Genomic DNA, 57,671 nt, shown 5'->3' with positions numbered 1-57,671 from the left:
CAGCGACTCCTGAGTCACCCGAGCGATATCGGCGCCGTCGATGCAAATTCGGCCCTGCTGCGGCTCGTAATTACGCAAAATCAGGCTGACGAAAGTCGACTTGCCCGAGCCCGAAAAACCGACCAGGCCGACGCGCTGGCCGGGTTCGATCGTAACATTAAGGTTCTTGAAAACCGGCTGATCCGGATGATAGCCGAAGGTCACGTTCTGAAATTCGATGCGTCCCTCGGCGACATTCAGCGCATTCGCATCGGGCGCGTCAATGATTTCGTGCGGTTCGACGATCGTCTCGACGCCGTTCGCGATATTGCCGACATATTCGAAAAATTCCAGAAAATGGCGCGACAGATTGCGTGCGTCGCTGATGATGATCAGCGCGAGACCCACGCTCATCGTAAAGTCGCCGACGCCGATCAGTCCGTCTTGCCAGAGCGTTAGCGCATAATAAATTGTGCCCAACTTCAGCGCGGCGGCGGAGATGAATTGAAACCAGCGCACCCGTTCCATATACCAAAACGTTCGGCGCGCGGCGTTCAGTTCGATGTCCAAAAAACCTTGCAGATAATCGCGTTCGAATCCTTGATGCGCAAACAGCCGGGCATTGAGGCTATTCGTGACCGAATCGACGATTTTGCCGTTGACCATGCTGCGAATACCGGCATAGCTTTGTGCATAAGGCCGGCAGCGCGTGGCCAGCCAGAAGGAGATCGCGACATACAGAAAGACCCAGGCTGCGACGAAAAGTCCGAGTCCCTGATGCACACTCAGCAGCAAGCCGGCGGATACGCTGAAGGTGACCGTAATGGGCCAGAAATCGCACAGCACCGCCCATGTCGTATGATTCACACTGATCGCGGTTTCGCTGATCCTGTGCGCGAGCGCGCCGGCGAAATGGCTGCTGAAATAGTGCGCCGAATGGCATTGCAGATAGGTAAACAAGGCGCGCGTCGTGCGCTGGCGCAGGCGAGGGCCGATAGTGATCAATACCGCGCCGCTGGCCCGGCTGCACAGAATTTCGGCGATACCCAACCCGGCCAATAGCAGCAAGGGCTCCCGCAATGCGTCGAGCGTGCCTTGGGCATCGGAAAGCCCGTTCGATACCCCCTGCATGATTGCCTTGATCGCATAAGGCACCAGAATGGTACCCGCCGCCTGTCCCGTTTCGAAGATCACCATCAATACCAGCCAACCCTTGAAACTGGACAGGCAGTAGAGGATGAAACGAATCGTGCCGGTAGGCAAGGGTGGCGCTGCGCCGGCGCGGGGTGGCGTCTGAGAGGGTTTCGTTTTAGGCATCAAAGACAGGGGATGCGGACAGGAAAAACGCTTATTATATCCGGCCGAACCACGTCAATGCCTTATTAATTGCGGTTTCGATATGGTGTATCGGAGCTTTTTCAAGCGCTCGCGTAGCACCGGCAAAAGTCCGGCTTCGCCGACTGCTTTTGAAAATGATCTTATACACGGTATTTTCACCTATGCGCGGCGTTTTACGGTGCGCCTGTTGCAGATCGATCGGATTGCGCCGGTGGATTTGAAAAAAGCCGGGAGTTTCCCATTCCTCATTACTTCAATGAGTCCTCCGGTTTGTCGCCGCTCAGGCTTATTCTTTGACTGAAAACGCCTTACAATAGACAACTTCAAATCCATACACGAGGACTGTCCTTGTCAGATCACAAGCCTTACAAAGTCATGTTCAGCGCTGGCGAAGCGTCGGGCGACCAGCATGCAGCCCATCTGTTTCTCGAAATGAAAAAACTTCGGCCCAATATTCAAGGCATCGGCATGGGCGGCGCGAAGATGGCCGGGGCGGGGATAGACGTGCGTTACGATTCGTCGCAAATTGCGGTGATCGGCGTGGTCGAGGTGCTCAAGCATTATGGCGAAATCCGCCGCGCGCTGAAATCGATGCAAGCCCTGCTGGCAGATCAGCGCCCCGATTTGCTGGTCTGCGTCGATTACAAGGAATTCAATTTCAAGTTGGCGACTTACGCCAAACGGATCGGCATCAAGGTGTTGTTTTATGTCAGCCCGCAGGTGTGGGCCTGGCGTCCGGGTAGGGTCAAGCAGTACGGCCGCGTGATCGACATGATGGCGGTTATCTTTCCTTTCGAAACGGCTTATTACGAGGCCGAGAACGTGCCGGTGCGCTATGTCGGTCATCCATCGGTCGATAAGGTTCGCCCCCAACAAAGCAAAAACGATGATTTCGCGCGCTTCGGTCTGGATACGCAAAAGCCCGTCGTCGGACTGCTGCCGGGCAGTCGAAGCGGCGAAATCAAACGCATGCTGCCGGTGATGTTGAAAGCTGCCGAAGGGATTGCCGTGCGTACGCCGGGCGCCCAGTTTATCTTGTCGCAAGCCGGTTCGATTTCCGACGATATGCTGCAAGGTTATATACGAACGTCGCCGGTGAAAATCACTGTGATCAAGGATCAACCGTATGACGTGATGCAATGCTGCGACGCGATTATGACGACATCGGGCACCGCAACACTCGAAATCGCCTTGTTGAACGTGCCGTTGGTCGTTTGTTACAGACTATCGCCGCCGACCTATTGGCTGGGCCGATTGATGGTCAAAACGCCGTTCATTGGCCTGCCGAATATCGTGGCCGGCAAAGGTATCGTCAAGGAGTTGATTCAACATGAGGCCAGCGCCGAAAATCTGGCCGCCGAGATTAGCCGAATTCTGACTGATGCGGATTACGCCCGGCAAATACGCGGGCATCTGCAGGGCGTGAAAGAGAAATTGGGGCAGGGCGGCGGTTCGAAAAATATGGCGGAACTGGCGTTGGAGATGCTGGCCTCGGCGCCTAAAAATTGATATTGAAATTGGTCAGCCAGATGTGATTGGCTCCATCCGGCGCGCCGAAATTATTCACGTATTGAAACTGATAGCCGGTATCGATATTGATCTTGGGCGTGATCTTGTAGCCGACGCCGACATAACTCCGGTTCTGGTTGATGCCTGGCTGAACCGAATTGGCCAGACGGCCGCTGTTGAACGAATTGAAATACACGAACAACTCGTCGGCTGCAATCAGATAGGTCTTGGTTTCGGGCAGTGTGTAGACAAAACGGAAACGGTGGCGCATCCGGAAGGCGGTATCCTCGTCCGCAAAAAAACGCTCCTCCAGGCGGAAGCGGTATTGAAAATTCAATTGCGGCGTCCAATTGTCGATCCATTGCACTTGCTGCATGAAATCGTGGGTGGCCAGGTCGAAGTCGGTGTCCTTGCTGTATTCGCCCTGCCAGGTATAACCGAGCCAGAATTGCAGCTTCGGGGTCAATTTGTAGCCCAGCAGGGGTCTGACGATGATCTGGCTGAATTCGCCGTTGTCGTGTTTCGTGCGCGGCGCCAGTTCCAGAAAGGCCAGATACCGACTGCCGCCGAAGTCGGTCTGATAGGTATTGCTGAGCCACATGCCCCAGTCATCTTTGACAGGGGCTGCCGTCGCAAGACTGGTTACTGTGATCAAGCCGCTAAACAATAGAGTGAGTGAATGTTTCCGCATATCTGAATTTTGTTGATTCCATCATGTCTTCGAGGCGCAGTAATTCCGAAAATCAATGTCCGGGAAGATGTTGTCCATGATTTCGAGCGCGGTCAGATAGCGCTCGTCGATTTTGCCTTTACGCAGGCTGTCATATAAAAAATTGAAACGGGCCAAATGATCGGTAATGCGTTTGTTCGCATACTCGATCGTGGTACCCGATTTGATGATGAAAGGCCAGTCGGAGGATTGGGCGAGCAGCAACGAGCGGAACGCTTGATTGAATGCTCTTTCCTGCAACGCATTGACCGAGACGCCTTGCAGTTCCGCGACGAAGTCTTCCAGTTGCCGGCCGGCCTGATGAAGGAAAGGATAAATCCAGTCATTCGTTTCGTTGATCCAGTAGCTTGAATAGCCTTGAGCGCCCCAGGTCGAGGCGGACGGCGTTGCGACTTGCGGAGGCGGGGCTTGTTTTAAATAGTCTCCGCAACTGATAGTCTGGATGCCGTTTGACGCTTCGCTCGCAATACGCAGCACCTGTTCGAGCCAGCAGGGGCCTTCAAACCACCAATGGCCGAACAATTCGGCATCATATGGCGCGACGACATGCGGCGGCCGGTCCATGCGGCCTGAAAGTGCATCGATTTGCTGTTGGCGTTTATGAATGAAATCGCGCGCATGCAGTTTCGCTTTCGCACGAGCCTGTTTCGGTTGGTAAATTGCCTTCGGTTGGTTTTCGCCGGTCACCCGATAGTACTTGATGCCGGTATTTGCGCGGATTTGTCCGTCCAGAATATACGGCCCGATGTAATCCAAATCCAGATCGAAACCGATGTCGCGGTAATATTCGCGGTAATCGAAATCGCCCGGATAGCCTTGTTTGGAACTCCAGACCTGCTCGGACGATTCGGGATCGCGCGCAAACGCGGCGACGCCGTTTGCGCAGGCCAGCGGCGCATAAACGCCATTGAGCGGCGGTTGGCTGGCATTCAAAAGGCTGTGCGCATCGACGAAAAAATACGCAATGCCGGCGTCTTTTAAGAAGGATTCAAGCCCAGGATAATAGCCGCATTCGGGCAGCCAGAATCCCTTCGGTGCGATGCCGAAGTGCGTGCGGAAGGTGTCGATGCCGATGTTGATTTGATTGCGCACCGAGGCTTCGCTGACACTGAGTAAGGGCAGAAAGCCGTGCGTTGCGGCGGTCGTGATGAGTTCGAGTTTGCCGAGCGCCTGATGCTTGCCGAACGCGCCGAGCAAATCGCCGTGGTACTGGTTTTGATAGACAGCCAGCGCATGCCGGTAAAAACGGCGGTACAGCCGCGCCAGTTTATTGAATTCCGGCGCCTTACGGGTCCTGGCGATTTCCTTCTCGGCCAGTTCGATCAGCTGGTGCAGATGCTTCAGGTAGCGGCTTTGCAGCAATTCGTCGCGCAGCATTGAGATTAACGGCGGCGACAATGACAACGTTAAACGGTAGTCGATATGATCGTCTTCGAGCCGGTCGAGCATGCCGATCAGCGGGATATAGCATTCGGTCATCGCCTCGAACAGCCAGTTTTCTTCGAAAAAACTCGGGTGTTCGGGATGGCGCACGAAAGGCAGATGCGCATGCAGGATAATGCTGAGAAAGCCTTTTTCCATCGGAATGCGTTAGAGTCCTAGGCCCGAGGCGTTTTTTGGGGGATTTTCCAAAACGTTACGCAGGGCAGGTTCGGGAATCAATTCCGCGTCGATCCTGTTAAATTTGAAAATGCTCATAAGTTCGGTATAAAGTTTTGCTGGATCGCTGATAGGGTCTGCCGGGCTGCTCGGATGCAGCTTGATGGACCAGTCCTCCGGAAAATGCGCGCCTTCCTGCCGCGCCGCGCTCAGGATGCCTTGTAAATGGCGAACGGCAAACGCCGGCTCCTTTGCGGTTGAGGCTTGTTGCGCCGGATGATCTATGGCAAGCCGTTTGTTGTTCGGCGCGGTCGGCACATGCACGAGATTCGAATGCGCGAGCACGTCGAGACTACGGTCCGGATTCAATTTACCCAACGCGGCGGAATAAAATGTATTGTCGATCGGCAGGCGAATTTGTTTCCGGCTCTGGGAACGGCCGGCGGGAATGTCGAACCAGATGTTCGAGCGGGTGATTTCCCGTGTCGCATCCGGCCGCCAGTAAATACGCAGAGTCAAAGGTTTCTGTGGTTTGTGATCGGCCGTAATCGGCGTTTGGCCGGGACCGGTATCCCAGTATGCATACAGATGGAGGGGGTCGACAGGCAGCAAGGTGATTTCTGGAGCCCTGTTGGAAGCTTTCGGTGCGTAGCGTTGGCTAATGTCCCGGCCGATCGCCTGCAATTCCCGATGACTGAAGCCTTCGATTTGCGGCTGTTCCCGCAATACGGCGGCTGGCGGAGGCGCAGTCACCTTGGCCGGCGCAGTTTTATCCGGAGAGAATTTAAAGCTAATCTCCGCGCTGATCGCTAGCATCTCATCCCGAGTCAGTTCGATGGGAGAACGAGGTTCCGCATCTTCAAAAGTCATCAACATGCATAAATATGGTGTTTAAACTTTACCGGGATTTTCATTACCGCAGCCGGCGAAATCGTCCATTTTCGGCTCTATTCAGCAGGCACCTCTGCTGCATAGGCAAAATTGTTGGGGCCAGTATAATCAATTTAGCGCGGCTAGCCAATTGATCCGGCTAAAAGTTGAGTTTTCTGGGGTTGGTGGGGATTTTGAGGGAAGGTTTTTATTCAAAATGGGGGCGATTTAATCGCTAGCCTGTCCTAAGGCCGCCCTTGCAGCGAAGCCTGTCGAAACGCGGGTTAAAACGCTCAAGATTCGGCAAGGCTTGTTTGCGCGAAGCCGATAAGTCCACCATGAACGGCTTCACGCAATGGCACCGCTCTTTTATGACGCCATCTTCAACATGCCCATGCCGTTCGGTTTTTTGACGATCTGCAGGCGCGCCTTGAAGCGTTTCTGTACGCTGTCGACATGCGAAATCACGCCGACCGTTTTGCCGTGCTGCGTATGCAGGCTTTCGAGCGTGGTGATCACGGTAAACAAGGTCTCGGCGTCGAGGCTGCCGAAGCCTTCGTCGAGGAACAGCGAATCGACCGATTTGCCGTTGCTGGCCAGTTCGGATAGCCCCAGGGCCAAGGCCAGGCTGACCACGAAACTTTCTCCGCCGGACAAACTGCGCGGTAGACGGCGCGCGTTGCCTTGCAAGGTATCCTCTATCTCGAGCGCCAATCCATTTTCGCTCGGCATTTTGCGAAGATAATAGCGGCCGCTGAGTTTTTCGAGCAAGGCATTGGTCTTGCCGAGCAATTGGTCGGCGATTTTCTCCCTCACACGGCGGCGGAATGCCATGCCGTTTTCGGCGTTGATCAGTTGCTGCTCTTCGGTCAACGCCTTTACGACCGCCTCCTGCTCTTCGAGGTGGACTTGCACCGCATCGTATTTGCTGCGCAGGCGCTCCTGCTCCTTCAGCAAATTGTCCAGATGCCGCACTTCGAAATGCGCGATTTCGAGTTTTTGGGAGACGCTGTGCACCTGCGCATTGATTTCATCGAGCGACAGTTCGGTGTCTTTTTCGAGCGTTGCGGCTTCCAATTGCTGACGGTTACTGTCCATGACGGCCGCGGTTTCGACGGCGCGCTGCGCCAGATAGGCGGCTTTCTGTTCCAGTTCGAGGCGGGACGCCTGTAGCGACAGGGTTTCCTTGACCTCTTCGACCCCTGAAAAATTGGCTTCGCGTATTTTCGTTTGCAGGTTTTTCTCCAGCAAATTTGATTGCGCCTGCTTTTTGGCAAGCCGTACGCGCTCGGTGGCTATCAGCTTCTGTTTGTCGAGCAGCGCCAAATGCAGTGCAACGCTTTCCTCCTTTTGCAGCTTATGGCTGAAGCCGGCGATTTTTTCTTCGTAGCCCTTCAATTCCTCACGGAGCGCCTTGTCGCTGGCTGCCAACGCTTGCAGGTCTTCCTCCAACCCTTCTTTCCGAATTAACTGGCTGTGATAATCGTGACGACGGCGGCTGAGTTTGTCGTAAAACAGTTCTTCCTTGCCTTTGCCCGGCATTTTTTCGCCGAGCAAGGCAAGCTGTTCGTTGACTTTTATCGCCAGTTCCTTTTCTTCCTGAATCGCCGCGCTCAATGCATTCGTGATTTCGAAAGGATCCTGCGGCTGATCTTCCCGTTCCGCTTCGAGTTTTTGATACGTGGCGGTCAATTGCTCGATCGCCGCGCTGCTTTTCGCAAGCTGCGCCTTCAGTTTTTCGATGCCTTGAATCTTGTTGCGGTGCTTGCCGAGCAGAAAAGCGATCTCTTTGAGTTGCTTGTCTTCCTCGTCATAAAGCTCGCTCATGCGTTTGATTTGATCGATCTCGAGGTTTTGCGCGATATTCAGGCGGTTGCGCAAGGTGCCCCATTGGGCCTGAATCTGCCGCGCTTTTTGATTGGTCACCGCATGTTTTTGCGCCAACCTGCGCGCATCCTCGACCTCGACTTCCATCCGTTCGGCCTTTGCGATTTCCGCGCGTATGCGCGCCTGCTGATCGACCAGCGCCTTCTCGGAACTGCCGACCGCGGGCGGTTGTTTCGCATAAGGATGCTGCAACGCGCCGCACAAAGGGCAGGGCTTGCCGTCGATCAGATGATGGCGGTCGGCAACCATCCGCCGCATCATGTTTTCGCGGTAAACCGCGCCTTCGAGAATCAGCTTGATGTTTTCGTCGCGTTTGATCGATTCGCGAAGTTCCGCGAGTTCGGCCGCCAGCGCATCCGGATCGGGCGCCGAGCTCGGCGCCTTTCTGAACAGCCCGAAAAGGCCGGAACCGGTCCCGGCCAGTTTGCGGTACTGTATCGCCAGTTCCTGCAACGCCTTGAACGACTTCACGCGCTCCTGCTGGTCGCGGTGTAATTCGGCAAGTTCCTCGGGCGTTCTGCTTTGCAGCAGCGAGCTGACGGTGTTTTCCTCGGTTGCGAGTTGCTCCTGCAACCTGGCGACGTTGGCGGTTTCCTTGTCGATCGACGCTTGCGTATTGCGAAGCGCCGCCGACGCGTTTTTTGCCCATTCGTCAAAGGCCTTTTGCTTTTGGCTCAACTCCTTGATGTCCGTGCGCAGATTTTTTAGTTTGATCGTCTCGGGAAAATTATCGATCAAGGGCGCATCGCCGGCATGCTGTTCGAGCCAAGTGTTGATCTCCTGCAACGCGGCTTTCTTTTCGACGCCTTGTGCGGCCAGCGCCTGCAACTTGCCCGTCTGCATCGACCGCGCCAACTCAAGCTGGCTCATTTGCGCCTGCAGGTCATAAAGCGATTGCTGCTGATCTTCGAGAGATTTGGCGCCTAAGGCTTCCGGCGCCATTGGGGGTTGACCGTATCCGGCCAGCAAATCTTCCAGTTGTTTCAATTCGGAGGTTAACGCGGCCAATGCCGACTGGCTCTCCCGCACAGCCTGACTGCTTTCCTGGAGCGCATGCAGATCATCAGCTAACGGTTTCAAATCCTGCAATTTATCCAGGCGGTTCAGGATTTGTTGCATGCGGTCATGCTCGTTTTCGAAGTCTTGCAGTTCCTTTTTTTGCCCCTCGATCCGGCCTTGCAGGGCTTCTATCTTTTGCAGCGCGAGTTGCTGTTCCTGAAGCCAGTCCAACTCCTCCTGCAATTCGTTAAACTGGTTGTTGAAGTCCTGCAAGTCATGCTCGGAGGCCTCTCGTTTCGCCGCGTCCATAATCGGCACCAGCGTCAGTTCCCGGCTGATCCGCTCCAGGTTCTGATTGGCATCGGCCAGCTTGGTTTCGATATCGCGCTTATGGTCGGCATAAATATCGGTGCCGACGATTTTTTCGAGCATGTCCATCCGCTCGCTGTCCAGCGCATTCAGAAACGCGGCGAAATCGCCCTGAGCGAGCATGATGGAGCGGGTGAAATTACGGAAATTCATACCGGTGATTTCGGTCATTCGCGCATTGACTTCATGCGGCGTCAACGCCAGCACTTCCTCATGATCGTTCAAGTGCAGAAACTGCATCTCTGGCGGCAATAACCCGCCGCTCGCATCGCGCAGCACCCGCCAATACGAGCGGTATTTTTCCTGACCCAACGCAAACACGATCTCGGAAAAACATTCGGCGGTATGCCGGGTCATTACGTGCTCGGCCGGACGGTCGAAGCGGTAAGTCTCGCCATACAATGCCAGCGTAATCGCGTCCAGAATGCTGGTTTTGCCCGAACCGTTCGGCCCCGTTATCGCAAATACGCCGGTGTCGGCAAACGGGGATTGTTCAAAATTGATCCGATGCTCGCCTTCCAACGAGTTGACGTTTTTGAAGTGAATGCTGAGAATCTTCATAGGTTATTGTTTTATAAATCGATGGAAGACGCGCGGGTGAGGGCGTTGAGGATATGCACATGATATACGATGAGACCTTCCGAGAAAACCGTTCAAATGGATTTGATTGGATGGCGCCGCGAGAGAAGTGGAAGACGCCCTGATCGCCTTTTACAAAGCAAATCCACGAAAACAGCAACTGTAAAATGCCGATGCCTCCAACCGCGCGGTAGAATGGCGCAATACCGACTGCTACCACGAAATTGAGGATAACGACCGAACATAAAACTTCCAGCAGTTTTTGGCGCAGCCTGGCAAACTGATTCAAAATCAGGAGGCTCGTGATCGTCTTGGCAATCGGGAAATCCGTGACGGCAAAAAAAACTGGCGCCCGAAAAGCAGTAAACTGGAAAAAATTTAAATAGATCGAATGCCTCGGATAGACCCATTCCTGCCGGTCGCGTTTATCCAAACCGGCCAGTCAGCCAAATCCAGATTCTGCAAACTGGAGGGCTACAAAGCAGCCATTGGCGACCTTACCCAATCGGCCAAAACCCGCCGGCCACCAATCGTCTGTGAACAGCTCGTTTATATGCAAAAGCCGTCACGCAGCGACTTTCAGTGAATAGGGAACGGAAAGGTTCTGGCTAAAACAGGTATTTGGGTATTTAATTTGTTTTTAACCACCCCAATTGGAGGCCATGATTGCTGAATATCTGTATCATCTTCCGATCAAATACCCCTGCCACGACTAGTGTGAAGAAGCAAGTGTTTGATAAATGATAGTGCTTGCTTTTATGGTAACTTGATCATGGATCATATGCATTTCACCAGACCGATATGTCTGACATAAGGTAAGTAGCTGAATGACACCAACTGAACAATCTTTTAAATATGCTGTATTCGTGAGTTACGCCCACATTGACGACTCTGACGGATGGGTGACGGAATTAATCAGTGCCATTGAGGAAGAGCACTCGCGTTTTAGCCCTGTCCCGCTGCTAATCTTTTTTGACCGGGATGAGATCCAGACCATGGCTGACTGGGAACACCGCATATTGACAGGACTTCGCGATGCTGAGCTTATGTTGGTTGTTGTCTCGCCAGCTTATTTCGAGAGCCGCTACTGCCGAAAGGAGTGGGAGATTTATTTAGAGCACGAACTTGACCGAGCCTTTCCTGGCGAGGGTGTTGCGCCTGTATATATTGTCAAAGTACCGAGCTTCGAAACAGGTGGTGGGGAAACGCAGCTTGATAAGTGGATTGTCAACTTGCGTCAACGGCAATATCTCGATCTGTGCGATTGGTACGGCAAGGGGCCACAGGCCTTAGCTTTAAAAAAAACAGACCTACGGATAAACCCAGCAAAACCAGCAAGGCCAAGACGATAAAGTAGCGGAGTTTAGTCGAGCTAGTTTTTTTGGGGATTTCCATCGATAGGGAGCGTAGATAGATTTCTTCTTTTCGGAAAACAACGCCTCGATTTTAGAAACGATAACTCCAAGGCGTAAGAAGCTTCAAAAATCCAGATTCGTTCTGACTCCCACTACCCACGCCTCCTTTGGGCCAGGCAGAATCACGGCCGGTAAATGGCCCAGGCCGGGTAGGTTCGCTCCGGTCAAGGCCGAATTGACATACTGTACATCGGCAGTCACATGCAGCCAGGGTGTAAAGGCGGCATTATAAAAGGCTTCGAGACCGGTTTCGTCATGAATTCCCAGGCGGTTGAGGGTGGGTTCATCGCTTGCGCCAAGCGCATAGCCGCCAATACCCCAATTGTCATGGGGGCGCCAGGAACCCACGCCGACACCGCCCAGGCCGAAAGCGACACTCCATTTGACCGGGTTCGGATGACCATCGGACACACCGGCGCGGACAAAAGGTCCCCAACCTCCCTTCGAGTCCCCCTGAATATATTGGTGGGCATTGTAATAAAGGGCCCAGATATCGGCGTTGGTTTTGACAGCCTCTCCTGTTCTTAGGATTGACGCCAAATGCAAACGGGGATCCGTACCATAATCAAGCTTCTTCCGGTCGAAGCCGTAAGCGAAACCGAACGTTTGCTTTCCAGGCAAACCGGCCAAGGTGTGCTTGAATTGCCATTCGGTCAGAAAAGTCGTTCCTTTGTTCCGTTCGAAAGGGTTATATCCCGCTGTTTCTTCCGCATTGATAAATCCCGCAGTGCCGATAATATTTTTGGTTGGATGAATAATGACGGTTGCCCCTAATGTCGTTAGCAACGGCACGACGGCGCCCATGACCGGCGAAATCCGCATCCCGACGTTCATAAATTGGGAGCGGGAACGCAAATTTCCGGCAAATTCATTCTTGTCGCCATCCGCCACATTCATCAGGCCGAATGCAACGCCGAACTTTTCCGACAAAAACTGGGCATAAGTCAGTTCAGTCAGCGCCAGTACCTCTTGGTTTGCATGGTTCGGCACTTGGGGGGACAAGGCATCGCCGTTGGATGGCATCAGGCCGCCGGTGCGAATGCCTAGCGAATCGCCCACTCTTCCTTCTCCGCGCACCGTCAAGAAGCCGCCTGGCCAAAGCCCTGCCTTGCCGGTATCGATCTTCAACAGCATGTTGAACATTGCATCGCTTGCAGTCTCTTTCAAACGAGGGAACGATTGACTGATCCGATTTCCGGGGAACTGACTTAACAGGGAGCCATCATAGCCGCCGGACGCGGCATGCTGGGTCACATGGGTCGCATTCAAATCCAGCGTCACCCCGTGCTCGGCCATGTCGTTACGAACGCCGCCCCAGTCGCCGGTGAGTGTGGAACGAGAGAAAAGCTCCCCGGAATAAGTTGCTCCGCCAGGAGTCTCGCCGCTTTGTACGGCATGGCTGAAGGCCAGCGCACCGAACAGAACCGTCCTAATAAATATATGCATGGCTAAATTCCTGTTAAAACCTATTTCACATCGATTGTCACCGACTCGATCTTGCCGGTAAATCGGGTTTTAGCGCCTTCGCCGATGTCATCGACTACCGGTGTGGCTTCGTCAGTCCCCACATCGGCAGTTTCGTCCGCTGAGAAGGCCATTGGATGCGTGCGTTCGATGCGGCCCTCGGCGATTTTACGGCCATCGACAGAGAGTGTGCCCATGCCACCTTTGCCCAGGCCGCCACCATCGTAAGCAAAATCGAACACCAAGACCGCCTTACCGGCTGGCAATGCCTCCTTGGCATTGATAGTGTAGTTGTTCAGTCCAAGGTAGTTATAAGTATAAGCAGGTTTTCCATCCTTAAGGTACAGACTCCACCCACCAAACCGTCCACCTTGGGCAATGATAACGCCATTAGCGCCACCTTGGGGAATATCGATCTTGGCGGTAATGGTCTTGGACCGGTTTTTCACGTTGATGAAGACATTTTCCAGCATCCCGGTCATGCCTTCTGCAAGAGTCAGGGACGTGCGATCGCCCATCAGGTCGGGCCGGCCGACCAGCTTGGCATTAAATCGTTCGATACCACGGTCGTCGATCGGCAGCACGTTGTACTTGGCCGCTTCCGACATGAACAGTTTTTGCATCTGAGCCAATTTCTTTGGATTATCCTTTGCCTGATTGTTGCTGAGGCTAAAGTCCTTACGCACATCGAATAGCTCCCAGGCATCTTCGGCCAATGGGTGGCGAGGTTGCGGCTCCCAAGGCGCCTTATGCACCGTTCCGGCAAACCAGCCGTCGTGGTAAATGGCACGGTTGCCGAAAATTTCGAAATATTGAGTCAGGTGGCGATCTTTGGCGTGTGCATCATTAAAACTGTATGCCAGGCTGACACCCTCGATTGGAATCTGTTTAACCCCATTGACGATCTTGGGTTCCGGAAGATGAGCCGTTTCCAGTACGGTCGGCGCAATGTCGATGACGTGATGAAACTGACTGCGGATTTCGTTTTTAGCCTGAATGCCTTTGGGCCAGTGAATCACCATACCGTTGCGGGTGCCTCCAAAGTTGGATGCCACCTGTTTGGTCCACATGAAAGGCGTATCGAAAGCCACTGCCCAGCCCGCCGCCATATGCGGAAAAGTTTTCGGATCTCCCCAATGATCGATATGTTTGATTTGGTCCTCGACGGTTTCCTTGATGCCGTTGAAATAGGTTATTTCGTTGTACATACCCGACATACCGCCTTCCGCGCTGGCGCCATTGTCACCCGCGATATAGATGAACAAGGTGTTGTCCAATTCGCCGATTTCCTTTAGGGTGTTGACCAGACGGCCAATCTCGTGATCGGTCTGTTCGGCGAAGCCAGCGTAGACTTCGACCTGACGTGTGAACAGGCGCTTTTCATCGTCTGAAAGTTTGTCCCAATCCTTGATAGCCTCCGGTTTGCCCGCTAGCCGGGTTCCGGTTGGGACAACCCCCAATTGGATTTGCCGCTGTAACGTTTCCTCCCTCAACTTATCCCAGCCCTGGTCGAATTTGCCTTTGTAATTATCCGACCACTCCTTCGCTACATGGTGTGGCGCATGCGTTGCGCCGGGTGCATAGTAGATAAAGAATGGCTTGTCGGGCGTCAGCGCCTGCTGGTATCGCACCCAGGCAATGGCCTGGTTGGTCATATCCGTAGTGAAGTGATACTTCGGATCGTGCGGCGGCTCGACTTTGGTCACCCCGTCAAAAATAGTCGGTGACCACTGGTTGGTTTCCCCTCCGAGAAAACCATAAAACTTGTCAAAACCCTGCAAAGTAGGCCAGCGAGTAAAAGGCCCCGAGACACTGGTTTCCCAAGGAGCAGTTTCATGCCATTTGCCGAAGGCGCCGGTACTGTAACCATTGAGCCTAAGCATTTCGGCCAACGGTGCTACGCTGCCGGGAAGCACACCGGTATTACCGGGGAAAGCCGTCGCGGTTTCCATGATAGAACCCGTGTTGCCGGTATGGTGGTTACGACCGGTTTTTAATGCTTGCCTAGTAGGCGAGCATAGGGCGGTCGTATGAAAATTATTGTATCGCAAGCCGCCTTGAGCCAGACTGTCCAAAGTTGGCATTTCAACCTGGCCGCCGAAAGTTTTCGCGGTACCAAATCCCATGTCGTCGATCAGTACGATAACCACGTTTGGCGCGTCCTTAGGTGCTTTCACTTCAAAACGCGGCGGGGCTTTGGCGTTGCGAACATCAAGTTCGGTAATCCGAGGAGGGGTGGGTTCCGAAATCGGCAGTACGGTGCGATCGATGCCTTCTTTTTGCTTGGCTTCGCTTTTGGCTGCGGGGACTTCGAAACTGGCCAAAAACAAAGTCATTAAAGTGACAAACACAATATGATTTTTTTTCATTATTCTTCCGTATGGTTAAGAAAATTCCCAGGCAGTGGCTCAGCTATTGTCATCTAGAACTCGGCACAATTAAATCACGCTGTTACGTTTTTGGGCTCAATTAAGGGGTTTTGTTATTTTTAGAGGTTTCCAACAATCATTTCTCTGCAACGATTCTATTCCATTTCCCATGGAGTCACTATATTCCAGAGCAAGCAGATCGCACTATTGGACTTTAGTCTAATGTCTGGGTTGAAAAAAATGAATTCTTGTTTGGATCAGTCCGCTCATGTGAAATATGTTAAGTTCTAGGTTATGCTGATATAAGAAGACAATCACTAATTTATATAAATCATGTGGTTAGAATAAATGGCAATTATAGGCACCGTTAATTCAGCATGGCTTGTCTAAACTCAGAATCCCAAAGAGTCTTTGGATGCCTTTATTTCATTTCAGCACGATAGTAACTCATTGATTAGCGGTAAGCGTTACGTCAACAGAACCTAGTGTAAGCAAATATGACTCATCCTACGGTGCAAACTATTGGTATTTTTACGAATTGCCAAATTATCGAAATTTAGTCCATGATTTATTTAATAACTTAAACATAAGGGCAACAAAGTCATGATCACCAAAGAGAAAAAAACCGAGAAAAAAGATACGGTAGTCTCCATTCACAAAAAAGCCAAAAAAGCGGAAACCTCGGTCGCTTCGGTGGAGCCGCAGCATGTAGAATTTCGCTCCCGCGAGGAGCGTATCGCCGCCGGCAAGCTGCTACGCGAGAAGGTGACGCGCGCGAGCCACGCCGGGTGGACAGCGCCGGCTAATCGCCAAGACCCCATTGATGTCCTGGAAGCGTCCAATCAGGACCGAGTACCGGAACTCGTACCGATCCGTTATGGGCGCATGTTGCGCAGCCCCTTCACTTTTCTACGCGGTTCCGCTGGGCTGATGGCTTACGATCTGTCGACCACGCCAACCACCGGCTTGCGGGTACAAGCCTGCGGCGACTGCCATCTGCTCAATTTCGGCGCGTTCGCCACTCCCGAACGCAATTTGATATTCGACATCAACGATTTCGACGAAACCCTGCCCGCCCCCTGGGAATGGGATATCAAACGCCTGGCGGCCAGTTTCGCGGTTGCTGTCCGTGACGGACAGTTCAGCGACGAAGACGCTCAAGCGGTAGCCGTCGAATGCGTCCGGGCGTATCGGGAGAAATTACGGGAGTATTCAAAGATGAATCCCTTGGAAATCTGGTATGACCGCCTGGATGCCGACACCCTGATTGCGATGGCGCCCGATGAAAAAATTAGAAGATTCCGCGAGAGGTTAGTCGAGAAAGCGCAGCAGCGTATTGGCGATTATCTCCTGCCTAAAATTGCCTCTGTGGTGGGAGGACGCCACCGACTACTCGACCAGCCGCCGATAATGTTCCATGTTCAAGGCGAGGAGTATGCACAGCGGGCTCAAGACGTGCTTGAAGCCTATCGCCAAAGCCTTTCGGACGAGCGCCGAGTGCTGTTCGACCGCTATCGTCTGGAAGACTTTGCAGCGAAAGTCGTCGGCATCGGCAGCGTCGGCACACGCTGCTTCGTCGGGCTATTTTTCTCCGCGGAGAATCATCCCTTGTTGCTGCAGTTCAAGGAAGCCTGCCCTTCGGTGTTGGAGCCCTATGCCGGCGAAAGCCGCTATGATAATCACGCGCAGCGCGTGGTGATGGGGCAACGGCTGATACAATCGTCCAGCGACATTTTTTTGGGGTGGGCTCGAGTGTCTGATACCGGCCGCGATTTCTTCGTGCGTCAGTTGCGCGATATGAAAATGTCCGCGCCGATTGAAGGCGGTACAGTCCAGCAATTTCACCTTTATGCCGAAATATGCGGCTGGACCTTGGCCCGCGCCCATGCCCGATCCGGGGATGCGGCGACGATCAGCGGCTATCTGGGCAAATCGGACAGCTTCGACCAAGCGATCGGCAGCTTTGCGATGGCCTATGCGGACCAGACCGAGCGCGATCACGCGGCTTTGGTTCAGGCCGTCAACTCTAGACGAGTGAAGGCCATTATCGAAGAAAATGAATGATCGGGATGGCTTACTGCTGCCGCAATGTTGTGTGAGGCCAAGTAGCTTTTGTCTTTTTAGACTGATAGGATGTTATCTCGATGCCACCTACAAAGTAGCGAGAGAGAAAGGGATCGGGGTCTGACACCGTTCAAGGAACTCGATCTACCATAAACCAGGAGGATAACAGTTATGAAATTCCCCATGGTCCATGCAGACGAACGGGGCGAGACGCACTTCGGCATCCAGGACATACCGGACCGTGGGGTTGCCATGGGTCCACCGCCGAATCCCATGGGGCAGATGAGCGATTGCGGGGCTGTCACGACCATGTGCGTTTTCTCGGTCCCAGCCGGGACGGACGCGCCCGCCCACAACGCCCCCCAGCCCTACATCGCCATCGTCCTGTCGGGCGAGGGCGAAGTGGTGACCAGCGACGGCGAAGCGCGGCGATTCCACCCCGGCGAGATACTTTTCTGCAACGACCTTACCGGCAAGGGGCATGTAACTCGGGCGATCACTGACTTGATCTTAGCGTTCGTCAATCGGGCCGAATCCTGAGACATCTGTAGGTAGCCAGAACCCAAACACCAACGAGAAAGTACGCGATGATGACCCACATCAGAACACTGGTTGATTCCACCTCCGGCCTGAAGTTCACCGAGAGTCCCCGTTGGTACAACGGCAAGTTGTGGTTCATCGACATCCACGACAATCGGATCAAGACTGTGGACCTCACCGGTTCTGTCGCAACGGTACTGGAACTGCCGTTCATCCCGAACGGTTTCGGGCTCATCCCCGAGGGAACGGTCGTGGTTGGTGATGCGTTTCAGCGTCAGATTCACCGTAGGGCCGGAGCTGCCCTTCAACAAGTGGCCGACATCAGCGACTTGACCCAGTTCTGCTTGAGCGACGGCATCGTGGACGCCAAAGGCCGTCTGTATGTGGGGGACATCGGCTACAACTTCCTGGACCCGGCGGCCAAGCCCGTCGAAACCTGCGTGATCGTCCTCGTCGCCCCTGATGGTCGAGCGTCCGTGGTCGCCGACAAGCTCTTCTTCCCGAACGGCATGGTTATCACCCCCGACGGACGAAGGCTCATCGTCGGCGAGACGCTCGGCCATCGCCTGACCGCCTTCGATATCCAGGAGGACGGCTCCCTCAGCAACCGGCAGGTCTGGGCACAGTTGCCCTCGTCCGTTGACCCTGATGGCATCTGCCTCGACGCCCAGGGGGCTGTGTGGTGCGCCAATCCAGAGGGCGAGGACAGTCTGGTGCGGGTTCGCGAAGGCGGGGAGATCACGGATCGGATCAAGATTGACACTCATGCCTATGCGGTAATGCTGGGAGATCCGGAACGCCGGCACCTCTTCATCTGTGCGTCTGGCTCCCACGATCCGGCAGAAATCCAGCGAAATCCGAGCGCAAGCTTCCGAGTTGTCGAGGTGGATGTTCCGGGTGCAGGAATACCATGAAGTAGCGAGTGCTTCGATGCCATTTACCGAGTAGCGAAGGCGAAAGGGTTCGACTTCGAATTCTAGCTTGGACAGCGCCGAACCAGCTGCTGAACTAGGTCGATTGGCCTGACGGGCAGCAATGGCAAGGCAACCAGCCATTCGTTGACATCCACCAGGTGGCGGGAATTGGCCGACTGCCGGCTTATAGCTAAACTGCATTACCAGTGACTGCTTTGAAGTAGGAAAAACTGACTGGTTTATATAATTTTGGACGGCATCTTTGAGCAAGAATATGCAAAGAATCGACTAGTGTCCGAAAAATCAGCGTTATCTAATCGTTACTTCTCCTTCAAAGGTATCAAACAAACCAGTTTGCAGTCAGGTTGCAAGGCGACAATCAATGTGGTCTGTAAATAAATCAGTTCCCCCTGTAAGGGATGGTTAAAACAACGTTCCCCGCCCTCTCTGTTTAGCACAGCTTGTTCTCGCCAATAGTGGGAGAATTCCTGACTTTTAGCTAACAGCTCGTCAATCAGTGCTTGCATATTTGAATCCTGCGGGCGTCGGCTATAGTCGGCACGGAATTCGGCAACCAAGCGCCGAACACGCTCCGACCAATCGATTATCAAGCGCTGCGCATCGGGATTAAGAAAGACAAATTTCAGTAAATTGCGTTCTGTTGATGCGGTGTCCAGCCAGCCGATGAATAATTGGGTCGCCTCATTATTCCAGGTCCTGGCCGTCCAGTTGCGATCGATCAGATAGGCCGGTCCCTTAAACAGCGAGGGCAAATTTAGAAGTTCCGGCAACAGTTCCGTCCGCGGTTCAACCGCACCGGCCGGATCGCGTTTACCCGCCAGATCGAACAACGAAGCCCGTTCGGCCGGCATGAGTTGTAACGCCTCGGCAAGACGCGTTAGCGCGGCTACCGAAGCCTTCACATCACGTCCTTGTTCCAACCAAGTGAGCCAGGTGACACTCACGCCGGCCGCATCGGCCAATTCTTCGCGCCGCCACCCAGGCGTTCGTCGCCGCCCCATCGCTTTAGTGGGTACGGGCAAATGCTCGCGGTGGGCGCGGATAAAGGAGCCGAGGAGACGGCGCGGATGGGATCCGGTCATGGTTGTTTTTATACCCGTATAAAGTGTTATCTTGTACCAGTTAAACTATGGCGAAACAATAGCATTCCATCCATTAGTTTAGGAATTCATGATGAGTGCATATAATTGGAATGCCGGGGATTACCAGCAAAACTCCGCAGCCCAACAGCAATGGGCCAGCGAGTTGATCGCAAAATTAGCGCTGACCGGGTCAGAAGATGTTCTTGACCTGGGTTGCGGCGATGGCAAGGTAACCGCTGAAATAGCCGATCTGGTACCCAATGGAACCGTCATTGGGATTGATAACTCAAGTTCAATGGTTACGCTCGCCCGCCGGCAATATCCCGCCAGCCGCTATCCGAACCTCATATTTGAACTGATGGATGCCCGCGCGTTAGCCTTTGAAAACCGGTTTGACGTGGTGTTTTCCAATGCAGTATTGCACTGGATCAAAGATCACAGATCTGTGGTAGAAGGGCTGTTTAAAAGCCTCAAACCGGGTGGAAAAATCCTGCTGCAAATGGGCGCGAAGGACGGGGTCCGTTCGTATCTATCCGTTTTGAATCAAATTCTGTTACTCCCTGAATGGAAGGCATATTTTCAAAATTTCGAATTTCCTTACGGCTTTATGGGGATAGAAGACTATGAGGGCATGTTGTTGGCAGCCGGTTTCCAAACTCAACGTGTGGAACTGATTAGCAAAGATGCCGTACATGCGAATAGGGAAAAATTCAAAGGCTGGATCCGGACGACATGGTTACCCTATACCGAACGTGTGTCCGAAGGTGAAAGGGAGCAATTTATTGAATTAATCGCCACAAGCTACCTTGAGAAAGCCCCCCTGGATGCAGAGGGCCGTGTTCATGTCCCGATGGTACGGCTTGAAGTGGAAGCAGAAAAAGTATAAATATCAGTTCAAACTCGTTCAGAAATACATTGAGGAAATAGTGTGGAATTATCAAGCGTCATCCCTTGGGGCCGATCGTTAAGTGAGTACAAAGCAATGTTCTCGCTTTCAACCGATGACCTCAGCAAGAAAATTCTTGGCTGTGGGGATGGGCCGGTATCTTTTAATGCTGAATTAACCGAACAAAACGGCCATGTCATTTCAGTTGACCCTATCTATCAATTTAATGCCGATCAAATTCAATCCAGAATTGGTGAAGTGTACTCCCAAGTCATCGAACAAGTTTCCAAACATAAAGATGACTATGTTTGGAAGCACATTCCCAATGTGGAAGCGCTGGGGAAAGTAAGAATGCAGGCCATGCGCCGCTTTCTCGCTGATTATGGCGTAGCAAAAGACAGCGGTCGCTACCTGAATGCCTCCTTGCCAGCCCTTCCGTTCGAGGATGGTGAATTTGAAATCGCGCTGTGTTCGCATTATTTGTTCTTGTATAGCGAGCACGTGGATCAGAATCAGCATATTCTTTCGATGAAAGAGCTGTGCCGTATAGCCAAAGAAGTTCGGGTTTATCCCCTGCTATCGCTTAGCAACAATCAAGCCTCACCGCATCTTAAGCCCGTCATCGCTGAATTGGAGGTAGGCGGGATCAATGTCGCTTTGGTTGACGTGCACTATGAATTCCAAAAAGGGGCCACACAAATGCTAGTGGCAAAAAATGTATAATAAAGCTTTCCTGCGGAGGCAGCAGCTAACCGCTTACTCAGCCGAAGACAATGTTTGGCACAGACCGCCACAAGCCACTATCGAATGAACAGAGAATTCGCCGAACACTTTGCCAAGAATTGGCTCGATGCCTGGAATGCGCACGATTTACCCCGCATCCTGGCTCACTACACCGATGACTTCGAAATGTCCTCGCCGGTTATCATCCAGGTGACCGGTAATCCGGAAGGACGGCTTCAAGGTAAACAGGCGGTCGGCGCCTACTGGACCAAGGCACTGACACTTTTCCCGAATTTGCGCTTCGAACCCCTCTGCACGCTGATTGGGGTCAACAGTATTGTCATTCATTACGTGGGCGCCACCGGCCAACGTGTGGCAGAGGTCTTCCATTTCAATGAAGCCGGCTTGGTCTTCCGCGCTCAGGCGCACTACGAGCCATGAATACCACCTCATTTCATATCAGCCTTCAGCACCTGACCGGTTAGCCCCAAGTACATCCCATGAGTATCCCCAAGCCCCCCATTGCAGTGCTGGCAGAAGAAGTGCCTCCGCGTACCACCCCCTCGAATTACCCTGAACCGTTTGCCTCGCAGATGAAGGGGAGAGAAAAGCGGCAACTGGGCGATGTCTTCGGGTTGACTCACTTTGGTGTCAACTTAACCCGTCTTGCCCCGAAAGCGGTCTCTGCCCTTCGCCATAGTCATACCCAACAGGACGAATTCATCTACATCCTCAGCGGCTATCCAACACTGCGAACGGACGAGGGCAGCACGCCGCTCGCGCCGGGCATGTGCGCCGGCTTTAAGGCCGGTACGGGTAATGCCCACCACTTGATAAACGACACTTCCGAAGTCGTCGTATACCTCGAAGTCGGCGATAGAACCTCCGGAGATCAGGGCGCGTACCCGGACGATGATCTTCAAGCCGATCTCAAGAACGGCAAATGGCACTTCACCCACAAGGACGGAACGCCTTACTGAAGCTTTCACTGCGCTATCTATGGAGCCGCCTAACTGTACGTTGCCCACGGATGTTCATGCCTACACGCATGGCCGCCAGTGATCTTTGGCGTTGAGCGAGCAATTTGTGGCATCGAAGTTACGCAATGATCTGCGGCGACCCACGATGGAAGAGATTGGATTCGTACCGATGTGTTCAGCCTTGATGGTATCGCCGGCAGCCAGCGTCAATACATCCATTGGCTGATCGGCTCATGCACGAAGAGCGACATTACAGTTGAATCCATCTTGACGCCAGAAGCCATTGATCTGTTGGCAACACGATTGCGGACACCGTTGCAAATCCAACTACATCTCACTTTGTCGCTCGAAGCAGGTTACCAAACCGGTGAGATAACCAGTATCTGCCGATCTGGTGGAATCCGTGCTGTCACGCCAACTGGACGATCTGGAGCCAACATTGACACGACACGGCTATCGAGTCAAAGATCTGGTAGAGCAATTCGACGCCAAACCGGCGGAGATCAAGGCTCTATTCAGCAATAGCCTAGACGCCACTCGCATGACTGAACTACGCTGCCAGTTTTTGGCTGCCGGTCCGCCTATCTGATCAGGTCTGGAGCCCGAATTTTATTTGCAATTAATGTGAGCCCACAAGCAAGACTGCGTCAGGTACGAATCATGGAGACGAGCGTAAGCGAACCATTATTGAGGTGTCGAAAGCGTAAGATGTCGTCAAAACTGGAGACTAACGGCACTCCAGGACAAGTTCGGGGGTAACCTGTTTATTGCCTGAGCGGCGACCGGCATAGAGGTGGCGTGAATTTGCTTCAGGCTTTGATACGGAACGTGAGAACCTGTTGTCTTGATGCGAAGGGAGAATCTCAAGTGGAGGCCCCACGAGAGACAGAGTACCAATGCAAGACACAGGGGCGGAGCAGTCCGTAGTAGTGATGAAGGTTCTGTAATGGAACTGGAGCAAAGGGGCTGCATCGTTCAGCTTTATCAGATGAAACAACTAGAAAATTAGGAGGATTTCGTTGGATAAAGCGAAGTCATTTAGTATTTCCAAGAAACTTGTCTGGGTTGCGTATCAGCGCGTCAAGGCGAATAAAGGTGCGGCGGGCGTAGATGAGCAGTCGATTCAGGACTTCGAGGTCAATCTCAAAGATAACCTTTATAAGCTTTGGAATCGGATGTCATAAGGAAGTTATTATCCGCCACCGGTGAGACGTGTGGAGATCCCGAAAAGTGATGGTGGCAAACGCCCGTTAGGGATTCCGACGGTATCAGATCGGATTGCGCAGATGGCGGTTAAGTTGCTACTTGAGCCTGAGATTGAACCTCACTTTCATGTGGATTCGTATGGCTATCGGCCAGGTCGGTCAGCCATTCAAGCCGTGGCAGTAGCTCGGCAGCGATGCTGGAAGCATGATTGGGTAGTGGATCTTGATATACGGGCTTTCTTCGACAGCATGGATCATGATCTGTTGATGCGAACTGTGCGGAAACATACCCAAAATCCCTGGATGCTGTTGTACATAGACAGATGGCTTAAGGCGCCGGTGCAACTGGAGGATGGCACAATTCAAGCCCGAGATAGAGGTACGCCGCAAGGCGGCGTCATCAGTCCGTTGCTGGCCAATCTCTATTTGCACTACGCATTTGACAAGTGGATGCAGCGAAACCACGCCGGAAAGCCATTCGAGCGCTACGCTGATGACTGTATCATCCATTGCAAAACTGAAAAAGAGGCGCAATGCGTGATTCGGCAAATCGCCAAACGGTTTGCCGAATGCGGACTGGAGTTGCATCCGGTCAAGACGAAGATTGTTTATTGCCGCGATGGATACAGAAGGGGCAACTACCACACTGTGCAATTTGATTTTCTGGGCTATAGCTTTAGGCCCAGACATGCAATGAGTCGTCGTGGCAACCTTTTTTTGAGTTTCATACCGGCGGTCAGCGTCAAGGCGGCCAAGTCAATGCGCGATACCATCAGGCGTTGGAAAACGCATCGATGGACCCAACTGACAATCGAAGACCTCGCGAGGACATTTAATCCCGTATTGCGGGGTTGGATCAACTACTACGGTCAGTTTTACCGGTCAAGGTTGGCACCCATTCTAGGGCAATTCGATTACGCTCTGGAACGCTGGGCGAGGAGGAAATACAAACGGTTGAAGGGGAGCCAAACACGGGCACGAGCATGGATCAAACGGTTAGCGCTGCAAAATCCAAGCTTGTTCGTACATTGGCAAATCACCTTCGCTGGAATGACTGGACGATAGGAGCGGTATGAATCGAGAGATTCACGTACCGTTGCGTGAGAGCCTGAAGGTGTGATTCCTTTGGGCTACTCGACCACCTAGATTAATCAAAATTCCAGAAGTTAAATAATGTAAAATTGATGTTGCTTATGCGCCATAAGCAACACTATGAATAATTATTAACAAGCCCACTAAATTGAGGCAACGCATTAATGAAATACAAAAGCTGTGATGAATTTCTGACCCATGTCGCTCAACTTAATCCCGGTCAGTCTGAATTTCTCCAGGCAGTGACGGAGGTGATGGAGAGCCTGTGGCCCTTCATTTCGCGTTTTCCTAAATACGCCGAAAATGGTCTGCTGGACCGCCTGGTCGAGCCAGAGCGCATCGTCATGTTCCGGGTATCCTGGGTCGATGACCACGGCAAGGTGCAAGTCAACCGCGGCTACCGGATTCAACACAACATGGCCATTGGCCCCTATAAGGGCGGCTTGCGTTTCCATCCATCGGTCAACCTGTCTATTCTGAAATTCCTGGCTTTCGAGCAAACTTTCAAGAACGCGCTGACCACCTTACCAATGGGCGGTGGTAAAGGCGGTTCCGATTTTGACCCCAAAGGCAAAAGCCCTGGCGAAGTCATGCGCTTCTGCCAAGCGTTCGTAAGCGAACTGTTCCGCCATGTCGGCTCCGATACCGATGTACCTGCGGGCGACATTGGCGTAGGTGGACGCGAAGTCGGCTATATGGCCGGCATGATGAAAAAACTCAGCAATCGCGCCGACTGCGTATTCACCGGCAAGGGCCTGAGCTTCGGCGGCTCCTTGATCCGTCCGGAAGCGACCGGCTATGGCACGGTCTACTTTGCCGAAGAAATGCTGAAACGCAAAGGCATGTCGTTTGACGGTTTGCGCGTTAGCGTGTCGGGCTCTGGCAATGTGGCGCAGTACGCGGTAGAAAAAGCGATGGAATTGGGCGCCAAAGTCGTCACCGTATCCGACTCCAGCGGCACCATCGTGGACAACGACGGTTTTACCACCGAAAAATTGGCTGAACTGATGGAAGTGAAAAACCACCTCTATGGTCGCGTCAGCGACTACGCCAAACGCACCGGCAGCGAATTCCACGCCGGCATCAAGCCTTGGAATGTTCCTGTCGATGTGGCGCTGCCTTGCGCGACGCAAAACGAGCTGGATGCAGCGGATGCAGCCATCCTGATCAAAAACGGCGCCAAATGTGTGGCCGAAGGCGCCAACATGCCGACCACCATCGAAGCGGTCAAGTTGTTCGAAGCCAACAATGTACTCTATGCGCCGGGCAAAGCCAGCAATGCCGGCGGCGTGGCAACTTCCGGACTGGAAATGAGCCAGAATGCGATGCGACTGTCATGGACCCGCGACGAAGTCGACATGCGTTTGCAGGAAATCATGCGCGGCATTCACCAGGTCTGCGTGCAATATGGCGAACGTGAAGATGGTAGCTTCAGCTATGTCGACGGCGCCAACGTCGCCGGCTTCGTAAAAGTAGCCGATGCCATGCAGGCGCAAGGCGTTCTATAGAACGTAGAGCGGAATAGACGCGCGCTGTCGATTCACGACAAATGACCCGGGGGCTGCGCGTCGGAGAGCATAGCTTAGGCAGAATAAGAAGCTGCTTAAAAACCGGCCATTCCGGAATATACCTCGGATCGGCAGAAATTTGCCGGTTGTTGCCTTTCAACAAGCTAAAATCAGTTGGCTATATGAAATTGAACTAGATGGCTGATTTGAATAGTTTGAGGCTGCGACTTTACACTTGAATTACACGTCTTCAAGTGCTTGCTTCCTTTACCCTAAAAATGCCTGGCTCCGCCCACCAAAAAACGGAGCCAAACAATACTCACATTTAAGCCGCCTGATCCAGCTTGAACGCCGCATGCAGCGCTCTAACCGCCAGTTCCAGATATTTCTCGTCGACAACGACCGAAATCTTGATTTCGGAGGTCGAGATCATCTGGATGTTGATGCCTTCGGCCGCCAGGGTCTGGAACATCGTATTGGCGATACCTGCGTGCGAGCGCATGCCGACGCCGACGATCGAAACCTTGACGATATTGTCGTCGCCGGTGACTTTTTTCGCACCCAACTCGGCGCAGGTTTTTTCGAGAGAGGCCTTCGCGCGCTGAAAATCGTTCCGGTGGACGGTGAAGGTGAAATCGGTCGTATCGTCTTCGGCGATGTTCTGCACGATCATGTCGACTTCGATGTTCGCTTCGGCGATCGGTCCGAGAATTTTGGAGGCGACGCCCGGCTTGTCCGGTACGCCGGTGATCGTCAATTTGGCTTCGTCCCGGTTGAAGGCGATGCCTGAAATCAATGCGCTTTCCATTTGTGTGTCCTCATAGGTAATCAGCGTGCCGTTACCTTCTTTAAATGATGATAATACGCGTAATGCCACGTTGTATTTGCCGGCGAACTCGACCGAGCGAATCTGCAAAACTTTCGAACCGAGGCTGGCCATTTCGAGCATTTCCTCGAAGGTGATCCTGTCGAGCCTGCGGGCCTTCGGTTCGACGCGGGGATCGGTCGTGTATACGCCGTCCACGTCGGTATAAATCAGACATTCGTCGGCTTTCAATGCCGCCGCCAACGCAACCGCAGTGGTGTCGGAGCCGCCACGTCCCAGGGTTGTGATGTTGTCCTCTTCATCGACGCCCTGAAAGCCGGCCACGACGACGACCTTGCCCTGAATCAGTTGCGCGCGTATTCTGCTGTCGTCGATGTTGCGGATTCGCGCCTTGGTATGGCTGCTGTCGGTCAGTATCTTGACCTGGCCGCCGGTAAATGAAAATGCCGGGCAGCCGATTTCTTCGAGCGCCATCGCAAGCAGGGCGACGGTGACCTGTTCGCCGGTAGAAACCAGCATATCAAGCTCGCGCGCATTCGGTTGCCGCTGAATGTCTTTCGCCAGCCCGATCAGACGATTGGTCTCGCCGCTCATCGCCGAGACCACGACCACGATCTGATCGCCCTGATCGTGCGCCTTTTTTATCCTCTCGGCGACCGACTTGATCCGCTCGACCGAACCGACCGAGGTGCCGCCGAATTTAAATACGTACAATGCCATTCGCTGTATCCTTTAACCTGCCGTTTGTTCTTGTATCCACGCCGGAACGCCCGCCAATGCCTTCGCCAAGCCGGACGGATCGTTGCCGCCCGCCTGCGCCATGTCCGGCCGGCCGCCGCCTTTGCCGCCGACCTGGGTCGCGACGAAATTGACCAGATCGCCCGCCTTGACGCGCCCGATCTGATCCTTCGAGACCCCCGCAATCAGGCTGACCTTGTCGCCGTCGACGGTCGCGAGCACGATCGCTGCACTGCCGAGCTTGTTTTTCAACTGATCGACTAGGTCGCGCAAGGATTTCGGATCGACGCCGTCAAGTTTGACCGCCAACACCTTGATGCCATTAATGTCGACCGCGCCGGAAGTCAGCTCGTCGCCGGCCGAGCTGGCAAGTTTCGCGTTCAAGCGTTCGAGCTGTTTTTCCAGAGAGCGTGATTTTTCGAGTAATTGTTCGACTTTTTCGGCCGCTTTGTCGGGCGAGCTTTTCAACAGGCCGGAAATCGAGGCGAGCGCCTTGTCGCGGCTCGCGATCCAGTCGATGCAGCCTTGGCCGGTGACCGCTTCGATACGGCGGACGCCTGCCGCGACGCCGGTTTCGCCGATGATCTTGAAGCAGCCGATGTCGCCGGCGCGCTCGACGTGGGTACCGCCGCACAGTTCGGTCGAAAATTCGCCGATCTTCAAAACGCGCACTTCCGCGCCGTATTTTTCGCCGAACAGCGCCATTGCGCCGGCCTTGACCGCATCGTCCTTCGCCATGATGTCGGCGGTGACCGGCGCATTCAGGCGAATTTGCTCATTGACGATTCGTTCCAGCGTTGCGATTTCCTCGGCCGTGACCGGCTCGAAATGCGAAAAGTCGAAACGCAGGCGTTCGGGGTTGACCAGCGAGCCTTTCTGCGTGACATGGTCGCCCAGGATTTGCCGGAGCGCGGCATGCAATAGGTGCGTCGCGGAATGATTCAGCGCGGTCGCCTTACGGCCGGCCGCATTGACGCTGGCCGAACAGGTCTGGCCTTGAGTGAACGCGCCGGAGACGACCTTGCCCTTATGCAGAAACAGATTGCCGCCTTGTTTTTGGGTGTCGGTCACTTCGAATGCCGCGCCATTCACGGTAATCGTGCCGGAGTCGCCGACCTGTCCGCCGGACTCGCCGTAAAAGGGCGTTTTGTCCAGTATGATCACGCCTTCCTCACCGGCTTGCAAGGTATCAACCGGTTGGCCCTGCGCGTACAACGCGACGATGGTTGATCGATCCTCAAGCAACGCGTAGCCGGTAAATTCAGTTTCGGCATCGAGCTTGATGTCCTGGTCGTAATCGGCGCCGAAACTGCTGGCCGAACGTGCTCGATCGCGCTGCGCGGCCATCGCCGCTTCGAAGCCGACATGATCGACCGACAGGTTGTTTTCGCGCGCGAAATCGGCGGTCAGGTCGATCGGGAAACCGTAGGTATCGTAAAGCTGGAATACCGTGTCGCCCGGAATCACCAAGCCTTCAAGCCGGGCGACGCAGGCTTCCAGAATCTTCATGCCTTGCCCGAGCGTTTCGGCGAAGCGTTCTTCTTCCTTTTTCAGAATGCGTTCGACCTGCGCCTGGGCATTTTTCAGTTCGGGGTAGGCTTCGCCCATGGCCTCGACCAGAGGTGCCACCAATTTATAGAAAAAAATGTCGTGAATGCCGAGCCGGTAGCCGTGGCGAATTGCGCGGCGAATGATCCTGCGCAGCACGTAGCCGCGGCCTTCGTTCGACGGCAGCACGCCGTCCGTGACCAGAAACGCACAGGAGCGGATATGGTCGGCGATGACCCGGAGCGAGCTTTGGTTCAGATCGCCGGTGCCCGCAAGTTTTGCGGCCGCTTTCAACAGTTTCTGGAACAGATCGATTTCGTAATTGCTGTGCACGCCTTGCGAGACCGCCGCGATCCGCTCCAGCCCCATGCCGGTATCGACCGAAGGCTTCGGCAGCGGCGTCAAGGTGCCGTCGGCGGCGCGGTCGTATTGCATGAACACCAGGTTCCAGATTTCGATGTAGCGGTCGCCTTCCTCATCGGGCGATCCCGGCGGGCCGCCCGGAACCGATTCGCCGTGGTCGTAAAAGATTTCGCTGCACGGACCGCAGGGGCCGGTATCGCCCATCGACCAGAAATTGTCTTTCGCGCCGATTCGGGAAAAGCGCGCCGGATCGACGCCGATATCGTTCAGCCAGATGCTTTCGGCCTCGCTGTCTTCCTCGAACACGGTCACCCATAATTTTTCTGGCGGGATTTGCATTTCCTTGGTCAGAAAGTCCCAGGCCAGATGAATCGCCTCTTTCTTGAAATAATCGCCGAAACTGAAGTTGCCGAGCATTTCGAAAAAGGTATGATGCCGCGCGGTATAGCCGACGTTTTCCAGATCGTTATGCTTTCCGCCGGCGCGGACGCAACGCTGGCCGGTCGCCGCGCGGGTAAAATCGCGCTGCTCGCGGCCCAAAAACACGTCCTTGTACTGCACCATGCCGGCATTCGTGAACAACAGGGTGGGGTCGTTGCCGGGAATCAGCGAACTGGAAGGCTCGATTGTGTGCCCCTGTTGGCGGAAAAATTCCAGAAAGGCGGAGCGCAGTTCTGCGCTGGTCATCTTTTTCATAGGTTATGCGGTTAAAAGGCTAAAAAGTATTCGAGGTGTTTTTCAATAAATGGGTAATCATTGCGTTCGTAAACCCGCGCTGGAGCAAAAACCGGCTGCGCTTTGCCCACTCGTTCCGATTCGGAACCGGGCCGTCGCCGTATTTCTTCAAATAAACCTGCCGCAAAACCGCCATCCAGCCGCCGACGGACTCGGCGAGTGCTTCGAGGTCAAACGAGGGAGTCTTTTCGAGATCGATGCCGCGTTGACCCAGTTCGTAGGCGATAAAAGCCGGGCCGTAACCTTTAAGGATCCGCGACCGCGCATAACTTTCCGCGTAACGTGCATCGCTTTGCCATTTTTCAGCAGTCAATGCTTCAAGGATCGGCTCGCTCCTTTCCCGTGTGAAGCCTTTGATGGCCAATTTGTGCAGCAATTCTTTTCGGCTGTGCTCGCGTCCGGTCAGCAGGCGCAAGCATTCAGCCCTGATGTTGGCGTCCGTCTGATCCACGCGAACTTAGAACCCAGGCTTCAATCGTCGTCGAGTTCGGGCTTGTTCGATACCGGCAGCGCCTTGCCGAAGGCTTCCGCGCGTATTTTCGCTTCGATTTCCCTGGCTTTGTCAGGGTGCTCTTTCAGATACAGTTTCGCGTTATCCTTGCCTTGGCCGATTTTTTCATCGCCGTAGCTATACCAGGAGCCGGCCTTCTGGATAAAACCGAAATTGACGCCCAAATCGACCAATTCGCCGAAGAAAGAAATGCCTTCACCGTACAAAATCTCGAATTCGGCCTGTTTGAACGGCGGCGCGACCTTGTTTTTGACCACCTTCACGCGCGTCTCATTGCCGATCACTTCTTCGCCTTTCTTTACAGCTCCGATCCGGCGAATATCCAGCCGCACCGAGGCGTAAAATTTCAGCGCATTGCCGCCGGTCGTGGTTTCCGGATTGCCGAACATCACGCCGATCTTCATCCTGATCTGGTTGATGAAGATTACCAGCGTATTCGAGCGCTTGATGTTCGCGGTCAGTTTGCGCAAGGCTTGAGACATCAGTCGCGCCTGCAAGCCCATGTGCGAGTCGCCCATGTCGCCTTCGATCTCGGCTTTCGGGGTCAGCGCGGCGACCGAATCGACCACGACCACATCGACCGCGCCGGAGCGCACTAGCATGTCGGTAATTTCCAAAGCCTGTTCGCCGGTATCGGGCTGTGAAACTAATAGTTCATCCACATTCACGCCGATTTTTTCGGCATAGCCGGGATCCAATGCATGTTCGGCATCGACGAACGCGGCAGTGCCGCCGAGCTTTTGTACTTCGGCGATCACCTGCAAGGTCAGCGTGGTTTTACCGGACGATTCCGGTCCGTAGATTTCGACGATCCGCCCGCGCGGCAAGCCGCCGCAACCCAAGGCAATGTCCAAGCCCAACGACCCGGTCGAAACGACCTCGATGTCCCTTGCCGCCGCCACATCGCCCATCCGCATCACAGAGCCTTTGCCGAACTGCTTCTCGATCTGCATCAATGCCGCGCCCAGCGCTTTCTTTTTGTTTTCGTCCATTGCCTGTGCCCTATGATGTCGTGGTTTAACGAAGTGCGGGTTAATTAAATGGAGTATTATTACATACGGGTACCGGTTCGGGTAGTGCTGATTTGGGATTACGCGCCGGATTGATTGCGGCATTGCCTACATACGTCATGTTTATTTATTCGTTGTCTATCCTGTTCAATCAGATCAATTTATTGAGCCCGGCCGAGGCCTTGTTTATCATGGCCGGGCTGTTTGTGATCGTGTGGATGTTGGCTCCGGCGCCGGACGGCGATTTTCGGCAGTTGATGTGCGAAAATTATTGGTTTTCGTGCTGGGTAGGAGGGCAGAGGCTGGTTGCCGTATTTTGGCCGTTCTTCTTGGTGTTGAATGCTGTATTGTTCGGCGCGGATTGGCTAGTTAAATCAGGGCGGCTGACCGTGTCGAGTTGGGATGACGTGCATTTTGTCTTGGTGCTGCCCATCGTATGGTGGACGGTGTCGATCTGGCGCTGTTCGGCGCGTGCCCGCTTCCGTTGGTATGGCGCCGGAGCGCGATTCATCACGATCTGCGTGTTTTTGGAATACGCGTTGAAGTTATACCTCCGCATTGATTATCCGCGACTCTTTTTCAATTGCGAGGAACTGTTGCTGGATTACGGTAGTTGTTTTTGAGGCAAGCCGATCGTCGCCGTTGCCGACGGGTAAATCCCGCATTGCTATAAAAAAACCGGCAAAACGGTTATAATCGGCGTTTTTGATTAACAATTACTAAATTTCGGAAAAAACATGCTGGGTAAGCTGGTCAAATTTGTAGTAGGGAGCCGAAACGACAGGCTAGTTAAAAAGAAAAGAAAATTGGTCAAAAAGATCAATGCTTTATCTTCTGAGTATGAAAAGCTGTCGGATGAGGCCTTAAAGGCGAAAACACAGGAATTTCGCGACCGGCTTGTGCAAGGCGAAAAGCTCGACAACCTGCTTCCGGAAGCCTTTGCGACGGTCCGGGAAGCGTCGTCGCGGGTGTTCGGCATGCGCCATTATGACGTACAGTTGATAGGCGGCATGATCCTTTTTGACGGCAAGATCGCCGAAATGAAAACCGGTGAGGGTAAAACGCTGATGGCGACGTTGGCGGCTTACCTGAGTGCTTTGCCGGGGCGCGGCGTGCACGTGGTCACCGTGAACGATTACCTCGCTCGCCGCGATGCCGAATGGATGGGCCGGCTGTACGGCTTTCTCGGCATGAGCACCGGCGTGATCATCAGCCAGATGGATTATGATGCCCGCCGCCATTCCTATGCCTGCGACATCACTTACGGCACCAACAACGAATTCGGCTTCGATTATCTGCGCGACAACATGGCGTTCAGCCTCGAAGAAAAAGTCCAGCGCGAACTGCATTTTGCGATTATCGACGAGGTCGATTCGATTCTGATCGACGAGGCGCGGACGCCGTTGATCATTTCCGGGCCTTCCGAAGAAAGCTCCGAAATCTATATCAAGGCCAATGCCATTATTCCATACCTGACCAAACAGGAAAAAGAAGGCCAGCCCGGGGATTATTCTGTCGATGAAAAATCGCGTCAGGTGCATCTTACCGAAGAAGGCCATGAGCGCGTTGAGAGGTTGATGGTCGAACACGGCCTGATGATCGAGGATAGCAGTCTCTACGACGCATCGAACATCCGTCTGATGCATTATTTGAGCGCGTCGTTGCGCGCCCATGCGCTGTTCAAAAAGGACGTGCATTACATCGTGCAGAGCAATCAGGTGATCATTGTCGATGAGTTCACCGGTCGCATCATGCCCGGCCGGCGCTGGTCCGAAGGCCTGCATCAGGCGGTCGAGGCGAAAGAGCATGTGCCGATTCAAAGCGAAAACCAGACGCTGGCCTCGATCACCTTCCAGAATTATTTCCGGCTTTATCACAAGCTGTCCGGCATGACCGGCACCGCCGACACTGAAGCGTTCGAGTTAAACAAGATCTACGGACTCGAAGTGGTCGTGATTCCAACCCACCGACCGATGATCCGCAAGGATATGGGCGATCTGGTTTATTTGACCGCCGGGGAAAAATATCAGGCCGTCGCCGATGATATTAAACGCTGTGTTGAACGACAACAGCCGGTGTTGGTCGGCACCACCTCGATCGAAAATTCCGAGTTGCTTTCCGCCTTGTTGAAAAAACAAGGTATTCCGCATGAAGTATTGAATGCGAAACAGCATGAACGCGAAGCGCATATCATCGAGCAGGCTGGCAAGCCGGGAGCGGTCACGATCGCGACCAACATGGCGGGTCGCGGTACCGACATCGTGCTTGGCGGCAATCTTGATGCCGAATTGAAACTATTAGGGCCCGAGGCGACCGACGCCGAAAAAGAGCATGCGCGCGGTGCCTGGCTCGATCGCCATAATCAGGTGATTGCGAGCGGCGGTTTGCATGTGATCGGTTCGGAGCGCCACGAATCGCGGCGTATCGACAACCAGCTTAGAGGCCGTTCCGGACGTCAGGGCGATCCGGGTTCTACGCGCTTTTATCTGGCGCTCGAAGACGATCTGATGCGGATTTTCGCCTCCGATCGCGTTGCCGCTCTGATGGCGAAACTTGGCATGGGCAACGGCGAAGCGATCGAGCATCCGTGGGTGACCCGCGCGATCGAAAACGCGCAGCGCAAGGTCGAGGCGCGCAACTTCGATATCCGTAAGGAAATTCTGGCCTACGACGATGTTGCGAACGATCAGCGCAAAGTCGTTTACGCGCAGCGCAATGAACTGATGGCGGCCGAGGAAATCTCCGATATCATCACCGCGATCCGGAAAGATGTAATCAATAATGTGATCACCCAATACATTCCGCCGCGTTCGATGGAAGAGCAGTGGGATATTAAGGGACTCGAGGAGCACATCCAACAGGAATTCAATGTCGACATTCAGATTCAGAAAATGCTCGACGAAGATCATAAATTGCAGGAGGAGTCGTTGCGCGAGCGCATCATTGAGGCGATGGAGCAGGCGCATAAGGACAAGGAAAAGAAGATTAGCCAGGCAGTCATGCAGCATTTTGAAAAATCCGTGATGCTGCAAGTGCTCGACAATAGCTGGAAGGAGCATCTGGCGGCAATGGACTATCTGCGTCAGGGCATTCATTTCCGGGGTTATGCGCAAAAAGATCCGAAACAGGAATACAAGCGCGAAGCGTTTGAAATGTTCACGCATCTGCTCGATCACATCAAATACGAAGTGATCACCATTTTATGCAAGGTTCAGGTCAGGCAGGAAGAAGACGTCCAGGCGATTGACGCACAGCGTCAGGCGCAGGCGCCGAAAGAAATGCATTTCGAACATGCTGAGGCGCCGGCTCTGGATGGCTCGGAGCAGGAACCTGATCCGGCCGAAAACGAACAACTGGCCGCTCAGCCGTTTGTCCGTTACGGAGATAAAGTCGGACGGAATGATCCTTGTCCTTGCGGTTCAGGGAAGAAGTATAAACAGTGTCATGGGCAGGTGAACTGAAACAGTCGCATATCTCCGGCTGCCCCGGAGGATTGGTCATGTGAATCGCTCACAGCGGATTCATATATTGAGTCGCCGCCTTATTAAGGCGGCGCACCTCAAAAAATCAACAACAGCTCGGATTTATCGGTCTTTTCGTGAACGGGATTTTAGGGAAAGATTCATTTCCCTTAATATTTCTAAGCAGAATTTTTTCTTTAATTTCTTTGTGCCAATTCCGTCTGAAGTTTGGTCATGCTTTTGGCGAGTTTTTCCATGAACGCCTGTCGGTTTTCCTCCCAATACAAAGCCTCCCCGACAAATGCGTCGACAATAAAAGGCACCAAAATAATTTCGCCTTTCGGCAGCGCTTTGCCAAGACCGTGAAAAAATATCGGAACAACCGGTGTTTCCGGGCATTGGCTGATCAGGTGCGCGATGCCGTTTTTGAGTTTGCCTAGCATTTCGGGCTCGCCGCGGCTGCCTTCGGGAAACAGGATCAGAATGTCGCCGCGCCGCAGGGCTTCGACGAGCGGCTTCAATAACTGACTGGTTTTGTTTGAAGCATGGCGTTCGAGCGGAATGATGCCGATTGCATTTAAAGTAATCCATTTCAACAACCGATTTCTCAGAAAATAGTCGGCTGCGGCGACCGGGCGGATCTTGTTTGCCAAGTGCAAAGGAAACAGCGACATCAGCGCCAGCGTATCGAGGTGGCTGTTGTGGTTCGCAACGAGGATTGCGGGGCCTTGCGCCGGCAATAAATGCCGGTTTCTGGCGTTGATGCCGAGCACGATCAACACCAGCGGCTTGACGATTATAAGATGAAACAAGAGCCGCAGCATGTCAATAGTGCAGATAATAGGCGAAATGAAAGAACAGCGGCGCGGTATAGGTTAGGCTATCCATGCGGTCGAGGATACCGCCGTGGCCGGGCAGGATGCTGCCTGAGTCTTTGACGCCGATGTCGCGTTTCAGGGCCGAAATAGTCACGTCGCCGACAAATCCCGCGATGCCGATCAGCAAGCCGGCAACTACGCCTTCGCCGTATGTCAATGGCGTCAGACAGGGGGCCAGAGCGATTGCTAGCACGGTGGTCGTCAATACGCCGCCCAGGAAGCCGGCTACGGTTTTATTTGGGCTGACCTTGGGTGAAATTTTCCGGCGTCCGAAACTTTTCCCCCAAATGTATTGCGCAATGTCGTTGATTTCGGTCAGAAACACTAGATAAAGCAAAAGCCCTGCCACGCCCCCCACCGGGTTTTTGTTTGGCGGTAACACCAGCATGAATGCCATGTGGCTCAAAGTGAACACGGTGATCATTAAGCCCCAGTGAAGCGTGCCGATTGCTTTCAAAAAGCCCTGGGTTTCTCCGACCAGAATCATCCGCATCGGCAGCAGTAAAAACATATAGACCGGAATGAAGATGATGAACATGCCGTACCAGCCCAGCCATACCCAGTAAAACTGAATCGGAATCGCGAGATAAGCCCAAAACAGCACGCGGTGATCCGCGCGCCGGGTCGGGATCAGCGACAGATATTCCTTGAAGGCCAGAAAGCTGATGAAGCCGAACAGCACAACCGAAATGGTGCGGTTGACCAGCACCGCCAGTGCAAAAATGCCGACGATGAGCCACCAGGTTCTGACGCGCTGACGCAGTTCTTGATAGTTTCGTTCTGGGCGGGTTTTTGCCAGTATGATCGAAATCAGGCTGCCCAATGCGAGCAGAATGCCGATGCTTAGAAAAGCGATTTGAATGCTGAAGGGTAGGGGCGGCCAGTTCATTAGGCAATTTCTTTCAGTGCCTGCCGGGCACGGTTAATGATGGTGAAGAGGGTCAGCGCAAGCATCAGGGCAATAACGCCGTTCAACCAGGTGTCGGGTTTTATGTCGAACCCCAGCGCCAGGCCGGCCGCGCCAAAGACGAAGGCACGGTCGCTTTTGCCCATCGGCCCGTCATAGCGCCGTGAGGCGCCGATTTGCAACGCAATCACGCCGGTCATTTCGCTGAGGATCGCCGTAATGACTAGCAGCACGACAAGCCAGCCGTACACGCCGGGCAACAACGCGAATGGCAGATACAGAACCGTATCCGAGATCACATCGCCAAGTTCGTTTAAAATCGCGCCCAGCGGCGATTTCATGCCATGTTCACGCGCCAGCATGCCGTCGATCGCATTCAGCGCCATCCGTAAAAACAATACCAGCGGCAACGATAAAAAAACCGCGGCATGCGCATCGGCAAACATTTGCAGCAACCCGGTAGTGGACGACAAAATCAGTGCCGCGATCGTGACCTGATTTGCGGTGACGCCGAGCCGCGCCAACTTGGTCACCAGCGGCCGCAGCAGATTTTGAAAAGCCGGTTTGACGGCATAAATACTGGGCATGGCATTGTCCTTGGTAGAGTCATGGATGTAATTCTCGCATTATAACGCCGGTAGACGTTTCTGACAGCCGTGCGACAGAAAGCGCCGGCGCAACGGTGAGACCTCTCTTAAAGATAGTTCAAGCCACCTATTTGGAAAAATTGTTAATGACCAACCCCCGTTATTTTTAGTAAAATGACACGATTTCAATTTTTATAACGGGATGCGTTCGTACGGATTCATCCCGTTTTGCGCATTTAGAGGTGACGTGTTTGACTAGGCCCGCTTTATTGGTTTTGGAGGATGGAACAGTATTTCATGGGGTGTCGATCGGCGTCGACGGCTGTTCGGTAGGCGAAGTCGTGTTCAATACCGCGATGACCGGTTATCAGGAAATCCTGAGCGACCCGTCCTATGCCAAACAAATCGTGACGTTGACCTATCCGCACATCGGCAATACCGGTTGCAACGGCGAAGACGACGAGTCTGCGCGCGTGTTTGCGAGCGGTCTGGTGATTCGGGATTTGCCGGCCTTGGCGAGCAATTTTCGTTCCGAACAGACGCTGCCGCAATATCTCGAGGCCAATCAGGTCGTTGCGATCGCGGATATCGACACGCGCAAACTGACCCGCCTGCTCCGCGATAGGGGCGCGCAGCGCGGAGCGATCATTGCCGGCGAAACGGTCGATGCCGAAACCGCGAAAGCCGCGATCGACGGTTTCCCTGGCTTGAAAGGCATGGATTTGGCGAAAGTCGTGTCGGTTGCCGAGACTTACGAATGGACCGAAAACACTTGGCAACTCGGCAAGGGCCACACCCTGGCCGAAAATCCGGCCAAGCATGTGGTCGCCTATGACTTCGGCATCAAGCGCAACATTCTGCGCCTGCTCGCGAATCGCGGCTGCCGGGTCACGGTTGTACCGGCCGAAACGCCTGCAGAAACAGTGCTGGCGATGAAGCCGGATGGCGTGTTCCTTTCGAACGGCCCCGGAGACCCGGAGCCTTGCACCTACGCTATCGAAGCGATCCGTAAAATTCTCGCGACCCAAACGCCGGTGTTCGGCATTTGCCTGGGCCATCAGTTGTTGGCCTTGGCGAGCGGAGCGAAAACCGAAAAAATGAAGTTCGGCCATCATGGCGCGAATCATCCGGTGCAGGAAACCGCGACCGGGCGGGTGATGATCAGCAGCCAGAACCACGGTTTCTCGGTTGATAAGGACAGTCTGCCCGCCAACGTGAAGCCGACCTTCTATTCGCTGTTCGACGGCAGCCTGCAGGGCATTGCGCGCACCGATTGTCCCGCGTTCAGCTTTCAGGGTCATCCCGAAGCGAGTCCGGGGCCGCACGATGTCGAGTCGTTGTTCGACGCCTTCATCGAATTAATGAATAAATGATTTTGCGGTTCAAGATACAAGGCGCAAGTTTCGAGGAGTCTGTTCTTTTAAGACGGTGCCTTTTACCCTGGACCCTATACCTATATTGAGACCATGCCAAAAAGAACCGACATCAAATCGATTTTATTACTCGGCGCGGGCCCGATCGTGATCGGCCAGGCCTGCGAGTTTGATTATTCCGGCACGCAGGCCTGCAAGGCGTTGCGCGAGGAAGGCTACCGGGTGATCCTGGTCAACTCGAATCCGGCCACGATCATGACCGATCCGGACATGGCCGATGCGATCTATATCGAGCCGATCGACTGGCAAACGGTCGAGAAAATCATCGAAAAGGAACGTCCGGACGCCATTTTGCCGACGATGGGCGGACAAACCGCATTGAATTGTGCGCTCGCTTTGGATGCGAACGGCGTGCTCGAGAAATACGGCGTCGAGATGATCGGCGCAAGCAAGGAAGCGATCAATAAAGCCGAAGACCGCGAACTGTTCAATCAGGCAATGCGCAAGATCGGCTTCGAAGTCGCCAAATCGAAAACCGCGCATTCGCTCGAAGAAGCGCTCGCCGCGCAGCAGGAAGTCGGCTATCCGACCATCATCCGGCCGTCGTTCACGATGGGCGGCAGCGGCGGCGGCATTGCCTATAATCGCGAGGAATTTATCGAAATCTGCGAGCGCGGACTCGATCTGTCGCCGACCAACGAGCTGTTGATCGAAGAGTCGGTGCTCGGCTGGAAAGAATTCGAAATGGAAGTCGTGCGCGATTCGAAGGATAACTGCATCATCGTCTGCTCGATCGAAAATTTCGACCCGATGGGTGTGCATACCGGCGATTCGATCACGGTCGCGCCCGCGCAAACCCTGACTGACAAGGAATATCAGATTCTGCGGAATGTCGCGGTGGCGGTATTGCGCGAAATCGGCGTCGATACCGGCGGCTCGAACGTGCAGGTCGCGATCAACCCCGAAAACGGACGGCTGATCGTGATCGAGATGAATCCGCGCGTGTCGCGTTCGTCTGCCTTGGCCTCGAAAGCGACCGGCTTTCCGATCGCGAAGGTCGCCGCGAAACTTGCGGTCGGCTATACGCTCGACGAACTGAAGAACGAAATCACCGGCGGCAAGACTCCGGCTTCGTTCGAGCCGACGATCGATTATGTGGTCACCAAGGTGCCGCGCTTTACGTTTGAAAAATTTCCGCAGGCCGATGACCGCCTGACCACGCAGATGAAATCGGTCGGCGAGGTGATGGCGATCGGCCGCACCTTCCAGGAGTCGCTGCAAAAAGCCTTGCGCGGACTCGAAATCGGCATCAGCGGACTCGATGAAATCATCGACATGCAGGAAGTCGACGCGCACGAAAACATGCAGCGCGAATTGCGCCATCCGGGGCCGCATCGCCTGCGCTATGTCGCAGACGCGTTCCGGAACGGCATGTCTTTCGAAGATGTACACGAGGCCAGCAAGATCGACCCATGGTTTCTGGCGCAGGTCGAGGACTTGATCACCACCGAAAAATCGCTGGCGACCAAGACTTTGGCGACATTGAAGGAAGGTGAGCTGTTCAGGCTGAAACGCAAAGGCTTTTCGGACCAGCGCCTGGCGAAACTGCTCGGCGCGACCGAATCGGAAGTGCGCAACGTCCGCCACAAGCTCGGCGTGCGCCCGGTCTTCAAGCGCATCGATTCGTGCGCGGCCGAGTTTTCGTCCGACACCGCCTATCTGTATTCGACCTATGAGGAAGAATGCGAGGCGCGCGTTTCGGACCGCGAAAAGATTATCATCCTCGGCGGCGGACCGAACCGGATCGGACAGGGCATCGAATTCGACTACTGCTGCGTACATGCGGCGATGGCGCTGCGCGAAGACGGTTACGAGACGATCATGGTCAACTGTAACCCGGAAACCGTTTCGACCGATTTCGACACCTCTGACCGGCTGTATTTCGAGCCGTTGACGCTCGAAGACGTGCTCGAGATCGTGCATATCGAAAAGCCGAAGGGCGTGATCGTGCAATATGGCGGCCAGACCCCGCTAAAACTCGCGCGTGCGTTGGAAGCGGCCGGCGTGCCGATCATCGGTACCTCGCCCGATTCGATCGACTTGGCCGAAGACCGCGAACGCTTCCAGAAGCTGCTCGAAAGACTGGACCTGAAGCAGCCGCCGAATGCGACCGCGCGTTCGGTCGAGCAAGCGCTGAATGCGGCGAAGGATCTGGGTTATCCGCTGGTCGTGCGGCCTTCTTATGTATTGGGCGGCCGGGCGATGGAGATCGTGTTCAACGAAGAGGGCCTGCAGCGCTACATGAAAGAGGCGGTCAGCGTCTCGAACGATTCGCCGGTCCTGCTCGACCGTTTCCTCGACGACGCGGTAGAGATGGACGTCGATGCGATTTACGACGGCGAGAACGTGCTGATCGGCGGCCTGATGGAGCACATCGAGCAGGCCGGCATTCATTCGGGCGATTCGGCGTGTTCCTTGCCGCCTTATGAGTTGCCTGTGGAGTTGCAGGACCGCCTGCGCGTGCAAGTGCGCGCGATGGCCGAGGCGCTCGGCGTCCGGGGTCTGATGAATACGCAGTTCGCGATCCAGGGCAACGATATTTACGTGCTGGAAGTGAATCCGCGTGCCTCGCGCACCGCGCCGTTCGTGTCGAAAGCGACAGGCTACCCGCTGGCCAAAATCGCCGCGCGCTGCATGGTCGGCAAATCGCTGGCCGAGCAGGGCGTAACCGAGGAACGCATCCCGGACTATTTCTCGGTCAAGGAAGCGGTGTTCCCGTTCGTCAAGTTCCCCGGCGTCGATCCGCTGTTGGGGCCGGAAATGAAATCGACCGGAGAAGTGATGGGGATCGGCAAGACCTTCGGCGAGGCGTTCGCGAAGTCGCAACGCGCGACCGGCGTCAAGCTGAATCACAGCGGTAAGGTATTGATCAGCATCCGCGATGCGGACAAGTCGAAATTGCCTGAGATCGCGCGCATGCTGACCGAAAAGAAATATGAAATCGTCGCGACCGGCGGCACCGCCAAGGTGTTGCAGGAGGCGGGAATTGCCTGCGAGGTGGTGTATAAAGTGAATCAGGGGCGTCCGAATACGGTCGATATGATCAAAAACGGACAAATTCAGATGATCATCAACACCACCGAGGGCAAGAAGGCGATCGCCGATTCGTTCACGATGCGCCGCGAAGCGTTGCAGCACCGGGTCAATTACTACACGACGATGGCCGGCGCGAAAGCGGCCTGTTATGCTTTAGGTGAGCTGGATGCGGGCAGTGTGAACTGCTTGCAGGATTTGCATAAAAGTATCGCGGATTTGTAGGCTTGTAGTATGGATAAGCGTAGCGCATACGGCCTACGGTTTTTTTGCAGGATTGCCCAAGTTAAGTTTTGAATTCCCAAAAAGGAATGTAAATAAAAGATTGGAGTTGTAAATTAAATGACTACGAAAGTACCTCTTACCGTGAAAGGAGCGGAAAAGCTGCGCGCGGAACTGGAAGAATTGAAAACGGTGACCCGCCCGCGCATCATTCAGGCGATCGCGACCGCGCGCGCCCACGGTGATTTAAAGGAAAACGCCGAATACCACGCGGCGCGCGAGCAGCAAAGCTTTTCGGAAGGTCGCATCATGGAAATCGAGGCGAAATTGTCGAACGCGCAAATTATCGACGTGACCAAACTCGATCCGAACGGCAAGGTCGTGTTCGGCGCGACCGTCGAGATCGAGGATGTGGATTCGGGAAGGACGGTTGTTTACCAGATCGTCGGCGAAGACGAAGCGAATATTAAGGAAGGCCGCATTTCCATCGGTTCGCCGATTGCCAGAGCTTTGATCGGCAAGGAAACCGGCGATGTCGTTACGGTTAAGACGCCGAGCGGCAATGTCGAATACGAAATTATTTCGGTCGAGTATATCTAAGATAGGATACAGGGTTCAAGGCGCCTGGATCTTCCCGCGTTTGCCTTGAACCGTGTGTTTTTACCGGCGGTTATTAAAGGCCTTTTTTGGTTTTGGCTTCTTGACCGGAGCCTCTTTTTTAATCCTTTTTTCAGGATTTGCTCTGTATAACACCGCGATTTGCCCGATCATCTGAATCATTTCTGCGCCGGTCGACGCGATGATTTCGTCACCGATCGTTTGGCGTTCTTCCCTTTCGGCGCGTATTCTGACTTTAAGCAACTCGTGGCAGTCGAGCGCGATTTCGATTTCCGCCAATACCGCAGGCGTCAGACCTGCCTGGCCGATCATGATGACCGGTTTGTGGCTGTGCGCCTCGGCCCGGAGTCGTTTCTTATCCGTTGAGTCCACTCAATTTTCCTAAACAAAAAAGCCTATTCTACACCAAAAAAATTTGCCATGGCCCGAACAAAAAGCAGCAGTCGCTGGATGCAGGAACATTTTGATGATGAATACGTCAAAATGGCGCAAAAGCTTGGTTATCGCTCGCGCGCAGTTTTCAAGCTGAAGGAGATACAAGAAAAAGACCATATCCTGAAGCCGGGGATGCGCATCGTCGATCTGGGGGCCGCGCCGGGCGGTTGGTCGCAATATGCCAAGCAACTGCTCGGCAACCAGTGTCGGATCATTGCGCTGGATATTCTGGACATTGAACCGATCGACGGTGTCGAATTCATTCAGGGCGATTTTCGCGAACAAGCCGTATTCGATCAGTTGATGGCGGCGCTTGAAGATAAGCGTGTCGATCTGGTATTGTCGGACATGGCGCCGAACATGAGCGGCAGCAAGGGCGTCGATCAGCCGCGCTCGTTGTATCTGGGCGAGTTGGCGTTGGAAATGGCAGAGGCTGTGCTCGCAAAAGACGGTACGTTTTTGGTCAAGCTGTTTCAGGGTGAAGGCTTTGAAGCTTATTGCAAACAGGCGCAGAAGTTATTCGCCAAGGTGATGATCAGAAAGCCGAAAGCCTCGCGGTCCCGCAGCAACGAAGTCTATTTGCTGGCACGGGGCTTTAAATAACTGCAAATGTCCCCATGTCTTTAACAAATGTCCAATAACAGAGTCGAAATGGATGTTTCGGTCTACTAATAGCTGAAATATCGGCAGGCAATGCCCCGGTCTACTGATATAATGATGCCTAATTTTATTACGAGAGCCATTTCGGCCCAGGTCGTGTAAATTGAACGAGATGTTGAAAAATATTATTTTATGGGTGGTCATCGCCGTGGTGTTGATGTCCATTTTTAACAATTTCGGTCCGCAGATGGAAGGTACGGATTCGACGTTGTCTTACTCGCAATTCATCGATGCGGTCAAATCCGGCCAAGTCAGTCAGGTGATGATTGATGATCAGGTCGTCAAAGGCAAGATGCAGACGGGTCAGATATTCAGAACCTATGCGCCGAACGACCCGCATATGGTCGATGACTTATTGGCCAACGGTGTCGATATCAAGGCCACGCCCCCGGAGCAGCCTTCAATGCTGATGCAATTGCTGGTGTCGTTTGGACCGATGCTGCTGTTGATTGCGGTGTGGGTCTTTTTCATGCGGCAGATGCAGGGTGGCGGCGGCGCGCGTGGCGCAATGAGCTTCGGCAAAAGCAAGGCGCGCATGCTCGAGGAGGATCAGATCAAAGTGACATTCGCCGATGTCGCAGGCTGCGATGAAGCGAAGGAAGAAGTGGTCGAGATGGTCGATTTTCTGAAAGATCCCGCCAAGTATCAGCGCTTGGGAGGGAAAATCCCGCGCGGCGCTTTGATGATAGGTCCTCCGGGTACCGGTAAAACTTTGTTGGCCCGGGCGATTGCAGGCGAAGCCAAAGTGCCGTTTTTCACGATTTCCGGCTCGGATTTCGTCGAAATGTTCGTCGGGGTAGGCGCCTCGCGGGTGCGGGATATGTTCGAAACGGCTAAAAAGCATGCGCCTTGCATCATTTTTATCGACGAGATCGACGCGGTCGGTCGTCAGCGCGGCGCTGGACTCGGCGGCGGTAATGACGAGCGCGAGCAAACCCTGAACCAACTGTTGGTCGAAATGGACGGTTTTGAAGGCAACGAAGGCATTATCGTGATCGCGGCGACCAACCGGCCCGATGTGCTCGATAAGGCTTTGTTGCGCCCGGGCCGTTTCGACCGGCAAATCACGGTCGGTCTGCCGGATGTCAGAGGTAGAGAGCAAATTCTGAAGGTGCATCTAAAAAAAGTACCGACCGATACCGATGTCGAGGTCAAATACATTGCACAGGGCACGCCCGGTTTTTCCGGCGCCGATCTGGCGAATCTGATCAACGAGGCGGCATTGTTCGCGGCACGCTTGAACAAGCGTTTGGTCAATATGTCCGATCTGGAAAAAGCCAAGGACAAGCTGATCATGGGCGCGGAACGGCGCTCGATGGTGATGAACGACAAGGAAAAGAAGATGACCGCGTACCACGAGGCCGGTCATGCGATCGTCGGCCGGCTCGTGCCCGAGCATGATCCGGTCTATAAGGTCAGCATCATGCCGCGCGGGCGGGCCTTGGGCGTCACGATGTTCCTGCCCGAGCGCGATCAGTACAGCGCCAGCAAGCAAAAACTGGACAGCATGATTTCGAGTCTGTACGGCGGCCGTATCGCCGAGGAAATGATCTTCGGCTGGGAACAGGTCAGCACCGGCGCCTCGAACGATATTGAGCGCGCGACCGAACTGGCCCGGAACATGGTCACCAAGTGGGGTCTGTCGCAACGCCTCGGGCCTCTTGCGTACAGCGAGGAAGAGGGCGAGGTCTTTTTGGGGCGCTCGGTTACTCAACACAAGACGGTTGCCGAAGAAACCTCGCATACGATCGATGAAGAGATTCGTTCGATTATCGATCGAAACTACGAACGCGCGGAAAACATATTGAAGCAAAACATCGATATTCTGCATGCGATGGCCGATGCGTTGATCAAATACGAAACGATCGACAAATATCAGATAGACGACTTAATGGCGCGGCAACCCGTCAGGACGCCACAGGGTTGGGATGATTCGACCCCTTCTTCATTTCCTTCGACCGGCGATGCGAATTCGAAAGACGACAAACTCGGATCTTTAGGCGAAGCCGCCAAACAAAATTAGGCGTCGCTGAACAAGTCATTTATATGATGAACAAGGAGAGGCTGCCTGCCCGTAGTCTCTCCTTTTTTTTGTGTACAAATCGGAAATCGGCAGGATTTTATATGGCAAGCGCTTCGTTTTTGCCGATCCTGAATCATTTCCACGAAGGATGTTAGAGCATGGCAAAGAAATATTTTGGAACCGATGGGATTCGTGGCAAGGTCGGCGACTATCCGATTACGCCGGATTTTTTTCTGAAATTGGGCTGGGCAGCCGGAAAGGTGTTTGCGAGCGAAGGTTCCGGCTTCGTGTTGGTCGGTAAGGATACGCGCATCTCCGGCTATATGTTCGAATCGGCGATCGAATCTGGCCTGACCGCCGCCGGCGTCGGCACCCGCCTGTTGGGGCCGATGCCGACGCCGGGCATCGCCTATTTAACCCGCACGTTGCGGGCCAAGGCCGGCATCGTAATCAGCGCCTCGCACAATCCTTATTATGACAATGGCGTGAAGTTCTTTTCGGTGCAGGGCATCAAGCTACCCGATGAAGTCGAAGAGCAGATCGAATACTATCTGGATTCGCCAATGACCACGGTCGACTCCTCGAGTCTCGGCAAGGCCAAGCGCCAGGTCGATGCGGCCGGACGTTATATCGAATTTTGCAAGGCCAGCGTGCCGCCCAGACTCGATTTCAAAGGTCTCAAAATCGTGATCGACTGCGCGCACGGCGCGACCTATCATATTGCGCCGCATGTACTCCGCGAAGTCGGGGCAGAAGTGTCCGTGCTCGGCGGCGAACCGAACGGACTGAATATCAACGAGAAATGCGGTGCGACGCATCCGGACAAGCTTGCTCAAGCCGTTCTGGAGCAGCGGGCCGACTTGGGGATTGCGCTCGACGGCGATGGCGACCGGCTGATCATGGTCGATCATCAGGGCGAAATCGTCGATGGCGATGAGTTGGTTTACATCATCGCCAAATCCCGTCTGCAGGAAGGACTGCTTTACGGGCCGGTGGTCGGCACGTTGATGACCAATCTGGGTATGGAAATCGGTTTGAAGCGCCTTGGGGTCAAATTATTGCGCGCGAATGTGGGCGACCGCTATGTGATGGAAATGCTGGTCGAGCACGAGGGACTTCTCGGTGGCGAAGGCTCCGGTCACATCATCTGTTTGGATCGAACGACGACCGGCGATGGCATCATCTCTGCACTGCAGGTGCTGGCCGAGATGCACAACAGCGGCAAATCATTGCAAGAGCTGAAGGCCGGCATGCAAAAATTTCCGCAGGTGCTGGTCAATGTCAGAACCGACAAAAGGATCAATCCCGATCAGAGCGAGCCGATCCAAAAAGCGGTCAAAGCGGTAGAGCAAAAACTCGGCAACGAAGGCAGGGTGTTGCTTCGGGCTTCGGGGACCGAGCCGTTGATTCGGGTGATGGTCGAAGGCCGTTATGAAGATACGGTCAACGAATATGCAAACGAACTCGCCGACGCAGTCAGGAATTCATTGCAGGCTTGAAACCAAGCGCAATTTATATTAGAATGCTCGATTTAGTTCTTTGAGGGGAAAATGATGCGTCGGTCTCTGGTTGTTGGCAATTGGAAAATGAATGGCACACTCGCCAGCGCAAATTCGCTCGTGCAAGGCATCCTTGCGGGTCTCGGAAATACCGAGGGCGATATTGCGGTTTGTGTTCCTTACGTTCAAATTCCGGCTGTCAGCGAACACGTCAAAGGCACTCATCTTGCTCTCGGCTCGCAAAATATCGCGGATAAGGCTTCCGGCGCTTACACCGGTGAAATCTCCGCGGCAATGCTGGCTGAATTCGGTTGCAAATATGCGATCGTCGGCCATTCCGAAAGACGCAGCTATTATGGCGATACCAACGAATCGGTCGCCGCGCGTTTCGTTCAAGCGCAAACCCAAAACATCATTCCAATTTTATGTGTCGGTGAAACGTTGGAGCAACGCGAGCAAAACGAAACCTTCGCGGTAATCGACGTACAGCTCGATGCGGTGATAAAAGCCGCCGGCATCGAAGCTTTCCGGGCTGCGGTGATCGCTTACGAACCGGTCTGGGCTATCGGCACCGGTAAGACCGCGACCGACGATCAGGCGCAGGAAGTACACGCTTATATCCGCAATTATTTTGCGAAGCAAAATCAGGACATCGCAGCTAAATTGCAAATCTTGTACGGCGGCAGTTGCAAGCCGGACAACGCCAAAGGCTTATTTGCGATGCCTGATATCGACGGCGGCCTGATTGGCGGCGCGTCCCTGGATGCCGATTCCTTCCTGAAGATTTATCACTCGATTTAAGAATTTTAGACTTTCTATGTATCAGGCTATTATAATAATTCACGTCTTGCTGGGCTTAGGCATCATCGGCTTGGTGCTGATGCAGCAAGGCAAAGGCGCCGATGCTGGGGCCGCATTCGGCACCGGCGCATCCGGTTCGGTTTTCGGTGCGCAAGGCGCGGCCTCGTTTCTGTCCAGAACCACCGCGATCCTTGCTACTTTGTTTTTTGCGACCAGTTTGGGCCTTGCGGTATTCAACGGACATCGCGGCGGCGTAACCGACATCATGAGCGGCGCGGCTGGCGAGAAAGAAAGTCTGGAATTGCCGAGTGTTGAAGGCGCAAAAATCGATACTACGGTTCCTACTGCGCCTCAGCCGTCAACTGACGCGGCTCCGGTAACTCCAGCGCCAGTGGTAGCCGACAAACCCGCGGAGGCTGTGGCTCCTGTTGCAGAACCGGCGCCGAAAAAGGAAGCCGCTAAAAAGTAGCACGTCCTGTTCAAAAAATTTGCCGATGTGGTGAAATTGGTAGACACGCCATCTTGAGGGGGTGGTGACGCAAGTCGTGTCGGTTCAAATCCGACCATCGGCACCAAATCACAGACTCAGACAGTCTCAAACAGTCTCAAAACCCGCGAGTCGCAAGGCTTTGCGGGTTTTTTATTGTCTCAAACTTTCCCTGCCTGTATCATGCAATACCATCAAACTTGCTGGTATTTTTGTTGGTACTGTGTTTTTCCGTGCAGCAGATACCATCATCAGCAATAACGCGTACCATCAAACCATGTTGGAGGTCATATGTTGAGCGACATTCAAGCGAGACGCGCGAAACCAAAAGATAAGCCTTACAAGTTAGCCGATGAAAACGGGCTTTATCTCTACATTACGCCGCAGGGCGGGAAATTATGGCGTTTCAACTATCGAAACGGAGGCAAGCAGAAGACTTTGTCATTCGGCGCATATCCATACGTTGGGTTATCGGATGCGCGGGAAAAATTGGCCGAATCTCGTAAGTTACTGGCGGCGGGTAGCGATCCCTCCGCACAGCGTAAAGCGCTTAAGGCCGCAAATGCCGAGCGCGCAGCGAACAGTTTTGAAGTGATTGCCCGTGAATGGCATCACATACACATGTCCGACAAGACCGAGGACCATGCCAAGCGAACATTGGTACGACTCGATAAGGACGTTTTTCCCTGGCTGGGTGGTCGCCCATTGGTGGAGATCGAAGCGCCGGAAATCTTAACCGTTTTGCGCCGTATCGAGGCCCGTGGTGCAAATGAGCTTGCGCATACAGCCAAACGGACCATTGGCCAGATATTCAGGTTTGCTATTGCAACGGGCAGAGCAACAAGAAATCCGGTCCCCGATTTGCAAGGCGCATTAAAGCCCGTATTGGTTACGCATTATTCAGCGATTACCGACCCCGGCAAGATCGGGGAATTGTTGCGTGCTGTTTACGGATACACAGGCAATCTTGAAACCCGATGCGCGTTTAAACTCTCGTTTTTCGTTATGTTGCGCCCTGGCGAAGTCCGAAAGGCGGAATGGTGCGATATAAACCTCGACCGCAAGGAGTGGCGCATACCCGGCCATAAAATGAAGATGCGTGACGAACACATTGTCCCGCTATCAAGTCAAGCTATCGAGATTTTGGAAGAAATCAGACCATTAACCGGCAGCGGACGTTATGTTTTTCCCAGTGTTCGGAGCGCTGAGCGGCCAATGAGCGAAAATACGATCACCGGCGCATTGAGACGGCTAGGCTATGGCGGTGATGAAATGACCGCGCACGGCTTCCGATCGATGGCGAGCACTCGACTTAATGAGTCTCATCTATTCCATCCAGACGCGATAGAACGGCAGCTTGCCCATGGCGAACGTGACAGTGTTCGGGCCGCCTATAACCGGGCGCAATACCTACCCGAACGAGTCAAAATGCTGCAATGGTGGGCTGATTACTTGGACAGTTTGCGGTTAGGCGCGGAAATTATTCCAATCAAAAAAACCGCATAATACTGAACAACTACGCCTAGCCCGACGGGGCGAAAGCCGGACATCTTCAACCGGCTGGCGTGGTTCCTACTTTGAAGGCAGGCGCTTTGAAGGAGCGTAAATGGAACATAAAGAATTAGCCAAGCAAATGATCATGGACTGTGCTGAACAATGGCCCGAAGATGACATTGTGACGATAATTCGGTTCTTTGCCGCACTTGTAAAAGTAGGGCAGAGTCCACCGTTAAAAATGTTGTCTGTACTTGCTAATCGTTTTACAGCTTATTTAGATGCTAATGGTGAGAAGACATTAGATGAATGCTTTGGGCTTAAGGCCAAACAAGGGAAACATTTTCTAAAGCAGCGTGATGAACAGGAAGCTACTGATTATGTTATGGCTTTGGCTTGGCAGCTTATTAAGGAAAATCCCGGGATTAGCGTTAATCTTGCCATTTCTGAGATTTTCAGTAAATACCATATTGATGAAGATATATTCAAGTCAGTGGAAAGTATCGAGTCTCGGTATTCCCGAATAAAGTACGGGCTATTTTTAGACATTTGCCATGAGCATTGCCCTGATTTCCTATTCGTGCTGCTGTGGCGATCTGAATGCTTCTTATCTAATAACTCATTGAAAACAAAAGGTTGATTCAATAAGTCTTATTGAATCAATGCGAAGAAGAAAAATATTACCATAATATCGAAGCCATACCGCACCAATCCCGGAGCGGCGCAACCCTTATCAGGAAAGCAAATGGCTACACCTATCCTTACCCAACCTACTCGAAACATTGTAGCGGCGGCAATCGTGCCAGACGTTAAACCGCTTTTACGCCGACCCGCAATCGAACAAGTAACCGGCGATAGTAGATCGACGATTTATCGCAAGATAGAGCGGGGGCTTTTCCCCAAGCCTGTTTGTACAGGGCGTGACAAAAACGGGGATGCAATACAAGTGGGCTGGCCAGCTAACGAAGTCGCGGCGATAAACGCGGCGCGTATCGCTGGCAAATCAGAAGATGAAATCAGGAAGCTTGTTACCGAACTCGAAGCGGCGCGGATTGCCTGCACGAAGGGTTGATTTTATGACCCCAAACGCACGAAAACCGCCAGAGCGGGGGGGGGGGCGGCGCTGGCGGTTTTCCAAGATATTCAGAGCAACGCCATTTTACCCTGTCCGCTGTTGAAGTCCAATTCCTTGAAGCGGCGCACGCAGCCGGCATCAAACTGACCGGCGAAATTAAAGCCGATGGCGTTCTGCACCGCTCACGCATTGATGGACACAAGCCCGGATCGAAGAACGGCGCTTACATCTTGCACCTGGACTGCCATCCGGCAGGCTGGGCGCTGGACTACACAACCGGCCATTCTTTCACCTGGCGAGCCGACGGCCAGCGGGCTAAGTTGTCGCCAGCAGATCGGGCCGTTATCGAGGCCGAGCAGAAACGCCGAGAGATCGAACGCCGAGAAACGCATCGGGCCGCCGCCGACAAAGCCCGGTTTATCTGGGCGAGGTCGAAGCCGATCACCGACCCAAGCCAACACCCTTACTTGGTAAACAAACTCATCCGACCACATGGAGCGCGGATCAGCGTTTACCGGAGCCATGAATCGCTGGTTATCCCGATTATGGGGGAATCCGGTTTAACTTCTCTGCAATTCATCGAAGCCGACGGATCAAAGCGCTTCCTTCCTGGCGGCGAAATCAAAGGTGGATTTTTCGGGATCGGCATGTCTGGCGTTACGCTGGCCGAGCCTTGCCGGATATTGATAGCCGAAGGTTTCGCCACCGGCGCAAGTCTGCACGAATGGTTCAAACAGCCTTGCATTGTTGCCTTCAATGCGGGCAATCTGGAACCAGTCGCCAAACGGATCAGGGTGCTTTACCTGAACCACGAAATCATTATTTGCGGCGACAACGATGAAAGCGGCACCGGCCAGAAAGCGGCGCGGGCGGCGGCGCTGGCCGTGGGCGGGCGTTATCTGTTGCCGCCAATCGTGGGAACTGACTTTAATGATGCAATCAATACCTGGAAGGACGCGGCGAGCATGGAGGTAGCTTAATGACTGGATCACTAGAAAAGTTCTCTGGTTCCCCCAAAAACCAAAATTTCAATACTTCGCCATTCGAGCCTTTACCGAATCATGGTGAGTCGAAACCGAAAGAATCGCGCAATCACTTGGATATTGAAAAATCCAAGGGAACCGAGGGAACCGGGGGAACCACCAGCAACGGCGCGGCTTTCAGCGGTTCCCCAAAAAAAACACAGAGGGAACCCGGGGAACCGCCATTGATTTAAACGATGCAGCCAACCCGCTGCATGATAGCGGCGAAGACCTGGAAAAGATCGATATTGAAAACTTGAAAATGCCGTGTTTTTTGGTCAAGGATGATTGGTTTAGCATGGGCGGCAGTAAGTGCAAGCCGGGAGTCTGGCATTGCAGGATGACGGAAGGCACCGAAAAGAAACCACCGGCTTTTATCCCGGCGCGAATTTGTTCTCCCCTTTACATCGATGGACTGACCAACACCGAGGACGGGCAGTTATTCGGGCGTTTGCTGAGGTTCCGTGATTCTTTAGGGCGCTGGCGCATGTGGGCTATGCCAATGGAGCTATTGCGCGGATCGTGCGAAGAATTGCGCGGCGAATTGTTGGCGTCTGGCGTCGAGATCGAGCAGCGCAACCGGGCGCAGCTTGCCGATTATCTGCAATGGGAAACACCCAAAAAGGTTATCACGGCGGCCACCAAAACCGGGTGGACTCAAAACGGCGGCGCGTTCGTGCTAAAGGATCGTGTTATCGGCGCTGACAATGTGTATTTTCAAAGCGAAAGCCCATTATCCGAAGGCGCGGCGCGTACCGGCGGCAATTATCACGAATGGCGGAAAATGGCCGGATTCTGCGAAGGCAACCCGGTTTTGATGGTTTCGCTTTGCGTTCCGCTGGCCGCGCCATTGCTGGCGAAAGTCGGGCGCGATTCCGGCGGCGTGCATTGGGTAGGGGATTCATCCATAGGTAAAACCACGGCGCTTTGTGTCGGCGCTTCCATATGGGGCGGCGAAGACTTCAAGCGCACATGGCGAGCGACCGGCAACGGCTTGGAGGGCGTAGCGGCGCAATTATCAGACACCTGTTTATGCCTGGACGAAATTAACGAGGCCGACCCGAAAGAAATCGGCGCGATTGTTTACAGTCTGGGCAATGGCGTAGGCAAAACGAGAGCAAGCCGGATCGGCGCGGCGCGGCGCGTTCACCGCTGGCGCTTAACTCTGCTATCGACTGGCGAGCGATCCATCAGCGCCATGATGCAGGAAGGCGGAAAACAAGCCAAGGCCGGGCAATTGGTGCGATTGCTGAATATTCCGGCGGCGCGACAATTTGGCATATTCGACACCCTGCACGACTTCGAGGACGGGCGGCAAATGGCCGACTATTTCAAAGCCGAATCCGCCAAGCATTTCGGGCACGCGGGCGTTAAGTTTGTCGAGCATATCATCAATCAAGGCAATGCAGACTTCGGCGCGATCCTGGCGCAAATCGAAACACTGTTCGAGCACACCGATAGCCAAGCGGCGCGGGCCGCTTCCCGGTTCGCCCTGTATGCGATGGCGGGCGAGCTGGCAATCGAGGCCGGAATATTGCCGTTGGAACAAGGCGCGGCGCTGGACGCCTGCAAAACGATGTTTACGCAATGGTTGACGCTACACGGATCGGGAGCGACTGAGGACATACAAATCCTGCAAGGGATCAATGATTACATTCTAAAATTTGGCGATACTCAGTTTACTGATAAGGGAGGCGACCACCCGCCGAAAACCGAGCGGGCCGGATGGTATACGGACGGGCCGGGCGGGCGGGTTTATCTGTTCACACCGGCGGCGCTAAGGGAGGCGGGCGGCAATTATGACTTTACACGTGTATTAAGCTCATTGGATGGCGCGGGCTGGATTGTCGAGCGCGACCAAGGCAAACGGTCAAAAAAAACCCCGATCCACGGCGAAAAGAAAAACCTGTATTGGGTTAAACCCGATGAGGGCGGCGGCCATGCTTGAAGGATTGCTTTTGACACTGACTAAGCCGGTTCCCCCGGTTCCCCCGGTAAAAATTCAGAGGGAACCGCTGGAGGGCGCGGATTTACTGGAAGTTCCCCAGGTTCCCCCGGTTCCCCCAGAAAAAACGAAAACCAACGCAGAAAACACAAAACCAGCCGAGCCAAAAACAAACCCCGCCATCACCTGCAAGACCTGTATTCACTTCGAGAGCCATCACGCCCACGGCGGCGGATCAGGCGAATGTAGGGCTGGAGTGATGCCGTTCGGCGCGTGCTGGTGGGCCGATGACTCGCACCAATGCGACAAATACTTATCGAGCGCCAACAGCGAAGCCGCCCTCAATGCCGAAGGTCGATACTTCAAATTTCTGATAACCCGGCCGGACGGCACGCAGTTCTATTCGTGCTCGATGCCGAGGCAGACCATTACCGAAGTACGAGAGCAATATTCGGACGCAGCAACAATCGAGCCGGCTACCGGGGAGGATTACAGCAATGAGGAATGATCTTGAGCAAAAACACGATGATGAGCTTTGGGCCATGTGGGGTAATTACATCACTGCCGCCGGACGGATCAAGAAAGAGATCGACCGGAGGCAACGGATAACCACATATAAACTCAGAGTTTACAATGTCGAAAAACGCAACCAGACCCCACCTAAAGAGGCTTGAAAATGGCAAATGAATATCCCGTCGAGATCGATGGAACCACGGGTGAGGTTGAACCCTTACCCCCGCAGAAAGGCCAGCGTTACCGCTGCAAGCTGGACACCCTGCAAGACGTGCGCCGCGAAATGGCGAAGGTTTATCGTGAGGCCCGGTCGGAGCTGATCGACCCGGCCACCGCCAGCAAACTCGTTTGGGTATTGCAGGCGGTCGGGAAGGTGATCGAGGGGAGCGACCTTGAGAAACGCATCGAAGCACTGGAGTCCAAGCAATGAGCATAAAAACGAGACTTGAAAGACTGGAAAAACTGGAACAGCGGCAGCAGACCAGCACTCCCCGGAGGTTGGAACTGATCGGCGTCTTGAATGGCGAGACAAAGGAACAAGCTGTCGATCGGTGGAAAGCTGAAAACCCCGGCGCACCGACGCCGGATAGCATTATCTTTTTGGTGCCGTTTGGATATGAGGAGGCGAAGCCGCATGCCCCTTAAATCGAGACTAAACAAATTGGATTCAGCAGCAAAGGCAATATCGATGTTTGGCGGTTTCCTGATCTCCAAACAACGCACCAACGATGACAGATAGACGGTCTGGGCAACTTCGTTTTGATTCAATTACATATATAGGACTAGTTCAATTACTATATTTGGCAATCATTGCGGATGGCTAAAGAAATTCGTAAATGACCGTTAAGCGATGAAGGCATGATGGTATTATTGTTGGTATTTCAATTTAGTTATATAAAAACTGCATATAAATCAGTATTATATAAAATAATTCGAGTCCGACCATCCACCAATTGAAGGTTTGAAGAAAACCAAAGAAGTACAAAAACCCGCGAGCCGCAAGGCTTTGCGGGTTTTTTATTGTCCAAAGAAGTGCAACCAAATACAGCTACATTCGACAAAAAATGCAGTAACATTTACAGTAACACCTGGCGGCCTCGCAAAAGTTACTGCATTTTTTAAAGGAGTTACTGTAAATGACCGAAAAGTTACTGCAAGCCCCCGTCCGATCCAGCCAATTACCGCATTTCATAAAGCGGTGTTACAGCCCCTTTTAAAGCAGAGTTACTGTAATTTTTGAACGGAGTTACTGCAAAATGGCGAAAGAGTTACTGAAACCCACGACCGTGAGCAATGCTAAACCCGGCGACAAAGGCAAACGCCTAAATGACGGCAATGGGCTGCATTTACTGGTCAAGCCGACCGGCGCGAAATGGTGGCGTCTGGATTACTCTATCGACGGCAAACGCAAAACTTTATCACTGGGTGTTTATCCGGCTACCGGACTGGCCGACGCCCGCCGCAAGGCCGAAGATGCCCGGGCCAAAGTCGCTAATGGCATCGATCCCAGCGAAACCCGCAAGGAGGCCAAAGCTGTTAAACAGGTCCAGGCCGAGAATCAAAAGCGCCTTGATGCCGGCCTGCCGATCCTGAACAGTTTCGAGCATGTGACCCGCGATTGGCTGGCTTCAGTCGAGCATACCGTCAATACAGTGACCCATCAAAAGAAAATCCGAAATTTTGAAATCTACGTTTTCCCAGCAATCGGCCGCATGGCGCTCAATGAAGTCAAATCGCCGCACGTTTACGACATCATCATACCGCTGATCGAAACCGGAAAGCTGGAAACCGTCCACCGCATTCGCAGCGAAATCAGCGTGGCTTTTGCCTACGCGATCGCGCACGGTTTTACCGACTACGACCCGGCGCAAGCGGTCGCCAAACAGATCCCGGCAACGAAGGTAAAGCACCGGGCAGCGTTGACCGATCCGAAGGAGGTCGGGCAATTGATGCGTTGTATTGATGCCTATCAAGGAACCTTTGTGGTGCAGTGCGCCTTGAAAATATCGCCGCTGCTATTTCAACGTCCCGGAGAAATCCGGCAAATGGAGTGGAAAGACGTAGACCTGACCGCGCATGAGTGACGACCATTCATCACAAAAACCAGCGCCTTGCTCTTGTCCCGCTATCTGCGCAAGCGATCGCTATTTTAGAGGCCGTCAAGCTCGTGACAGGAGCCGGCCGCTATGTATTCCCATCGAGTCGAAGCGATCACCGCCCCATGTCGGAAAATACGATTAGAACGGCCTTACTGACGATGGGCTATGATAGCGATACGATGACGGCGCACGGCTTCCGGGGCATGCGTCAACCCTTCTAAATGAGCAAGGCTGGAGTCCGGATGTGATCGAGCGGCAATTGTGCCACATGCCAAGGGATCAGGTCAGAGCGGCTTACAATCGGGCGCAATACCTGGATGAGCGGCGGCGCATGATGCAGGCTTGGGCGGATTATTTGGATGGATTGAAGAAGGGGGCGGATGTGATTCCTTTTAAACAAATAGGCTAATATAATCATCTGAACCGGATAGCCCGACGGGGCGATAAGCGGGAGTCGTTACCCCGTTTCCGGTTGACCTTTCGTAACGATGGCACTTTAACGGAGTGTTATAAGTGCTTAGCAGAAAGTAAATTGGTATTGAGAGCCAAAACCAGCGCCGATTTCATCGATAGCCTCCTCAAGTTCGGTAGGTGTAAACGATTGGAATGGCAGCCACTCGTATTTC

Annotated in this window: 51 protein-coding genes, 1 tRNA gene and 1 pseudogene (1 of these 53 running past the window's edge); 36 read left to right on the top strand and 17 right to left on the bottom strand. The window is 53.7% G+C overall.

Annotated elements, in window-relative coordinates; translation table 11 throughout:
* On the bottom strand, positions 1-1,296 hold the 5' portion of the coding sequence (locus U2W12_RS05650; protein WP_326499693.1) for an ABC transporter ATP-binding protein. 516 nt of this gene lie to the left of the window's left edge; the window shows 1,296 of its 1,812 coding nt (coding positions 1-1,296); the start codon lies at positions 1,294-1,296; its stop codon lies off the left edge, out of view.
* Positions 1,297-1,665: 369 nt separating this feature from the next.
* On the opposite strand from U2W12_RS05650, the gene lpxB reads away from it, so the two are divergent.
* Positions 1,666-2,826, top strand: a complete 1,161-nt coding sequence (lpxB, locus tag U2W12_RS05645; protein ID WP_326499692.1) for a lipid-A-disaccharide synthase — start codon at positions 1,666-1,668, stop codon at positions 2,824-2,826.
* Here lpxB and U2W12_RS05640 read toward each other — a convergent pair.
* The 5 genes from U2W12_RS05640 to U2W12_RS05620 all read right to left on the bottom strand — a co-directional run bounded on the left by U2W12_RS05640 (position 2,816) and on the right by U2W12_RS05620 (position 10,292).
* Positions 2,816-3,517 (bottom strand): DUF2490 domain-containing protein, encoded by a 702-nt coding sequence (locus U2W12_RS05640; protein ID WP_326499691.1) that lies wholly within the window; start codon positions 3,515-3,517, stop codon positions 2,816-2,818. The two genes, lpxB and U2W12_RS05640, sit on opposite strands and share 11 nt — an antisense overlap.
* 21 nt (positions 3,518-3,538) lie before the next feature.
* On the bottom strand, positions 3,539-5,137 hold the full coding sequence (locus U2W12_RS05635; RefSeq protein ID WP_326499690.1) for a 1,4-alpha-glucan branching protein domain-containing protein: 1,599 nt from the start codon (positions 5,135-5,137) through the stop codon (positions 3,539-3,541).
* A gap of 9 nt (positions 5,138-5,146) precedes the next feature.
* Positions 5,147-6,025 carry a DUF4912 domain-containing protein gene (locus tag U2W12_RS05630; RefSeq protein ID WP_326499689.1) on the bottom strand — a complete coding sequence of 293 codons (879 nt, stop codon included), beginning with the start codon at positions 6,023-6,025 and terminating at the stop codon, positions 5,147-5,149.
* 369 nt (positions 6,026-6,394) lie between these two features.
* A complete protein-coding gene (locus U2W12_RS05625) occupies positions 6,395-9,841 on the bottom strand; it encodes an AAA family ATPase (RefSeq protein ID WP_326499688.1) in 3,447 nt (1,148 codons plus the stop codon).
* Positions 9,774-10,292 (bottom strand): hypothetical protein, encoded by a 519-nt coding sequence (locus U2W12_RS05620; RefSeq protein WP_326499687.1) that lies wholly within the window; start codon positions 10,290-10,292, stop codon positions 9,774-9,776. Before U2W12_RS05620 ends, U2W12_RS05625 begins: the two co-directional genes overlap by 68 nt.
* Before the next feature lie 394 nt (positions 10,293-10,686).
* Between U2W12_RS05620 and U2W12_RS05615 the strand changes: the two genes are divergently transcribed.
* Positions 10,687-11,211, top strand: a complete 525-nt coding sequence (locus tag U2W12_RS05615) for a toll/interleukin-1 receptor domain-containing protein (protein ID WP_326499686.1) — start codon at positions 10,687-10,689, stop codon at positions 11,209-11,211.
* Positions 11,212-11,337: 126 nt separating this feature from the next.
* Here U2W12_RS05615 and U2W12_RS05610 read toward each other — a convergent pair whose 3' ends face one another.
* Positions 11,338-12,720: a carbohydrate porin gene (locus U2W12_RS05610; protein ID WP_326499685.1), complete on the bottom strand. Its 1,383-nt coding sequence runs from the start codon at positions 12,718-12,720 to the stop codon at positions 11,338-11,340.
* 20 nt (positions 12,721-12,740) lie between these two features.
* On the bottom strand, positions 12,741-15,107 hold the full coding sequence (locus tag U2W12_RS05605; RefSeq protein WP_326499684.1) for an arylsulfatase: 2,367 nt from the start codon (positions 15,105-15,107) through the stop codon (positions 12,741-12,743).
* 603 nt (positions 15,108-15,710) lie between these two features.
* Between U2W12_RS05605 and U2W12_RS05600 the strand changes: the two genes are divergently transcribed.
* From U2W12_RS05600 to U2W12_RS05590, 3 genes are all read left to right on the top strand, one after another.
* Positions 15,711-17,171, top strand: a complete 1,461-nt coding sequence (locus tag U2W12_RS05600) for a DUF2252 domain-containing protein (RefSeq protein WP_326499683.1) — start codon at positions 15,711-15,713, stop codon at positions 17,169-17,171.
* A gap of 171 nt (positions 17,172-17,342) precedes the next feature.
* The gene (locus U2W12_RS05595) at positions 17,343-17,711 is read left to right on the top strand and encodes a hypothetical protein (RefSeq protein WP_326499682.1); all 369 of its coding nucleotides are present in this window, start codon (positions 17,343-17,345) and stop codon (positions 17,709-17,711) included.
* 47 nt (positions 17,712-17,758) lie between these two features.
* A complete protein-coding gene (locus U2W12_RS05590; protein WP_326499681.1) occupies positions 17,759-18,625 on the top strand; it encodes an SMP-30/gluconolactonase/LRE family protein in 867 nt (288 codons plus the stop codon).
* Positions 18,626-18,945: 320 nt separating this feature from the next.
* Here U2W12_RS05590 and U2W12_RS05585 read toward each other — a convergent pair whose 3' ends face one another.
* On the bottom strand, positions 18,946-19,728 hold the full coding sequence (locus tag U2W12_RS05585; protein WP_326499680.1) for a helix-turn-helix transcriptional regulator: 783 nt from the start codon (positions 19,726-19,728) through the stop codon (positions 18,946-18,948).
* An 88-nt stretch (positions 19,729-19,816) separates the two neighbouring features.
* Here U2W12_RS05585 and U2W12_RS05580 point away from each other — a divergent pair, with 88 nt between their 5' ends.
* From U2W12_RS05580 to gdhA, 8 genes and pseudogenes are all read left to right on the top strand, one after another.
* The gene (locus tag U2W12_RS05580) at positions 19,817-20,614 is read left to right on the top strand and encodes a methyltransferase domain-containing protein (RefSeq protein WP_326499679.1); all 798 of its coding nucleotides are present in this window, start codon (positions 19,817-19,819) and stop codon (positions 20,612-20,614) included.
* Between the two features lie 42 nt (positions 20,615-20,656).
* Positions 20,657-21,337: an SAM-dependent methyltransferase gene (locus tag U2W12_RS05575; protein ID WP_326499678.1), complete on the top strand. Its 681-nt coding sequence runs from the start codon at positions 20,657-20,659 to the stop codon at positions 21,335-21,337.
* Between the two features lie 84 nt (positions 21,338-21,421).
* Positions 21,422-21,778 (top strand): nuclear transport factor 2 family protein, encoded by a 357-nt coding sequence (locus U2W12_RS05570; protein ID WP_326499677.1) that lies wholly within the window; start codon positions 21,422-21,424, stop codon positions 21,776-21,778.
* A 59-nt stretch (positions 21,779-21,837) separates the two neighbouring features.
* On the top strand, positions 21,838-22,317 hold the full coding sequence (locus U2W12_RS05565; protein WP_326499676.1) for a cupin domain-containing protein: 480 nt from the start codon (positions 21,838-21,840) through the stop codon (positions 22,315-22,317).
* A gap of 403 nt (positions 22,318-22,720) precedes the next feature.
* Positions 22,721-22,906, top strand: a complete 186-nt coding sequence (locus U2W12_RS05560) for a hypothetical protein (RefSeq protein WP_326499675.1) — start codon at positions 22,721-22,723, stop codon at positions 22,904-22,906.
* Positions 22,907-23,336: 430 nt separating this feature from the next.
* Positions 23,337-23,501 carry a hypothetical protein gene (locus U2W12_RS05555; RefSeq protein WP_326499674.1) on the top strand — a complete coding sequence of 55 codons (165 nt, stop codon included), beginning with the start codon at positions 23,337-23,339 and terminating at the stop codon, positions 23,499-23,501.
* Between the two features lie 12 nt (positions 23,502-23,513).
* Positions 23,514-24,587: pseudogene (gene ltrA, locus U2W12_RS05550) on the top strand (group II intron reverse transcriptase/maturase); the annotation flags it as partial.
* A gap of 191 nt (positions 24,588-24,778) precedes the next feature.
* Complete coding sequence (gene gdhA / locus U2W12_RS05545; RefSeq protein ID WP_326499673.1) at positions 24,779-26,122, top strand: NADP-specific glutamate dehydrogenase; 1,344 nt, start codon at positions 24,779-24,781, stop codon at positions 26,120-26,122.
* A 325-nt stretch (positions 26,123-26,447) separates the two neighbouring features.
* Here the strand turns inward: gdhA and U2W12_RS05540 are convergent, their stop codons facing one another.
* From U2W12_RS05540 to recA, 4 genes are read right to left on the bottom strand one after another with little or no spacing between them, the layout of a single operon-like run.
* On the bottom strand, positions 26,448-27,668 hold the full coding sequence (locus tag U2W12_RS05540) for an aspartate kinase (protein WP_326499672.1): 1,221 nt from the start codon (positions 27,666-27,668) through the stop codon (positions 26,448-26,450).
* A gap of 12 nt (positions 27,669-27,680) precedes the next feature.
* Positions 27,681-30,293: an alanine--tRNA ligase gene (gene alaS, locus U2W12_RS05535; RefSeq protein ID WP_326499671.1), complete on the bottom strand. Its 2,613-nt coding sequence runs from the start codon at positions 30,291-30,293 to the stop codon at positions 27,681-27,683.
* A 19-nt stretch (positions 30,294-30,312) separates the two neighbouring features.
* Positions 30,313-30,783: a regulatory protein RecX gene (locus U2W12_RS05530; protein WP_326499670.1), complete on the bottom strand. Its 471-nt coding sequence runs from the start codon at positions 30,781-30,783 to the stop codon at positions 30,313-30,315.
* 20 nt (positions 30,784-30,803) lie between these two features.
* On the bottom strand, positions 30,804-31,835 hold the full coding sequence (gene recA / locus U2W12_RS05525; protein WP_326499669.1) for a recombinase RecA: 1,032 nt from the start codon (positions 31,833-31,835) through the stop codon (positions 30,804-30,806).
* Positions 31,836-31,972: 137 nt separating this feature from the next.
* Between recA and U2W12_RS05520 the strand changes: the two genes are divergently transcribed.
* Positions 31,973-32,476: a hypothetical protein gene (locus U2W12_RS05520; RefSeq protein ID WP_326499668.1), complete on the top strand. Its 504-nt coding sequence runs from the start codon at positions 31,973-31,975 to the stop codon at positions 32,474-32,476.
* A 114-nt stretch (positions 32,477-32,590) separates the two neighbouring features.
* On the top strand, positions 32,591-35,314 hold the full coding sequence (secA, locus tag U2W12_RS05515; protein ID WP_326499667.1) for a preprotein translocase subunit SecA: 2,724 nt from the start codon (positions 32,591-32,593) through the stop codon (positions 35,312-35,314).
* 197 nt (positions 35,315-35,511) lie between these two features.
* Here secA and U2W12_RS05510 read toward each other — a convergent pair whose 3' ends face one another.
* The 3 genes from U2W12_RS05510 to U2W12_RS05500 are packed head-to-tail and all read right to left on the bottom strand — an operon-like array spanning position 35,512 to position 37,686.
* A complete protein-coding gene (locus U2W12_RS05510) occupies positions 35,512-36,138 on the bottom strand; it encodes a lysophospholipid acyltransferase family protein (protein ID WP_326499666.1) in 627 nt (208 codons plus the stop codon).
* Position 36,139: 1 nt separating this feature from the next.
* A complete protein-coding gene (locus U2W12_RS05505; RefSeq protein WP_326499665.1) occupies positions 36,140-37,081 on the bottom strand; it encodes a phosphatidate cytidylyltransferase in 942 nt (313 codons plus the stop codon).
* Entirely contained in the window at positions 37,081-37,686 is a 606-nt protein-coding gene (locus U2W12_RS05500) for a CDP-alcohol phosphatidyltransferase family protein (RefSeq protein ID WP_326499664.1), read from the bottom strand. The genes U2W12_RS05505 and U2W12_RS05500 overlap by 1 nt, the downstream gene beginning before the upstream one ends.
* A 251-nt stretch (positions 37,687-37,937) precedes the next feature.
* Between U2W12_RS05500 and carA the strand changes: the two genes are divergently transcribed.
* From carA to greA, 3 genes are all read left to right on the top strand, one after another.
* On the top strand, positions 37,938-39,059 hold the full coding sequence (gene carA / locus U2W12_RS05495) for a glutamine-hydrolyzing carbamoyl-phosphate synthase small subunit (RefSeq protein WP_326499663.1): 1,122 nt from the start codon (positions 37,938-37,940) through the stop codon (positions 39,057-39,059).
* 93 nt (positions 39,060-39,152) lie between these two features.
* Positions 39,153-42,377, top strand: coding sequence for a carbamoyl-phosphate synthase large subunit (carB, locus tag U2W12_RS05490; RefSeq protein ID WP_326499662.1), 3,225 nt, complete (start codon positions 39,153-39,155; stop codon positions 42,375-42,377).
* 117 nt (positions 42,378-42,494) lie between these two features.
* Positions 42,495-42,974 (top strand): transcription elongation factor GreA, encoded by a 480-nt coding sequence (gene greA / locus U2W12_RS05485; protein ID WP_326499661.1) that lies wholly within the window; start codon positions 42,495-42,497, stop codon positions 42,972-42,974.
* Positions 42,975-43,034: 60 nt separating this feature from the next.
* Here greA and U2W12_RS05480 read toward each other — a convergent pair whose 3' ends face one another.
* On the bottom strand, positions 43,035-43,364 hold the full coding sequence (locus tag U2W12_RS05480; RefSeq protein ID WP_326499660.1) for a YhbY family RNA-binding protein: 330 nt from the start codon (positions 43,362-43,364) through the stop codon (positions 43,035-43,037).
* Between the two features lie 48 nt (positions 43,365-43,412).
* On the opposite strand from U2W12_RS05480, the gene rlmE reads away from it, so the two are divergent.
* The 18 genes from rlmE to U2W12_RS05390 all read left to right on the top strand — a co-directional run bounded on the left by rlmE (position 43,413) and on the right by U2W12_RS05390 (position 57,454).
* A complete protein-coding gene (gene rlmE, locus U2W12_RS05475; protein WP_326499659.1) occupies positions 43,413-44,030 on the top strand; it encodes a 23S rRNA (uridine(2552)-2'-O)-methyltransferase RlmE in 618 nt (205 codons plus the stop codon).
* Between the two features lie 169 nt (positions 44,031-44,199).
* A complete protein-coding gene (ftsH, locus tag U2W12_RS05470; protein ID WP_326499658.1) occupies positions 44,200-46,110 on the top strand; it encodes an ATP-dependent zinc metalloprotease FtsH in 1,911 nt (636 codons plus the stop codon).
* 158 nt (positions 46,111-46,268) lie between these two features.
* The gene (gene glmM, locus U2W12_RS05465; RefSeq protein WP_326499657.1) at positions 46,269-47,609 is read left to right on the top strand and encodes a phosphoglucosamine mutase; all 1,341 of its coding nucleotides are present in this window, start codon (positions 46,269-46,271) and stop codon (positions 47,607-47,609) included.
* A 54-nt stretch (positions 47,610-47,663) separates the two neighbouring features.
* Positions 47,664-48,410, top strand: coding sequence for a triose-phosphate isomerase (gene tpiA / locus U2W12_RS05460; protein ID WP_326499701.1), 747 nt, complete (start codon positions 47,664-47,666; stop codon positions 48,408-48,410).
* A gap of 16 nt (positions 48,411-48,426) precedes the next feature.
* Positions 48,427-48,879 carry a preprotein translocase subunit SecG gene (gene secG, locus U2W12_RS05455; RefSeq protein ID WP_326499656.1) on the top strand — a complete coding sequence of 151 codons (453 nt, stop codon included), beginning with the start codon at positions 48,427-48,429 and terminating at the stop codon, positions 48,877-48,879.
* Positions 48,880-48,900: 21 nt separating this feature from the next.
* Positions 48,901-48,985 (top strand) — tRNA-Leu (locus tag U2W12_RS05450).
* Between the two features lie 203 nt (positions 48,986-49,188).
* On the top strand, positions 49,189-50,403 hold the full coding sequence (locus tag U2W12_RS05445; protein ID WP_326499655.1) for an integrase arm-type DNA-binding domain-containing protein: 1,215 nt from the start codon (positions 49,189-49,191) through the stop codon (positions 50,401-50,403).
* 100 nt (positions 50,404-50,503) lie between these two features.
* The gene (locus U2W12_RS05440; RefSeq protein WP_326499654.1) at positions 50,504-51,031 is read left to right on the top strand and encodes a hypothetical protein; all 528 of its coding nucleotides are present in this window, start codon (positions 50,504-50,506) and stop codon (positions 51,029-51,031) included.
* 105 nt (positions 51,032-51,136) lie between these two features.
* A complete protein-coding gene (locus tag U2W12_RS05435) occupies positions 51,137-51,463 on the top strand; it encodes an AlpA family phage regulatory protein (RefSeq protein ID WP_326499653.1) in 327 nt (108 codons plus the stop codon).
* A 233-nt stretch (positions 51,464-51,696) separates the two neighbouring features.
* Positions 51,697-52,446 carry a toprim domain-containing protein gene (locus U2W12_RS05430; protein WP_326499652.1) on the top strand — a complete coding sequence of 250 codons (750 nt, stop codon included), beginning with the start codon at positions 51,697-51,699 and terminating at the stop codon, positions 52,444-52,446.
* Positions 52,446-52,682: a hypothetical protein gene (locus tag U2W12_RS05425; RefSeq protein ID WP_326499651.1), complete on the top strand. Its 237-nt coding sequence runs from the start codon at positions 52,446-52,448 to the stop codon at positions 52,680-52,682. The genes U2W12_RS05430 and U2W12_RS05425 overlap by 1 nt, the downstream gene beginning before the upstream one ends.
* 68 nt (positions 52,683-52,750) lie before the next feature.
* Positions 52,751-54,436: a DUF927 domain-containing protein gene (locus tag U2W12_RS05420; protein ID WP_326499650.1), complete on the top strand. Its 1,686-nt coding sequence runs from the start codon at positions 52,751-52,753 to the stop codon at positions 54,434-54,436.
* A complete protein-coding gene (locus U2W12_RS05415) occupies positions 54,429-54,941 on the top strand; it encodes a hypothetical protein (RefSeq protein WP_326499649.1) in 513 nt (170 codons plus the stop codon). Before U2W12_RS05420 ends, U2W12_RS05415 begins: the two co-directional genes overlap by 8 nt.
* Entirely contained in the window at positions 54,931-55,107 is a 177-nt protein-coding gene (locus U2W12_RS05410; RefSeq protein ID WP_326499648.1) for a hypothetical protein, read from the top strand. The genes U2W12_RS05415 and U2W12_RS05410 overlap by 11 nt, the downstream gene beginning before the upstream one ends.
* A gap of 2 nt (positions 55,108-55,109) precedes the next feature.
* Entirely contained in the window at positions 55,110-55,376 is a 267-nt protein-coding gene (locus U2W12_RS05405) for a hypothetical protein (protein WP_326499647.1), read from the top strand.
* Entirely contained in the window at positions 55,373-55,591 is a 219-nt protein-coding gene (locus tag U2W12_RS05400; RefSeq protein ID WP_326499646.1) for a hypothetical protein, read from the top strand. Before U2W12_RS05405 ends, U2W12_RS05400 begins: the two co-directional genes overlap by 4 nt.
* A gap of 611 nt (positions 55,592-56,202) precedes the next feature.
* Entirely contained in the window at positions 56,203-57,030 is an 828-nt protein-coding gene (locus U2W12_RS05395; protein WP_326499645.1) for an integrase arm-type DNA-binding domain-containing protein, read from the top strand.
* Between the two features lie 259 nt (positions 57,031-57,289).
* Positions 57,290-57,454: a hypothetical protein gene (locus U2W12_RS05390; protein ID WP_326499644.1), complete on the top strand. Its 165-nt coding sequence runs from the start codon at positions 57,290-57,292 to the stop codon at positions 57,452-57,454.
* Positions 57,455-57,671: the final 217 nt, after the last annotated feature.

It is taken from the genome of Methylomicrobium sp. Wu6, from assembly GCF_035916875.1.
Classification (GTDB): Bacteria; Pseudomonadota; Gammaproteobacteria; order Methylococcales; family Methylomonadaceae; genus Methylomicrobium.
The sequence above is the reverse complement of the archived record's forward strand: the minus strand, read 5'-3'. Positions and strand labels throughout refer to the sequence as shown.

Bases quoted from the DNA above. Each gene is read 5' to 3' on its own strand.
- U2W12_RS05640 (WP_326499691.1), bottom strand. From the start codon at position 3,517: ATGCGGAAACATTCACTCACTCTATTGTTTAGCGGCTTGATCACAGTA.
- U2W12_RS05635 (WP_326499690.1), bottom strand. From the start codon at position 5,137: ATGGAAAAAGGCTTTCTCAGCATTATCCTGCATGCGCATCTGCCTTTC.
- U2W12_RS05630 (WP_326499689.1), bottom strand. From the start codon at position 6,025: ATGACTTTTGAAGATGCGGAACCTCGTTCTCCCATCGAACTGACTCGG.
- U2W12_RS05625 (WP_326499688.1), bottom strand. From the start codon at position 9,841: ATGAAGATTCTCAGCATTCACTTCAAAAACGTCAACTCGTTGGAAGGC.
- U2W12_RS05615 (WP_326499686.1), top strand. From the start codon at position 10,687: ATGACACCAACTGAACAATCTTTTAAATATGCTGTATTCGTGAGTTAC.
- U2W12_RS05610 (WP_326499685.1), bottom strand. From the start codon at position 12,720: ATGCATATATTTATTAGGACGGTTCTGTTCGGTGCGCTGGCCTTCAGC.
- U2W12_RS05605 (WP_326499684.1), bottom strand. From the start codon at position 15,107: ATGAAAAAAAATCATATTGTGTTTGTCACTTTAATGACTTTGTTTTTG.
- U2W12_RS05600 (WP_326499683.1), top strand. From the start codon at position 15,711: ATGATCACCAAAGAGAAAAAAACCGAGAAAAAAGATACGGTAGTCTCC.
- U2W12_RS05595 (WP_326499682.1), top strand. From the start codon at position 17,343: ATGAAATTCCCCATGGTCCATGCAGACGAACGGGGCGAGACGCACTTC.
- U2W12_RS05590 (WP_326499681.1), top strand. From the start codon at position 17,759: ATGATGACCCACATCAGAACACTGGTTGATTCCACCTCCGGCCTGAAG.
- U2W12_RS05585 (WP_326499680.1), bottom strand. From the start codon at position 19,728: ATGACCGGATCCCATCCGCGCCGTCTCCTCGGCTCCTTTATCCGCGCC.
- U2W12_RS05580 (WP_326499679.1), top strand. From the start codon at position 19,817: ATGATGAGTGCATATAATTGGAATGCCGGGGATTACCAGCAAAACTCC.
- U2W12_RS05570 (WP_326499677.1), top strand. From the start codon at position 21,422: ATGAACAGAGAATTCGCCGAACACTTTGCCAAGAATTGGCTCGATGCC.
- U2W12_RS05565 (WP_326499676.1), top strand. From the start codon at position 21,838: ATGAGTATCCCCAAGCCCCCCATTGCAGTGCTGGCAGAAGAAGTGCCT.
- gdhA (WP_326499673.1), top strand. From the start codon at position 24,779: ATGAAATACAAAAGCTGTGATGAATTTCTGACCCATGTCGCTCAACTT.
- U2W12_RS05540 (WP_326499672.1), bottom strand. From the start codon at position 27,668: ATGGCATTGTACGTATTTAAATTCGGCGGCACCTCGGTCGGTTCGGTC.
- alaS (WP_326499671.1), bottom strand. From the start codon at position 30,293: ATGAAAAAGATGACCAGCGCAGAACTGCGCTCCGCCTTTCTGGAATTT.
- recA (WP_326499669.1), bottom strand. From the start codon at position 31,835: ATGGACGAAAACAAAAAGAAAGCGCTGGGCGCGGCATTGATGCAGATC.
- U2W12_RS05520 (WP_326499668.1), top strand. From the start codon at position 31,973: ATGTTTATTTATTCGTTGTCTATCCTGTTCAATCAGATCAATTTATTG.
- secA (WP_326499667.1), top strand. From the start codon at position 32,591: ATGCTGGGTAAGCTGGTCAAATTTGTAGTAGGGAGCCGAAACGACAGG.
- U2W12_RS05510 (WP_326499666.1), bottom strand. From the start codon at position 36,138: ATGCTGCGGCTCTTGTTTCATCTTATAATCGTCAAGCCGCTGGTGTTG.
- U2W12_RS05505 (WP_326499665.1), bottom strand. From the start codon at position 37,081: ATGAACTGGCCGCCCCTACCCTTCAGCATTCAAATCGCTTTTCTAAGC.
- U2W12_RS05500 (WP_326499664.1), bottom strand. From the start codon at position 37,686: ATGCCCAGTATTTATGCCGTCAAACCGGCTTTTCAAAATCTGCTGCGG.
- carB (WP_326499662.1), top strand. From the start codon at position 39,153: ATGCCAAAAAGAACCGACATCAAATCGATTTTATTACTCGGCGCGGGC.
- greA (WP_326499661.1), top strand. From the start codon at position 42,495: ATGACTACGAAAGTACCTCTTACCGTGAAAGGAGCGGAAAAGCTGCGC.
- rlmE (WP_326499659.1), top strand. From the start codon at position 43,413: ATGGCCCGAACAAAAAGCAGCAGTCGCTGGATGCAGGAACATTTTGAT.
- ftsH (WP_326499658.1), top strand. From the start codon at position 44,200: ATGTTGAAAAATATTATTTTATGGGTGGTCATCGCCGTGGTGTTGATG.
- glmM (WP_326499657.1), top strand. From the start codon at position 46,269: ATGGCAAAGAAATATTTTGGAACCGATGGGATTCGTGGCAAGGTCGGC.
- tpiA (WP_326499701.1), top strand. From the start codon at position 47,664: ATGCGTCGGTCTCTGGTTGTTGGCAATTGGAAAATGAATGGCACACTC.
- secG (WP_326499656.1), top strand. From the start codon at position 48,427: ATGTATCAGGCTATTATAATAATTCACGTCTTGCTGGGCTTAGGCATC.
- U2W12_RS05445 (WP_326499655.1), top strand. From the start codon at position 49,189: ATGTTGAGCGACATTCAAGCGAGACGCGCGAAACCAAAAGATAAGCCT.
- U2W12_RS05440 (WP_326499654.1), top strand. From the start codon at position 50,504: ATGGAACATAAAGAATTAGCCAAGCAAATGATCATGGACTGTGCTGAA.
- U2W12_RS05435 (WP_326499653.1), top strand. From the start codon at position 51,137: ATGGCTACACCTATCCTTACCCAACCTACTCGAAACATTGTAGCGGCG.
- U2W12_RS05425 (WP_326499651.1), top strand. From the start codon at position 52,446: ATGACTGGATCACTAGAAAAGTTCTCTGGTTCCCCCAAAAACCAAAAT.
- U2W12_RS05420 (WP_326499650.1), top strand. From the start codon at position 52,751: ATGCCGTGTTTTTTGGTCAAGGATGATTGGTTTAGCATGGGCGGCAGT.
- U2W12_RS05415 (WP_326499649.1), top strand. From the start codon at position 54,429: ATGCTTGAAGGATTGCTTTTGACACTGACTAAGCCGGTTCCCCCGGTT.
- U2W12_RS05410 (WP_326499648.1), top strand. From the start codon at position 54,931: ATGAGGAATGATCTTGAGCAAAAACACGATGATGAGCTTTGGGCCATG.
- U2W12_RS05405 (WP_326499647.1), top strand. From the start codon at position 55,110: ATGGCAAATGAATATCCCGTCGAGATCGATGGAACCACGGGTGAGGTT.
- U2W12_RS05400 (WP_326499646.1), top strand. From the start codon at position 55,373: ATGAGCATAAAAACGAGACTTGAAAGACTGGAAAAACTGGAACAGCGG.
- U2W12_RS05395 (WP_326499645.1), top strand. From the start codon at position 56,203: ATGGCGAAAGAGTTACTGAAACCCACGACCGTGAGCAATGCTAAACCC.